The 53,993-nt window shown below is 62.8% G+C and carries 61 protein-coding genes and 2 tRNA genes (2 of these 63 cut by a window edge); 43 read left to right on the top strand and 20 right to left on the bottom strand.

Annotated elements, in window-relative coordinates:
* From OIN59_RS19005 to hisD, 6 genes are all read left to right on the top strand, one after another.
* Positions 1-624, top strand: the 3' portion of a protein-coding gene (locus OIN59_RS19005) for an ABC transporter ATP-binding protein (RefSeq protein WP_274112756.1). It extends 315 nt beyond the left edge of the window; only the last 624 of its 939 coding nucleotides appear in the window; its start codon lies off the left edge, out of view; its stop codon occupies positions 622-624.
* Entirely contained in the window at positions 621-1,376 is a 756-nt protein-coding gene (locus tag OIN59_RS19000; RefSeq protein ID WP_274112754.1) for an ABC transporter permease, read from the top strand. Before OIN59_RS19005 ends, OIN59_RS19000 begins: the two co-directional genes overlap by 4 nt.
* Before the next feature lie 16 nt (positions 1,377-1,392).
* Positions 1,393-1,635 carry a BolA family protein gene (locus OIN59_RS18995; RefSeq protein WP_274112752.1) on the top strand — a complete coding sequence of 81 codons (243 nt, stop codon included), beginning with the start codon at positions 1,393-1,395 and terminating at the stop codon, positions 1,633-1,635.
* Between the two features lie 85 nt (positions 1,636-1,720).
* Entirely contained in the window at positions 1,721-2,995 is a 1,275-nt protein-coding gene (gene murA / locus OIN59_RS18990) for a UDP-N-acetylglucosamine 1-carboxyvinyltransferase (RefSeq protein ID WP_274112750.1), read from the top strand.
* An 11-nt stretch (positions 2,996-3,006) separates the two neighbouring features.
* On the top strand, positions 3,007-3,654 hold the full coding sequence (hisG, locus tag OIN59_RS18985; protein WP_056641761.1) for an ATP phosphoribosyltransferase: 648 nt from the start codon (positions 3,007-3,009) through the stop codon (positions 3,652-3,654).
* A 19-nt stretch (positions 3,655-3,673) separates the two neighbouring features.
* On the top strand, positions 3,674-5,056 hold the full coding sequence (gene hisD / locus OIN59_RS18980) for a histidinol dehydrogenase (protein WP_274112746.1): 1,383 nt from the start codon (positions 3,674-3,676) through the stop codon (positions 5,054-5,056).
* Here hisD and OIN59_RS18975 read toward each other — a convergent pair.
* Entirely contained in the window at positions 5,043-5,456 is a 414-nt protein-coding gene (locus OIN59_RS18975; protein WP_274112744.1) for a DUF2917 domain-containing protein, read from the bottom strand. The genes hisD and OIN59_RS18975 overlap by 14 nt on opposite strands.
* A 151-nt stretch (positions 5,457-5,607) precedes the next feature.
* Between OIN59_RS18975 and OIN59_RS18970 the strand changes: the two genes are divergently transcribed.
* The 16 genes from OIN59_RS18970 (at position 5,608) to tatC (ending at position 16,403) form a co-directional block, all read left to right on the top strand.
* Complete coding sequence (locus tag OIN59_RS18970; RefSeq protein WP_274112742.1) at positions 5,608-7,062, top strand: aminotransferase-like domain-containing protein; 1,455 nt, start codon at positions 5,608-5,610, stop codon at positions 7,060-7,062.
* A gap of 68 nt (positions 7,063-7,130) precedes the next feature.
* The gene (locus tag OIN59_RS18965) at positions 7,131-7,355 is read left to right on the top strand and encodes a hypothetical protein (RefSeq protein WP_015012682.1); all 225 of its coding nucleotides are present in this window, start codon (positions 7,131-7,133) and stop codon (positions 7,353-7,355) included.
* 14 nt (positions 7,356-7,369) lie between these two features.
* On the top strand, positions 7,370-7,822 hold the full coding sequence (locus tag OIN59_RS18960; RefSeq protein WP_274112740.1) for a PIN domain-containing protein: 453 nt from the start codon (positions 7,370-7,372) through the stop codon (positions 7,820-7,822).
* On the top strand, positions 7,819-8,940 hold the full coding sequence (gene hisC, locus OIN59_RS18955; RefSeq protein ID WP_274112738.1) for a histidinol-phosphate transaminase: 1,122 nt from the start codon (positions 7,819-7,821) through the stop codon (positions 8,938-8,940). Before OIN59_RS18960 ends, hisC begins: the two co-directional genes overlap by 4 nt.
* Positions 8,937-9,575 (top strand): imidazoleglycerol-phosphate dehydratase HisB, encoded by a 639-nt coding sequence (hisB, locus tag OIN59_RS18950; RefSeq protein ID WP_274112736.1) that lies wholly within the window; start codon positions 8,937-8,939, stop codon positions 9,573-9,575. Before hisC ends, hisB begins: the two co-directional genes overlap by 4 nt.
* A gap of 51 nt (positions 9,576-9,626) precedes the next feature.
* The gene (gene hisH / locus OIN59_RS18945) at positions 9,627-10,304 is read left to right on the top strand and encodes an imidazole glycerol phosphate synthase subunit HisH (RefSeq protein WP_055399227.1); all 678 of its coding nucleotides are present in this window, start codon (positions 9,627-9,629) and stop codon (positions 10,302-10,304) included.
* 65 nt (positions 10,305-10,369) lie between these two features.
* The gene (gene hisA, locus OIN59_RS18940; protein ID WP_121422435.1) at positions 10,370-11,110 is read left to right on the top strand and encodes a 1-(5-phosphoribosyl)-5-[(5-phosphoribosylamino)methylideneamino]imidazole-4-carboxamide isomerase; all 741 of its coding nucleotides are present in this window, start codon (positions 10,370-10,372) and stop codon (positions 11,108-11,110) included.
* A 7-nt stretch (positions 11,111-11,117) separates the two neighbouring features.
* Positions 11,118-11,918 (top strand): imidazole glycerol phosphate synthase subunit HisF, encoded by an 801-nt coding sequence (hisF, locus tag OIN59_RS18935; protein ID WP_274112731.1) that lies wholly within the window; start codon positions 11,118-11,120, stop codon positions 11,916-11,918.
* Between the two features lie 124 nt (positions 11,919-12,042).
* Positions 12,043-12,441 (top strand): phosphoribosyl-AMP cyclohydrolase, encoded by a 399-nt coding sequence (hisI, locus tag OIN59_RS18930; protein ID WP_274112729.1) that lies wholly within the window; start codon positions 12,043-12,045, stop codon positions 12,439-12,441.
* Positions 12,442-12,461: 20 nt separating this feature from the next.
* A complete protein-coding gene (locus tag OIN59_RS18925) occupies positions 12,462-12,836 on the top strand; it encodes a phosphoribosyl-ATP diphosphatase (RefSeq protein WP_274112727.1) in 375 nt (124 codons plus the stop codon).
* Positions 12,833-13,219 carry a DUF4870 family protein gene (locus OIN59_RS18920; RefSeq protein WP_274112725.1) on the top strand — a complete coding sequence of 129 codons (387 nt, stop codon included), beginning with the start codon at positions 12,833-12,835 and terminating at the stop codon, positions 13,217-13,219. The genes OIN59_RS18925 and OIN59_RS18920 overlap by 4 nt, the downstream gene beginning before the upstream one ends.
* Entirely contained in the window at positions 13,212-14,249 is a 1,038-nt protein-coding gene (locus tag OIN59_RS18915; protein WP_274112723.1) for a patatin-like phospholipase family protein, read from the top strand. Before OIN59_RS18920 ends, OIN59_RS18915 begins: the two co-directional genes overlap by 8 nt.
* Before the next feature lie 70 nt (positions 14,250-14,319).
* Positions 14,320-14,676, top strand: a complete 357-nt coding sequence (locus OIN59_RS18910; protein WP_274112721.1) for a histidine triad nucleotide-binding protein — start codon at positions 14,320-14,322, stop codon at positions 14,674-14,676.
* Between the two features lie 116 nt (positions 14,677-14,792).
* Positions 14,793-15,035 carry a Sec-independent protein translocase subunit TatA gene (tatA, locus tag OIN59_RS18905; protein WP_274112719.1) on the top strand — a complete coding sequence of 81 codons (243 nt, stop codon included), beginning with the start codon at positions 14,793-14,795 and terminating at the stop codon, positions 15,033-15,035.
* 52 nt (positions 15,036-15,087) lie between these two features.
* Positions 15,088-15,549 (top strand): Sec-independent protein translocase protein TatB, encoded by a 462-nt coding sequence (gene tatB, locus OIN59_RS18900; RefSeq protein ID WP_274112716.1) that lies wholly within the window; start codon positions 15,088-15,090, stop codon positions 15,547-15,549.
* Between the two features lie 59 nt (positions 15,550-15,608).
* Complete coding sequence (tatC, locus tag OIN59_RS18895) at positions 15,609-16,403, top strand: twin-arginine translocase subunit TatC (RefSeq protein WP_274112714.1); 795 nt, start codon at positions 15,609-15,611, stop codon at positions 16,401-16,403.
* A gap of 352 nt (positions 16,404-16,755) precedes the next feature.
* On the opposite strand, the gene OIN59_RS18890 is transcribed toward tatC, so the two are convergent.
* A complete protein-coding gene (locus tag OIN59_RS18890) occupies positions 16,756-17,904 on the bottom strand; it encodes a Do family serine endopeptidase (protein WP_274112712.1) in 1,149 nt (382 codons plus the stop codon).
* A gap of 138 nt (positions 17,905-18,042) precedes the next feature.
* On the opposite strand from OIN59_RS18890, the gene OIN59_RS18885 reads away from it, so the two are divergent.
* Together OIN59_RS18885 and pdxA are read left to right on the top strand one after the other, a co-directional pair.
* On the top strand, positions 18,043-18,819 hold the full coding sequence (locus OIN59_RS18885) for a Nif3-like dinuclear metal center hexameric protein (RefSeq protein ID WP_274112710.1): 777 nt from the start codon (positions 18,043-18,045) through the stop codon (positions 18,817-18,819).
* Positions 18,820-18,940: 121 nt separating this feature from the next.
* On the top strand, positions 18,941-19,969 hold the full coding sequence (gene pdxA, locus OIN59_RS18880; protein ID WP_274112708.1) for a 4-hydroxythreonine-4-phosphate dehydrogenase PdxA: 1,029 nt from the start codon (positions 18,941-18,943) through the stop codon (positions 19,967-19,969).
* 210 nt (positions 19,970-20,179) lie between these two features.
* On the opposite strand, the gene mscL is transcribed toward pdxA, so the two are convergent.
* Positions 20,180-20,608 carry a large conductance mechanosensitive channel protein MscL gene (gene mscL / locus OIN59_RS18875; RefSeq protein WP_274112706.1) on the bottom strand — a complete coding sequence of 143 codons (429 nt, stop codon included), beginning with the start codon at positions 20,606-20,608 and terminating at the stop codon, positions 20,180-20,182.
* 145 nt (positions 20,609-20,753) lie between these two features.
* Here mscL and petA point away from each other — a divergent pair, with 145 nt between their 5' ends.
* From petA to OIN59_RS18845, 6 genes are all read left to right on the top strand, one after another.
* The gene (gene petA, locus OIN59_RS18870) at positions 20,754-21,353 is read left to right on the top strand and encodes a ubiquinol-cytochrome c reductase iron-sulfur subunit (RefSeq protein ID WP_274112703.1); all 600 of its coding nucleotides are present in this window, start codon (positions 20,754-20,756) and stop codon (positions 21,351-21,353) included.
* A gap of 11 nt (positions 21,354-21,364) precedes the next feature.
* On the top strand, positions 21,365-22,780 hold the full coding sequence (locus tag OIN59_RS18865; protein WP_274112701.1) for a cytochrome b: 1,416 nt from the start codon (positions 21,365-21,367) through the stop codon (positions 22,778-22,780).
* Positions 22,781-22,797: 17 nt separating this feature from the next.
* Positions 22,798-23,559 (top strand): cytochrome c1, encoded by a 762-nt coding sequence (locus OIN59_RS18860; protein ID WP_274112699.1) that lies wholly within the window; start codon positions 22,798-22,800, stop codon positions 23,557-23,559.
* A gap of 101 nt (positions 23,560-23,660) precedes the next feature.
* Positions 23,661-24,272, top strand: a complete 612-nt coding sequence (locus OIN59_RS18855) for a glutathione S-transferase N-terminal domain-containing protein (RefSeq protein ID WP_005794209.1) — start codon at positions 23,661-23,663, stop codon at positions 24,270-24,272.
* Between the two features lie 52 nt (positions 24,273-24,324).
* Positions 24,325-24,864: a ClpXP protease specificity-enhancing factor gene (locus OIN59_RS18850; protein ID WP_274112696.1), complete on the top strand. Its 540-nt coding sequence runs from the start codon at positions 24,325-24,327 to the stop codon at positions 24,862-24,864.
* 49 nt (positions 24,865-24,913) lie between these two features.
* Positions 24,914-24,989 (top strand) — tRNA-Thr (locus OIN59_RS18845).
* A gap of 43 nt (positions 24,990-25,032) precedes the next feature.
* Here OIN59_RS18845 and OIN59_RS18840 read toward each other — a convergent pair.
* Positions 25,033-25,332, bottom strand: coding sequence for a hypothetical protein (locus tag OIN59_RS18840; RefSeq protein WP_274112694.1), 300 nt, complete (start codon positions 25,330-25,332; stop codon positions 25,033-25,035).
* 32 nt (positions 25,333-25,364) lie between these two features.
* Here OIN59_RS18840 and OIN59_RS18835 point away from each other — a divergent pair, with 32 nt between their 5' ends.
* The 5 genes from OIN59_RS18835 to OIN59_RS18815 all read left to right on the top strand — a co-directional run bounded on the left by OIN59_RS18835 (position 25,365) and on the right by OIN59_RS18815 (position 31,943).
* A complete protein-coding gene (locus tag OIN59_RS18835) occupies positions 25,365-26,348 on the top strand; it encodes a M23 family metallopeptidase (protein ID WP_274112693.1) in 984 nt (327 codons plus the stop codon).
* A 137-nt stretch (positions 26,349-26,485) separates the two neighbouring features.
* Positions 26,486-29,239 (top strand): preprotein translocase subunit SecA, encoded by a 2,754-nt coding sequence (secA, locus tag OIN59_RS18830; protein WP_274112691.1) that lies wholly within the window; start codon positions 26,486-26,488, stop codon positions 29,237-29,239.
* A 96-nt stretch (positions 29,240-29,335) separates the two neighbouring features.
* On the top strand, positions 29,336-30,565 hold the full coding sequence (argJ, locus tag OIN59_RS18825) for a bifunctional glutamate N-acetyltransferase/amino-acid acetyltransferase ArgJ (protein WP_274112689.1): 1,230 nt from the start codon (positions 29,336-29,338) through the stop codon (positions 30,563-30,565).
* 60 nt (positions 30,566-30,625) lie between these two features.
* Complete coding sequence (locus OIN59_RS18820; RefSeq protein ID WP_274112687.1) at positions 30,626-31,498, top strand: ATP-binding protein; 873 nt, start codon at positions 30,626-30,628, stop codon at positions 31,496-31,498.
* A complete protein-coding gene (locus OIN59_RS18815; protein ID WP_274112685.1) occupies positions 31,476-31,943 on the top strand; it encodes an NUDIX domain-containing protein in 468 nt (155 codons plus the stop codon). The genes OIN59_RS18820 and OIN59_RS18815 overlap by 23 nt, the downstream gene beginning before the upstream one ends.
* A 121-nt stretch (positions 31,944-32,064) precedes the next feature.
* Here OIN59_RS18815 and OIN59_RS18810 read toward each other — a convergent pair whose 3' ends face one another.
* The 8 genes from OIN59_RS18810 to OIN59_RS18775 form a co-directional block, all read right to left on the bottom strand.
* The gene (locus tag OIN59_RS18810; RefSeq protein WP_274112683.1) at positions 32,065-32,283 is read right to left on the bottom strand and encodes a DNA gyrase inhibitor YacG; all 219 of its coding nucleotides are present in this window, start codon (positions 32,281-32,283) and stop codon (positions 32,065-32,067) included.
* 87 nt (positions 32,284-32,370) lie between these two features.
* Positions 32,371-33,126 carry a cell division protein ZapD gene (gene zapD / locus OIN59_RS18805; RefSeq protein ID WP_274112681.1) on the bottom strand — a complete coding sequence of 252 codons (756 nt, stop codon included), beginning with the start codon at positions 33,124-33,126 and terminating at the stop codon, positions 32,371-32,373.
* Positions 33,127-33,211: 85 nt separating this feature from the next.
* Entirely contained in the window at positions 33,212-33,832 is a 621-nt protein-coding gene (gene coaE / locus OIN59_RS18800) for a dephospho-CoA kinase (RefSeq protein ID WP_274112679.1), read from the bottom strand.
* A 9-nt stretch (positions 33,833-33,841) separates the two neighbouring features.
* Positions 33,842-34,717 (bottom strand): prepilin peptidase, encoded by an 876-nt coding sequence (locus tag OIN59_RS18795; protein ID WP_274112677.1) that lies wholly within the window; start codon positions 34,715-34,717, stop codon positions 33,842-33,844.
* Positions 34,717-35,937, bottom strand: coding sequence for a type II secretion system F family protein (locus OIN59_RS18790; RefSeq protein ID WP_274112675.1), 1,221 nt, complete (start codon positions 35,935-35,937; stop codon positions 34,717-34,719). Before OIN59_RS18790 ends, OIN59_RS18795 begins: the two co-directional genes overlap by 1 nt.
* A 20-nt stretch (positions 35,938-35,957) precedes the next feature.
* Entirely contained in the window at positions 35,958-37,697 is a 1,740-nt protein-coding gene (gene pilB / locus OIN59_RS18785; RefSeq protein ID WP_274112673.1) for a type IV-A pilus assembly ATPase PilB, read from the bottom strand.
* Positions 37,698-37,830: 133 nt separating this feature from the next.
* A tRNA-Pro gene (locus tag OIN59_RS18780) sits at positions 37,831-37,907 on the bottom strand.
* Positions 37,908-37,947: 40 nt separating this feature from the next.
* Positions 37,948-38,877 carry a polyprenyl synthetase family protein gene (locus OIN59_RS18775; RefSeq protein WP_407655120.1) on the bottom strand — a complete coding sequence of 310 codons (930 nt, stop codon included), beginning with the start codon at positions 38,875-38,877 and terminating at the stop codon, positions 37,948-37,950.
* Positions 38,878-39,114: 237 nt separating this feature from the next.
* Here OIN59_RS18775 and rplU point away from each other — a divergent pair, with 237 nt between their 5' ends.
* The 4 genes from rplU to proB all read left to right on the top strand — a co-directional run bounded on the left by rplU (position 39,115) and on the right by proB (position 42,176).
* Entirely contained in the window at positions 39,115-39,426 is a 312-nt protein-coding gene (gene rplU, locus OIN59_RS18770; RefSeq protein WP_015012718.1) for a 50S ribosomal protein L21, read from the top strand.
* 15 nt (positions 39,427-39,441) lie between these two features.
* On the top strand, positions 39,442-39,699 hold the full coding sequence (gene rpmA, locus OIN59_RS18765; protein ID WP_005794180.1) for a 50S ribosomal protein L27: 258 nt from the start codon (positions 39,442-39,444) through the stop codon (positions 39,697-39,699).
* Between the two features lie 172 nt (positions 39,700-39,871).
* Positions 39,872-40,942, top strand: coding sequence for an Obg family GTPase CgtA (gene cgtA / locus OIN59_RS18760; protein WP_274112665.1), 1,071 nt, complete (start codon positions 39,872-39,874; stop codon positions 40,940-40,942).
* A 91-nt stretch (positions 40,943-41,033) separates the two neighbouring features.
* Positions 41,034-42,176, top strand: coding sequence for a glutamate 5-kinase (proB, locus tag OIN59_RS18755; protein ID WP_274112662.1), 1,143 nt, complete (start codon positions 41,034-41,036; stop codon positions 42,174-42,176).
* 118 nt (positions 42,177-42,294) lie between these two features.
* Here the strand turns inward: proB and OIN59_RS18750 are convergent, their stop codons facing one another.
* Positions 42,295-42,972 (bottom strand): RNA pyrophosphohydrolase, encoded by a 678-nt coding sequence (locus OIN59_RS18750; protein ID WP_274112786.1) that lies wholly within the window; start codon positions 42,970-42,972, stop codon positions 42,295-42,297.
* A gap of 93 nt (positions 42,973-43,065) precedes the next feature.
* On the opposite strand from OIN59_RS18750, the gene OIN59_RS18745 reads away from it, so the two are divergent.
* On the top strand, positions 43,066-44,808 hold the full coding sequence (locus OIN59_RS18745; protein ID WP_274112660.1) for a proline--tRNA ligase: 1,743 nt from the start codon (positions 43,066-43,068) through the stop codon (positions 44,806-44,808).
* A gap of 2 nt (positions 44,809-44,810) precedes the next feature.
* On the top strand, positions 44,811-45,512 hold the full coding sequence (locus OIN59_RS18740; RefSeq protein WP_274112784.1) for a lytic transglycosylase domain-containing protein: 702 nt from the start codon (positions 44,811-44,813) through the stop codon (positions 45,510-45,512).
* A gap of 43 nt (positions 45,513-45,555) precedes the next feature.
* On the opposite strand, the gene OIN59_RS18735 is transcribed toward OIN59_RS18740, so the two are convergent.
* The 6 genes from OIN59_RS18735 to hemA form a co-directional block, all read right to left on the bottom strand.
* Entirely contained in the window at positions 45,556-46,905 is a 1,350-nt protein-coding gene (locus OIN59_RS18735; RefSeq protein WP_274112658.1) for a hemolysin family protein, read from the bottom strand.
* A gap of 164 nt (positions 46,906-47,069) precedes the next feature.
* A complete protein-coding gene (locus OIN59_RS18730) occupies positions 47,070-48,077 on the bottom strand; it encodes an AAA family ATPase (RefSeq protein ID WP_274112656.1) in 1,008 nt (335 codons plus the stop codon).
* 157 nt (positions 48,078-48,234) lie between these two features.
* On the bottom strand, positions 48,235-48,558 hold the full coding sequence (gene grxD, locus OIN59_RS18725; RefSeq protein WP_274112654.1) for a Grx4 family monothiol glutaredoxin: 324 nt from the start codon (positions 48,556-48,558) through the stop codon (positions 48,235-48,237).
* Positions 48,559-48,619: 61 nt separating this feature from the next.
* On the bottom strand, positions 48,620-49,471 hold the full coding sequence (gene prmC, locus OIN59_RS18720; RefSeq protein ID WP_274112652.1) for a peptide chain release factor N(5)-glutamine methyltransferase: 852 nt from the start codon (positions 49,469-49,471) through the stop codon (positions 48,620-48,622).
* Positions 49,472-49,544: 73 nt separating this feature from the next.
* Positions 49,545-50,633, bottom strand: coding sequence for a peptide chain release factor 1 (prfA, locus tag OIN59_RS18715; protein ID WP_274112650.1), 1,089 nt, complete (start codon positions 50,631-50,633; stop codon positions 49,545-49,547).
* A 114-nt stretch (positions 50,634-50,747) separates the two neighbouring features.
* Entirely contained in the window at positions 50,748-52,067 is a 1,320-nt protein-coding gene (gene hemA / locus OIN59_RS18710; protein WP_274112648.1) for a glutamyl-tRNA reductase, read from the bottom strand.
* A 72-nt stretch (positions 52,068-52,139) separates the two neighbouring features.
* On the opposite strand from hemA, the gene OIN59_RS18705 reads away from it, so the two are divergent.
* Together OIN59_RS18705 and OIN59_RS18700 are read left to right on the top strand one after the other, a co-directional pair.
* Complete coding sequence (locus tag OIN59_RS18705) at positions 52,140-52,418, top strand: hypothetical protein (protein WP_274112647.1); 279 nt, start codon at positions 52,140-52,142, stop codon at positions 52,416-52,418.
* A 172-nt stretch (positions 52,419-52,590) separates the two neighbouring features.
* Positions 52,591-53,559, top strand: a complete 969-nt coding sequence (locus OIN59_RS18700; RefSeq protein ID WP_274112645.1) for a Bug family tripartite tricarboxylate transporter substrate binding protein — start codon at positions 52,591-52,593, stop codon at positions 53,557-53,559.
* Positions 53,560-53,666: 107 nt separating this feature from the next.
* Here OIN59_RS18700 and ugpQ read toward each other — a convergent pair whose 3' ends face one another.
* Positions 53,667-53,993: the 3' end of a glycerophosphodiester phosphodiesterase gene (ugpQ, locus tag OIN59_RS18695; RefSeq protein ID WP_274112643.1), read on the bottom strand. Its footprint extends 459 nt past the window's final position; only the last 327 of its 786 coding nucleotides appear in the window; its start codon lies off the right edge, out of view — the gene reads right to left on this strand; its stop codon occupies positions 53,667-53,669.

Here is a 53,993-nt window from a genome sequence, read left to right as displayed (position 1 = left end):
GGCTACTTCGGCGTGAAGAACAACGATGCCTGGATCGACGAGCTGCTCGAAAACCTGGGCCTGGCCGACAAGGCCAACGCCAACATGCGCCAGCTCTCGGGCGGCATGAAGCGCCGTGTGCTGGTGGCACAAGCACTGGTGCACAAGCCGCCCATCATCGTTTTGGATGAGCCCACGGCCGGTGTCGATGTGGAACTGCGCCAGACGCTGTGGCACTTCATCGCCCGCCTGAACAAGGAAGGGCACACCGTGCTGCTCACCACACACTACCTCGAAGAAGCCGAGGCTCTGTGTGGCCGCATCGCCATGCTCAAGGCCGGGCAGGTGGTGGCACTCAACCGCACCAGCGAGCTGCTCAAGGCCGCCTCGGGCAGCGTGCTGCAGTTCAAGACCGACGCGGTGCTGCCACCTGCACTGGCTGCCGTGGCGCGCGTCACCGGCCGCATCGTGCAGTTGCCCGCGCATGACGCGGCGGAGATTGAAAACCACCTCGCAACGCTGCGCGTGGCCGGGGTTGATGTACAGGACATGGAGATCCGCAGGCCAGACCTGGAGGATGTGTTCCTGCAAGTGATGTCCGGCACTTCGGCTTCCAATATTCCCTTGTCCGAGGTCGCGCTATGACCGGCTGGCAAACCCTGTTCTACAAAGAAGTGCTGCGGTTCTGGAAGGTCAGCTTCCAGACCGTCGCCGCTCCGGTGCTCACGGCCGTGCTGTACCTGCTGATCTTTGGCCATGTGCTCGAAGACCATGTGAAGGTCTACGACCGCATCAGCTACACCGCGTTTCTGGTGCCCGGCCTGGTGATGATGAGCGTGCTGCAAAACGCCTTTGCCAACAGCTCTTCCAGCCTGATCCAGAGCAAGATCATGGGCAGCCTGGTGTTCGTGCTGCTCACCCCGCTGTCGCACTGGGCCTGGTTTGTGGCCTATGTGGGCTCGTCCGTGGTGCGCGGGCTGGTGGTGGGCTTGGGCGTGTTCATCGTCACGATGGCGTTTGCGCGGCCGGAGTTTGCTGCACCCTGGTGGATTCTGGTGTTCGCCCTGCTGGGGGCCGCGCTGCTGGCCACGTTGGGGTTGATCGCCGGGCTCTGGGCCGACAAGTTCGACCAGATGGCCGCGTTCCAGAACTTCGTCATCGTGCCCATGACCTTTCTGTCGGGCGTGTTCTATTCGATCCAGTCGCTGCCGCCGTTCTGGCAGGCAGTGAGCCACCTCAACCCGTTTTTCTACATGATCGACGGCTTCCGCTACGGCTTCTTTGGCCAGAGCGACACGTCCCCCTGGCTCAGCCTGGGCATCGTGGGCATCGCCTGGCTGGCCGTGAGTGCCCTGGCCGTGCACCTGCTGCGCACCGGCTACAAAATCCGCAACTGATTCCGAGCGCCCCTCTATGACCGCTGACCAACTCAAAGACCTCATCGCCGCTGGCATCGCTTGCGATCACATCACGCTTGAAGGTGATGGCCGCCACTGGTATGCGACCATCGTTTCGGCCACGTTTGTGGGCCAGCGCACCCTGCAACGCCAGCGTGCGGTGTACGCCACCCTGGGCAACCGGATGCAGACCGACGAGGTGCATGCCTTGTCGATGAAAACCTTCACGCCCGCAGAATGGGCTGCCCAGACGGATTGAGTTGTTTTGCTCCTGAATTAATAGCTGTTCGCGCTTTGTGTAAAAGCGCTAGCGGCACTTTTGAACACTATTTGGGTTGATTGAGATGGACAAACTCCTGATTCGCGGCGGACGCAGCTTGCAAGGCGAGGTGCTGGTCTCCGGCGCCAAGAACGCCGCCTTGCCGGAGTTGTGTGCTGCCTTGCTCACGGCCGAGCCCGTGACCCTGCTCAACGTGCCCCAGTTGCAGGATGTGAGCACCATGCTCAAGCTCATCCGCAACATGGGTGTGGCGGCGGAGCGGGCCGACGACGGCACCGTGCATATCAACGCCAGTGCGCTGAGCACGCCCGAAGCCCCGTACGAGCTGGTCAAGACCATGCGCGCCTCGGTGCTGGCGCTGGGCCCGCTGCTGGCCCGTTTTGGCGAGGCCACGGTGTCGCTGCCCGGTGGCTGCGCGATCGGCTCGCGCCCGGTGGACCAGCACATCAAGGGCCTGGCCGCCATGGGCGCCGAGATCGTGGTTGAACACGGCTACATGATCGCCAAGCTGCCCGCAGGCTGGAAGCGCCTGAAGGGCGCGCGCATCACCACCGACATGGTGACCGTGACCGGCACCGAGAACTTCCTCATGGCCGCTGCGCTGGCCGAGGGTGAGACGGTGCTCGAAAACGCCGCGCAAGAGCCCGAAATTTCGGACCTGGCCGAGATGCTGATCGCCATGGGCGCCAAGATCGAAGGCCACGGCACCAGCCGCATCCGCATCCAGGGCGTGGACAAGCTGCATGGCTGCACCCACCGCGTGGTGGCCGACCGCATTGAGGCTGGTACCTTCTTGTGCGCCGTCGCAGCCACGGGCGGCAATGTGCTGCTGCGCCATGGCCGCGCCGACCACTTGGACGCGGTGATCGAAAAGCTGCGCGAGGCCGGTGCTACCGTGCAAGCGATGGACGGCGGCGTTCGCGTGCAAAGCGCAGGCGGCGCCACGCTCAAGGCCCAGGGCTTTCGCACCACCGAGTACCCCGGTTTTCCCACCGACATGCAGGCCCAGTTCATGGCGCTCAACTGCATCGCCCAGGGCACGGCGACGGTGACCGAGACGATTTTTGAAAACCGCTTCATGCACGTCAACGAGCTGGTGCGCCTGGGTGCCAAGATCCAGACCGATGGCAAGGTGGCCGTGATCGAGGGGACACCGCGCCTGTCCGGCGCCACCGTGATGGCCACCGACCTGCGCGCCTCGGCCAGCCTCGTCATCGCGGGCCTGGTGGCCGACGGCGAAACCGTGGTGGACCGCATCTACCACCTGGACCGTGGCTACGACTGCATGGAAGCCAAACTGCGGGGCATTGGCGCCGACATTGAAAGACTGAAAGCATGAGCACCGGCAACATGATCACCCTGGCCCTTTCCAAGGGCCGCATCTTTGACGAAACCCTGCCGCTGCTGGCCGCTGCAGGCATCGAGGTGCTGGAAGACCCCGAAAAATCGCGCAAGCTCATCTTGCCCACCAACCAGCCCAACGTGCGCGTGGTGCTGGTGCGTGCCACCGACGTGCCCACCTATGTGGAATACGGCGGTGCCGACATCGGCGTGACCGGCAAGGACACCCTTATCGAACATGGTGGCCAGGGCCTGTACCAGCCGCTGGACCTGCGCATTGCCAAGTGCCGCGTGAGTGTGGCCGTGCGCAACGACTTCGACTACGCCCAGGCCGTCAAGCAGGGCTCGCGCCTCAAGGTCGCCACCAAGTACACCGGCATTGCCCGCGACTTCTTCGCCAGCAAGGGCGTGCACGTGGACATGGTCAAGCTCTACGGCAGCATGGAGTTGGCGCCGCTGACGGGTCTGGCCGATGCGATCGTGGACCTGGTGTCCACCGGCAACACGCTCAAGGCCAACAACCTCATCGAAGTCGAGCGCATCATGGACATCAGCTCCTACCTGGTCGTGAACCAGGCTGCGCTCAAGCTCAAGCAGGCACCGCTGCGCCGCATCATCGATGCGTTTGCATCGGCCATTCCCGCTGAAAAGAACTGACCCAACCTTAGAACGCACTATGACTTTGGTAGCTGCTCCCGCCCGTCTGTCCACCGCTGCGGCCACTTTTGAGGCTGATTTTGCAGCCCGCCTGCATTGGTCTGCCGACACCGACGCGGCCATCGAGCAGCGCGTGGCCGACATCCTGGCCGACGTGCAAAAGCGCGGCGACGCGGCCGTGCTGGAGTACACCGCCCGTTTCGATGGCCTCAGCGCCCCCAACATGGCGGCGCTGGAGCTGACCCAGGCCGACTTCAAGGCCGCGTTCGACGCCATTCCGCAGGCCCAGCGCGACGCGCTGCAGGCCGCCGCCAAGCGTGTGCGCAGCTACCACGAGGCGCAGAAGAAGGCCTCGGGCGAGAGCTGGAGCTACCGCGACGAGGACGGCACGCTGCTGGGTCAGAAGGTCACACCGCTCGACCGCGTGGGCATCTACGTGCCCGGCGGCAAGGCCGCGTACCCCTCCAGCCTGTTGATGAATGCCATCCCGGCCCACGTGGCCGGTGTGCAGGAAATCATCATGGTGGTGCCCACGCCCGTGCGCGGCAGCGTGGCAACCGGTGGAACGGGCGAGGGCACCTCGACGAAGGGCGAGCGCAACGAGCTGGTGCTGGCCGCCGCGTACGTGGCGGGCGTCACGCGCGCCTTCACCATTGGCGGTGCCCAGGCCGTGGCGGCGCTGGCCTACGGCACGGCCACCGTGCCCAAGGTGGACAAGATCACAGGTCCCGGCAACGCCTACGTGGCCAGCGCCAAGAAGCGCGTGTTCGGCACCGTGGGCATCGACATGATCGCTGGCCCGAGCGAAATCCTGGTGCTGGCCGATGGCACCACACCGCCTGACTGGGTGGCGATGGACCTCTTCAGCCAGGCCGAGCATGACGAGCTGGCGCAGAGCATCCTGTTGTGCCCCGACGCCGCCTACCTCGACGCCGTACAGCGCGAGATCGACCGCCTGCTGCCCACCATGCCGCGCGCCGAGATCATCGCCAAGAGCCTCACGGGCCGCGGCGCGCTGATCCTGACCAAGGACATGGAAGAAGCCTGCGCGATCAGCAACCGCATCGCGCCCGAGCACTTGGAGGTCAGCAGCACCGACCCGCACCGCTGGGAACCTTTGCTGCGTCATGCGGGCGCCATCTTCCTCGGGGCCTACACCTCCGAAAGCCTGGGCGACTACTGCGCAGGCCCCAACCACGTGCTGCCCACGAGCGGTACCGCACGTTTCTCGTCGCCACTGGGCGTGTACGACTTCCAGAAGCGCAGCAGCCTCATTGAGGTGAGCGAGGCCGGTGCGCAGGTGCTGGGTACCATCGCCGCCGAGCTGGCCTATGGCGAGGGCCTGCAGGCCCACGCACGGGCTGCTGAGATGCGGCTCAAGACGCCCATCAAGCTGCGCTGACCGCGCCCCGGGGCAGGGCACCCTGTGTGGGGGCCGTTGCCTTGGGCTGATGGGCAGATGCGGGTGCTGGCGGATAAGCAGCACCTTCCACTGCCCGGTGCTGCGCCCAGCTCAGCCGCGCGGGCCGGTGGCCTTCGGCGCTCACCCGCAGCCGCACGGGTCCGGCGAACGATAGGCGCTGTCCGGCCTCCAGAAAATAATCCTCCAGCAGGCCATCACAGGTCACCCAGACGCGGCCTTGTTCCACTTCGAGCAGGGCGATCTCGCCCGCACGGAAGTCCAGCACCTGGACGGCCTGCAGCGGCGGCAGGGGCTGGCGCTTCCATTGCAGGGTGAGGGGACCCGCAGGCTGGCTGAGCAGGGCGGGCGACGGCGGGGTGGGGGTGTGCAGCGAGTTCATGCCTTCACTGTGCGGCCAGCTGCCGCGCGCCACCAGCCACAGGCAGGGACGATCTGAGCCAGTACAGAATAGCGAACCAACCCATCTGTACTGGTCGTGCTGGCATGCCTCTGTACGGGCTATTGGCCGAGCTGCCAGTACAGAATGCAGCATGGCCACCGATGACGCACCTCCGCTCTACTTGCAAATCGCCGAGCAGCTCGCACAGCTGATCCGCAACGGCACCCTGGCGCGCGGCGAAAAGCTACCCTCTGTGCGTGAACTGGCGCGCCAGCATGGCGTGGCGCAGACCACGGTGGTGCAGGCCTACCACTGGCTGGAGGATGCGCGCCTGATCACCGCGCGCCCGCGCTCGGGCTTTTTTGTGGCGGCGCGGCCGGTAAGCCTGCCCGAGCCCAGCACGCCGCGCCCGATGCGCCGCCCACGCGAGGTGTCGGTGGACTGGCTGGGTCAGCGCATCCTGGGGCGCAACCAGCCGGTGGACATCATTTCGTACAGCAGCGGCACCCCCGGCCCCGAGCTGTTCAACCCCGACCGTGTGCGCCGCGCCGTGGTGCGTGCCGCGCAGCGCCACCGCAACCTGCTGTGCACGTACCCGGCCTCTTCGGGCCATGAAGACGCGCGCCGTGCCCTGGCGCGCTACGCCGTCGGCCTGGGCTGCAGCCTGGATCCGGAGAACATCGTGATCACCGGGGGCTGCATGGACAGCATTGCGCTGTGCCTGCGCGCGGTGACGCAGCCCGGCGACGTGGTGGCGCTGGAGTCGCCCACCCATTTTTCGTTTCTGGAGGTGCTGCAGGGCCTGCACCTCAAGGCGCTGGAGATTCCCACCCACCCGCGCAACGGCCTGTCGCTCGACGCGCTGCAACTCGCGCTGGACACCCAGCCCGTTAAGGCCGTGATGGTGGTGCCCACGCTCAGCAACCCGCTGGGCAGCTGCATGCCCCAGGCCGAGCGCAAGCGCCTGGTGCAGATGGCGGCGCGGCACAACATGGCGGTGATCGAGGACGCGATCTACAACGACCTGGTGGAGGTGGACGAGATGCGCCGCACCGTCAAGTCGTACGACACCACGGGCCATGTGATGCTGTGCGATTCGTTCTCCAAGACGCTGGCGCCGGGCCTGCGCCTGGGCTGGCTGGAGGCGGGGCGCTGGGCCGAAAAGCTGCGCGCCATCAAGGACCTGCAGGCCGGTGGCCAGTCGGCCGTGCTGGAGCTGGCGCTGGCCGACCTCATCACCCAGGCAGGCCACGCTGCGGCCATGCGCCAGCTGCGGGCGGCCGTGGCGGCGCGCATGGACGAGGTGCGCCACGTGATCGCCGCGCACTTCCCGCAGGGCACACGCGTGAGCGACCCGCCCGGCGGCCTGCTGCTGTGGCTGGAGCTGCCACGCGCGCTCGATTCGGTGCAACTGCATGAGGCCTGCCTGGCCCGGCAGATCCTGATCGCGCCCGGTACCGTGTTCAGCGCCAGCGGGCGGTTTCGCAACTGCCTGCGCATTGGCGTGGGCGGTGACTGGACACCTGCCCACCTGGAGGCCCTGTGCACCGTGGGCGACATGGCGTGCCAGATGCTGCAGAAAGAGGCACAACGCAAGGCCGCGTAGATGGGTGTTTTTGGTTTTTTGATGAACACGAAGTTCGTGGCGCACGAAGTTCGTGTAATATTTAACCCATGAAAAACATCACCGTGACCATGGACGACACCGTTGCCGAATGGGTGCGCGTGGAAGCCGCCAAGCGCGGCAGCAGCGTCTCGCGTCTGCTCGGTGAATGGCTGGCCGAAAAGATGCGCCAGGAAGACGCCTACGCCCAGGCCATGCGCGAGGCGCTGGGTTTTGAGTCCTGGGGCGCATCGAGCGGGCCCTACGTGCCCCGCGAAACCCTGTTTCTGCGCTGAACGGGGCAGAGCACATGAGCACCTCCCCCATCTTTGTCGATACCGAAATCCTGCTCGCCAGCGTGGACGACCGCGATGCAGAGCGCCAGGCGCGCGCCCGCGAATGGATCAGCTTTTGCTGGCAGACCCGCAGCGGCCGCATCAGCTCGCAGGTGCTCAACGAGCTGTACAACCAGGCCATCCAGCGTTTTGACGGCCCCCACGTGCTGCAGCAGGTGCGCGCCCAGGTGCGCCGCCTGCGCGTGTGGCTGCCGCCGCACCTGGACTCCTACACCGTGGACGGCGCCTGGGACCTGCAGGACCGCTACCGCCTGGGCTACTGGGATGCGCTCATCCTCTCGTCCGCCCACCAGCAGGGCTGCCGCTACCTGCTGACCGAAGCCCTGCCGCACAACCAGCCACTGGACGCCGTGCGCCCCATCAACCCGTTTCTTGTTACCCCCAACGAACTGGACACTACCGAATGACTACTCCTGCGTCGTCCCCACTCCAAGCCCTGGCCCGCATCCGCCCCGACGTGCGTGCCATGCACGCGTATGGCGTGCAGCCCTCCACCGGCATGCTCAAGATGGACGCCATGGAGAACCCGTTCCGCCTGCCCGCACATCTGCAGGCCGCGCTGGGCCAGCGCCTGGGTGCGCTGGCACTCAACCGCTACCCCGGCGACCGCATTGCCGACCTGAAGGCGGCTCTGGCACAGTACGCGGGCATGCCCGAGGGCTACGGCATCGTGCTGGGCAACGGCTCGGATGAGCTCATCACCCTGCTGGCCCTGGCCTGCGCACAACCCGGCACGGGCCAGCGCGCCACCATGCTCGCGCCCATGCCGGGTTTTGTGATGTACCCGCTGTCGGCGCAACTGCAGGGCCTGGACTTTGTCGGCGTGCCACTCACGCCCGACTTCGAGCTGGACGAACCCGCCATGCTGGCCGCCATCGCGCAGCACAACCCCGCCATCACCTACATCGCCTACCCCAACAACCCCACGGCCACGCTGTGGAACGAGGGCGCAGTGCAGCGCATCATCGACGCCGCGGGCGCGCAGGGCGGCATCGTGGTCATGGACGAGGCCTATCAGCCCTTTGCCAGCCGCACCTGGATCGACCGCATGCGGGCCGAGCCCGCGCGCAACGCCCATGTGCTGCTCATGCGCACGCTCAGCAAGTTTGGTCTGGCAGGCGTGCGCCTGGGCTACCTCATCGGGCCCTCGGCGTTCGTGAGCGAGATCGACAAGGTGCGCCCGCCCTACAACGTGAGCGTGCTCAACTGCGAAGCCGCGCTGTTTGCGCTTGAACACGCCGAGGTTTTCGCCGCCCAGGCGGCAGAAATCCGTGCCGAACGCGCCACGCTCATCGCCGCGTTGCGCCAGATGCCGGGTGTCGAAAAGTGCTGGGACAGCGAGGCCAACATGGTGCTGATCCGTGTGGCGGATTCCGCCAAGGCCTACGAGGGTATGAAAAACCGCAAGGTGCTCGTCAAGAACGTTTCTACAATGCACCCATTGCTGGCCAACTGCCTGCGCCTGACGGTAGGCAATGCCGAAGACAACGCGCAGATGCTGGCAGCACTCCAAGCCTCCCTATGACTTCCTCCGCACTCGTACCCTCCGCCCCATCGGCCGACCCGATGGCCGACCGCATCGCCGAGGTCAGCCGCAACACCGCCGAAACGCGCATCCGCGTGCGCATCAACCTCGACGGCACCGGCCAGGCCAAGCTCTCCACCGGCATCGGTTTCTTTGACCACATGCTCGACCAGATCGCCCGCCACGGGCTGATCGACCTGGACATCGACTGCGAAGGCGACCTGCACATCGACGGCCACCACACCGTGGAAGACGTGGGCATCACGCTGGGCCAGGCTTTTGCGCGCGCCGTGGGCGACAAGAAGGGCATCCGCCGCTACGGGCATGCCTACGTGCCGCTGGACGAAGCGCTATCGCGCGTGGTGGTCGATTTTTCGGGCCGCCCCGGGCTGCACATGGATGTGAAGTTCACGGCCGGGAGCATCGGCCAGCTCGACACGCAACTGGTGTTCGAGTTCTTCCAGGGCTTTGTGAACCACGCTGGCGTCACGCTGCACATCGACAACCTCAAGGGCGTCAACGCACACCACCAGTGCGAGACCATCTTCAAGGCGTTCGGGCGCACGCTGCGCGCGGCGCTGGAGCGCGACCCGCGCTCGGCCGGTGTCATCCCCTCCACCAAGGGTTCGTTGTGAAATTTTGGGTTAAATCAGGCGCTATCGCTTGATGGATAAGCGCTAGTAGCTATGAATATGGAAGCAAAAACAGTGGCGGTCGTGGACTACGGCATGGGCAACCTGCGCTCGGTGTCGCAGGCCGTGCAGGCCGCCGCCGAGGGCACGGGCTGGACCGTGGTCGTCACCCAGCGCCCCGAAGACGTGCGCGCCGCCCAGCGCATCGTGCTGCCAGGGCAGGGCGCCATGCCCGACTGCATGCGCGAGCTGCGCGAGTCCGGCCTGCAGGAATCGGTGCTCGAAGCCGCTGCCTCCAAGCCAATGTTCGGCGTGTGTGTAGGTATGCAGATGCTGCTGGACCATAGCGCCGAGGGGGATACGCCGGGCCTGGGCCTCATCCCTGGTGATGTGCTCAAGTTCGACCTGGCAGGCCGCACCCAGCCTGACGGCAGCCGCTTCAAGGTGCCCCAGATGGGCTGGAACCAGGTGCGGCAGATGCCCCACGCCCACCACGGCGGTGGCGTGCACCCGGTGTGGGCTGGCGTGCCGGACAGCAGCTACTTTTACTTTGTGCACAGTTTCTACGCCGTGCCGCAAAATCCTGCCCACTGCGCAGGGCAAACGGACTACGGCGGTTTGTTCGCCGCCGCCATTGCACGCGATAATATTTTTGCCACCCAGTTTCACCCGGAGAAAAGCGCGGAGCATGGCTTGGCCCTGTACCGCAATTTTCTGCACTGGAATCCCTGATCCCTTAACCGCCACCCGTTCGGGCCGAGCTGCGTCTCGCCCTTTTTCACCCGAACTTCACCACCATGCTGCTCATCCCCGCCATCGACCTCAAAGACGGCCACTGCGTACGCCTCAAACAAGGCGATATGGACCAATCCACCACCTTTGGTGAAGACCCCGCCGCCATGGCGCGCAAATGGGTGGATGCCGGTGCACGCCGCCTGCACCTGGTGGACTTGAACGGTGCGTTTGCGGGCGTGCCCAAGAACTACAGCGCCATCAAGTCCATTCTGAAAGAGGTGGGCGACGACATTCCCGTGCAGTTGGGCGGCGGTATCCGCGACCTGGACACCATCGAGAAATACATCGACGGCGGCCTGCGCTACGTGATCATCGGCACGGCTGCGGTCAAGAACCCCGGTTTTCTGAAGGACGCCTGCAGCGCCTTCGGCGGCCACATCATCGTGGGGCTCGACGCCAAGGACGGCAAAGTCGCTACCGACGGCTGGAGCAAGCTCACCGGCCACGAGGTCGTGGACCTGGCCAAGAAGTTCGAGGACTGGGGCGTCGAATCCATCATCTACACCGACATCGGCCGCGACGGCATGCTGTCGGGCATCAACATCGACGCTACGGTGAAGCTGGCCCAGGCTTTGAGCATCCCCGTGATCGCCTCGGGCGGCCTGTCGAACATGACCGATATCGAGCAGCTGTGCGCGGTGGAGAGCGAAGGCGTCGAAGGTGTGATCTGCGGCCGCGCCATCTACAGCGGCGACCTCGACTTTGCTGCGGCTCAAGCGCGTGCCGACGAACTGAACGGCTAAGGACTGCATGCTCGCCAAACGCATCATCCCTTGCCTCGACGTCACCGGAGGCCGCGTGGTCAAGGGCGTCAATTTCGTCGAACTGCGTGACGCGGGTGACCCGGTCGAAATCGCCGCCCGCTACAACGCGCAGGGCGCTGACGAGCTCACCTTCCTCGACATCACCGCCACCAGCGATGGCCGTGACCTCATCCTGCACATCATCGAGGCGGTGGCCAGCCAGGTGTTCATTCCGCTCACCGTGGGTGGCGGTGTGCGCACCGTGGAAGACGTGCGCAGGCTGCTCAACGCGGGCGCCGACAAGACCAGCTTCAACTCGGCCGCCATTGCCAACCCTGATGTCATCAACGCCGTGTCTGCCCGCTATGGCGCGCAGTGCATCGTGGTGGCCATCGACGCCAAGCGCCGCTCGGCCGAGGACGCCCAACGCCTGGGCGCCAACGGCCAGCCTGTGGGTGCGGGCTGGGATGTGTACAGCCACGGCGGCCGCAAGAACACGGGCCTGGACGCCATCGCCTGGGCGACCGAGATGGCGCAGCGCGGTGCGGGCGAAATCCTGCTGACCAGCATGGACCGCGACGGCACCAAGGCGGGCTTTGACCTGGAGCTGACCCGCGCGGTGAGCGATGCGGTGAGCGTGCCCGTGATCGCCTCGGGCGGCGTGGGCAACCTCGACCACCTGGCCGACGGCATCCAGACCGGTGGCGCTGACGCGGTGTTGGCCGCCAGCATCTTCCACTACGGCGAATACACCGTGGGCCAGGCCAAGCAGCGCATGGCAGAGCGCGGCATCCCTGTGCGGATGTGATCAGCATTTGCTCCTGATTCGATAGCTGCTTGCGCATATCACATCTGCGCTAGCGGTCAAAAATGCTTCAAAAGTGCGGGTGCGTGCCGTGGTGTGCCCTGGCGTGCCATCCGGATCACCGACAATGGCCCCCATGAACTGGCTCAACGAAGTGAAATGGGATGCGCAGGGCCTGGTGCCCGTAATTGCGCAAGAGCAGGGCACGGGCGACGTGCTGATGTTTGCGTGGATGAACCGCGAGGCCCTGGCGAAAACCGCTGAACTCGGCCGCGCCGTGTACTTCAGCCGCTCGCGCAAGAAGCTGTGGTTCAAGGGCGAAGAGTCCGGCCACGTGCAGACCGTGCACGAGATCCGCCTGGACTGCGACAACGATGTGGTGCTGCTCAAGGTCACCCAGCAGGGCCACGAGCCCGGCATCGCCTGCCACACGGGCCGCCACAGCTGCTTCTTCAGTGTGCTCAAGGACGGGGTCTGGCACGCGGTCGAGCCGGTCTTGAAAGACCCCGAATCCATCTACAAATAATGGCAATGGACGACAAGACCATGAGTTCCAACGATTCCCTGGCGCGCCTGGCCGCCGTCATCGAAAGCCGCAAGCCCGCCAACGGCGGCGACCCGGCCACCAGCTACGTGTCGCGCCTGCTGCACAAGGGGCCTGATTCCTTCCTGAAGAAGATCGGCGAAGAAGCCACCGAGGTGGTCATGGCCGCCAAGGATGTCGACCACGGCGCCGACAAGTCCAAGATCGTCTACGAAGTGGCCGACCTGTGGTTCCACACCATGGTGGCGCTGGCCCATTACGGCCTCACGCCTGCCGATGTGGTGGCCGAGCTGGAGCGCCGTGAAGGCACCAGCGGCATCGAGGAAAAGGCACTGCGCAAGGTGGCGGAGCGCGCTGCCGAAGAAGGCACGCCGTGAGCGACATCATCGATGTGCAGACCAACGACCAGAAGGCCGAGGACCTGAAGGCCATCGGCTGGGTCAGCTATGCGCTGCACCTGATCGTGGCGCTGGGGGCGGTCATCCCGGGCGCGCAGCCCGGCGCTGCGCTGCTGATCGTGGCACTGGTGATCGACCTGGTGAAAAAAGGCGATGCCGAAGGCACCTGGCAGGCCAACCATTTCTCGTGGCGCATCCGCACCGTCATCTGGGCGGGGGTGCTCTATGTGGTGACTTCGCCGTTGTGGCTGCTGCTGGTGGTGCCCGGCATGATCGCCTGGGGCCTGATCTCCATCTGGTTCCTGTACCGCATCGTGCGTGGCATGGTGGCCATGAACAAGAGCCAGGCGGTGGATGCCTGAAGCAGCTCGTCCCCGCCCGCGTCTGAACCTCGCGTTGCAGGGCGGCGGCTCGCACGGCGCACTCACCTGGGGTGTGCTGGATGCGCTGCTGGAAGACGGCCAGTGGCAGCTCGATGGTGTCAGCGGCACCAGCGCTGGCGCCATGAACGCCGTGGCCCTGGCGCACGGGTTTGCGCAGGCAGCGCAGCAGCACAAAGACCCCGAAGACGCCCACCTGGCGGGCTGCGCATTGGCGCGCGAGTCGCTTACCCGCCTGTGGGAAGGGGTGGGCGCGCTGGGCAGCCTGACCTGGGGAACGCCCCTGTCTGCCGCCAACCCGCTGGTGGGCATGATGTCGCAGTGGTTCTCGCCCTACCAGACCAATCCGCTGGGGATCAACCCCTTGCGCAAGCTGCTGGAGCGCGAGGTGGATTTCAGCCTGCTGTGCTCCGCCCGCACCGGCGTGGTCGGCCCCAAGGTGTTTGTGTGTGCGACCAATGTGCGCACCGGCCGGGGCGAAATTTTCTTCGGGCCCCGGCTGAGCGTCGATGCGGTGATGGCGTCGGCCTGCCTGCCCATGCTGTTCAAGGCGGTCGAGATCGAGGGCGAGGCCTATTGGGACGGCGGCTATTCGGGCAACCCTGCGTTGCATCCGTTGATCTACCAGACCGACACCTCGGACATCCTGCTGGTGCAGATCAACCCCGTGGAGCATCTGGACGTGCCCAACAACGCCTCCGAGATCATGGAGCGCATGAACGAAGTCACCTTCAACGCCAGCCTGCTGGCCGAGCTGCGTGCCATCGAGTTCGTTCGCCGCCTGCTCGCCGAGGGCAAGCTCGATGCCCGTCGCTACAAGAGCGTGCGCATGCACCGCATCGATGGTGGTTCGGTGTTGGCGCCCTTCGGGGCCGACAGCAAGTTGCGCGCAGACCTGTCGTTTGTGCGCAAGCTGTTTGCCCTGGGCCGTGCTGCGGGGCAGGACTGGCTGCGCGCGCACCGCAAGGACGTGGGTGTGCGCCCCAGCATCAAGATCGCTGACAATGCCTAGCTCACGCGCGAAGCGCCCTCAGGGTTGATCCGCGCCTGTACCCCTGATTCCCTTTGCTCCGATCCCTCCCATGCACGATCCGAACTGCCTTTTCTGCAAAATCATCGCGGGCCAGATTCCCTCCAAGAAGGTTTATGAGGACGAAGAAATCTTCGCCTTTCACGACATTCACCCGTGGGCGCCGGTGCATTTCTTGATGGTGCCCAAGCTGCATATCCCTTCCATGGCGCAGGTCACCCCAGAGCACGCCGGGGTGCTGGGGCGCATGATGGCGCTGGCGCCAAGGCTGGCACTGGAGCAGGGCTGCAACCCGTACCCGGAGGGTGGCTTTCGCGTCGTGGTAAACACGGGGCTTGAAGGCGGGCAGGAAGTCCATCACCTGCATATCCACGTGATGGGCGGCCCCCGTCCGTGGCTTAAAGGCTGAACTAGGCTGAACCAGGCTGACGATCGTGCCAGATAGAGATGCGTCGGCATGCCCCGGCACTGAATTCCTGTCACGCCCCCCGTCTAAAATGATTGCAATTCGTTAGGAGATATTTCATGGGCTCTTTTTCCATCTGGCACTGGCTGATCGTGCTGTTGATCGTTGTGATGGTGTTTGGTACCAAGAAGCTCAAGAACATGGGCTCCGACCTGGGGGGCGCCGTCAAGGGCTTCAAGGACGGCATGAAGGACGGCGCTTCGGATGCCGCTGCCACCACCACCCCGCCCGCTGGTCAGGTAGCCAACAGCCAGGCCGCCGACAAGACCACCATCGATGTCGAAGCCAAGCAAAAGAGCTGAGTGCGTGTTGCTGACCCGCAGCCGCAGCCTGCTTTGCACGGGCGCCTGATCCATGATTGATATTGGCCTGTCCAAAATGGCGCTGATCGGCGCCGTGGCGCTGATCGTCATTGGCCCCGAGAAGCTGCCCCGCGTGGCCCGCACCGTCGGTACCTTGCTGGGCAAGGCGCAGCGCTATGTGTCCGACGTGAAGGCGGAGGTCAACCGGTCCATGGAGCTCGATGAGCTCAAGAAGATGAAGGACACGGTGGAGAACGCCGCACGCGACGTGCACAACACCATCCAGACCAGCGCCAGCGAGTTCGAGAAAGACTGGGCCGAGGCCACCGATACCGCCAGTGCGGCCCTGCAGGACCAGACCACCGTGGTGCCTGCCTACAAGCACCCCGGCAAGAACTGGCGCCTCAAGCGTGGCGCTGTGCCCCAGTGGTACAAGGCCAAAAGCGGCGTGCGCACCAAGGCACAGTCTGGCGCGGCCCGCGTGGCACGCTACCGCCCCCAAAAATTCCACTGATGCAGCCTGACGCGCCCCGTGCGCTGCATGGGCGGCCCTGACGCCCACGAAAACCCAACATGTCCGAAACCCCCACCAAAGAAGACGAACTGGCCGGTACCGAGCAACCGTTCGTACAGCACCTCATGGAGCTGCGCGACCGGTTGGTCAAGGCCATTATTGCCATTGCCATTGCAGCGGCGATCCTGTTCTTCTTTCCTGGTCCTGGCGCGCTGTACGACTTTCTGGCCGCTCCCCTGGTCGCCCACCTGCCCAAGGGGGCCACGCTGATCGCCACGTCGGTGATTTCGCCGTTCATGGTGCCGCTCAAGATTTTGCTGATGTCGGCCTTTTTGCTGGCATTGCCTTTTGTGCTGTGGCAGGTGTGGGCCTTCGTGGCGCCAGGCCTGTATTCGCACGAGAAGAAACTGGTGCTGCCGCTGGTGGTCTCCAGCACGCTGCTGTTCTTCATCGGCGTGGCGTTTTGCTACTACCTGGTGTTCGGCCAGGTGTTCGCCTTCATCCAGAGTTTTGCCCCCAAGAGCATCACGGCCGCGCCTGACATCGAGGCCTATCTGAGCTTCGTGCTATCGATGTTCCTTGCGTTTGGCCTGTCTTTTGAGGTGCCGATTGCCGTGGTGGTGCTGGCGCGCATGGGCATCGTGAGTGTGCAGAAGCTGCGTGAATTCCGTGGCTATTTCATCGTGATCGCGTTTGTGATTGCCGCCGTCGTCACTCCGCCCGATGTGGTTTCGCAGCTATCTCTCGCCGTACCCATGTGCCTGCTCTACGAGGTGGGCATCTGGGCCGCGCAGATCTTCATCAAGCACACCAAGGCGCCCGAAGAGCCAGGGGAATCCGCTTCCGCGTCCTGACCTACCAGCCATTGCCTTCTGGAGGGGCGGGGCAAGGCCTATACCCAGAGCTGGCCCGTGGGGCTCCCCACGGTGGTGATACAAAAAAATCAAGTAAAAACAGCTGCAGGCGCTTATGCAATAAGCGCTAGTAGCTATGATTTTTATAGTGATGCGCGGAGGGTGGCCGGCGCGGCGCACGGAGTCTCTGCATCCCGTGCCAAAGCCCTTTTCGCTCGCCTGTTCACCGTTCTGAACGCCGCAGCAACACCCCTGCAGTCGGCCCTTCCCGAATCGATTCTGCGCACCCGTTTCAGGGGAGGTCCGTACCCGAATGCGGCAGGATCACCTCTGAGCGGCGATCGCGACAGCGCTAGCGCTTCACATTGCGCTGCGGCCGGGGGCGCACGCCAGGGTTGATGCTCAGTTCGACCTGCTTGTCGGCCCGTTGCACCTCAAACGATGCGGCCTGGCCTGGCTTGAGCGCCGCCACGGCCGTCAGCAGCTGCGACACATTGCCCACAGTCTTGCCGTCCACGCTCACGATCACGTCCCCTGGGCGCATGCCAGCCTGGGCGGCGGGGCCGTCCTGTAGTACGCCGGTGATGATCACGCCCTCGGTTGCCTTTTTCACGCCAAAGGTTTCGGCCAGTTCGGGCGACAGCTCGTTGGGCTCCACGCCAATCCAGCCGCGCGTGACCTGGCCGTCCTTGACGATGCCGTCCAGCACCATGCGCGCCGTGGACACCGGAATGGCAAACCCGATGCCCATGCTGCCGCCCGAGCGCGAGTAGATCGCGGTGTTGATGCCCATGAGGTTGCCGTTCACATCGACCAGCGCGCCGCCCGAGTTGCCGGGGTTGATGGCTGCGTCGGTCTGGATGAAGTTCTCAAACGTGTTGATGCCCAACTGGCTGCGGCCCAGCGCACTCACGATGCCGCTGGTCACGGTCTGTCCTACGCCGAAGGGGTTGCCAATGGCCAGAACCTGATCGCCCACGTCCAGGGCGTCTGAGTTGCCCAGCACGATGACGGGCAGCTTGTCCAGTTCGATCTTGAGGATGGCCAGGTCGGTGTCGGGGTCGGTGCCGATCACGCGCGCGCGGGCGCGGCGGCTGTCGGTGAGGGTGACTTCGATTTCGTCGGCGCCTTCGACCACGTGGTTGTTGGTCAGGATGTAGCCCTGGGGGCTCACGATCACTCCACTGCCCAGGCCGGCTTGCGCCTGGCTGCCTTGGTCGCCAAAGAAGAACTGGAACCAGGGGTCGTTGCTGCGCGGGTGGCGCACTTCCTTGCTGGTGTTGATGCTGACCACGGCGGGCGCCGCCTTGCGGGCTGCGGTGCTGAAGCTGCCAGCCACCGGCTGGGACAACGGTGTGGCCGGTGCCTCCAGCAGTGCAATGCCCGCCCCGGAGCGCGTGGTGCCCCGGCCCAGCCATTCGGGCTGCAGTGTGGCAACAACAAAATAGGCCGCAACGAGGACCGTCACGGACTGGGAGAACAGCAGCCAGAGTCGCTTCATGAAAAGTGCTTACCGGTGGTAGTACAGGGTGGGCGATGGAGGCGGGTCCTGCAAGCTCGCTGTGGCGACCTGGGTGCTCCCTCCATGGTGGGATTGTCTCCCAATGTGGGGGCGCGGATGGCGCGCCACAATAGCGGCATGAGCATTCACCGCAGTCAACTTTTGCAGGCGTTTGACAGCCTGCTGCAACCAGAGCGCTTCAAGGACTACGGCCCCAACGGCCTGCAGGTCGAGGGCAAGGCCGAGATCCGGCGCGTGGTCAGTGGCGTCACTGCCAGCCGTGCGCTGATCGAGGCGGCCATTGCCGCGCAGGCCGACGCCATTTTTGTGCACCATGGCCTGTTCTGGCGCGGGCAGGATGGCCGCGTGACGGGTTGGATGAAGCAGCGGCTGCAGCTGCTGCTGGCACACGATATCAACCTGTTTGCCTACCACCTGCCGCTGGATGCCCACGCCGAGCTGGGCAACAACGCGCAGCTGGGCCGCGTGTTGGGTTGGGCCGCCGATGCGCGGTTTGGCGAGCAGGACCTGGGCTTTGCAGCCCCAGTGGCGTTTGACAATGCCCAGGCCCTGGCCGACCATGTTGCCAAGGCGCTGGGTCGTCCCGTGACCCTGGTGCCGCCAGGCGATGCGGCGGGTGATGCGGCCCCCCCACAACGTCCCGTGCGCCGAGTGGCGTGGTGCACGGGTGGTGCGCAAGGGTATTTCGAGTCGGCCATCGCTGCAGGGGCGGATGCGTTTATCACCGGTGAAATCTCCGAGCCCCAGGCGCACCTGGCGCGCGAGATGGGCGTGAGTTTCATTGCTGCCGGGCACCATGCCACCGAGCGCTATGGCGCACCCGCAGTAACAGCCCATGTAGCGGGCCAGTGGGGGCTGAGTCACCAGTTCATCGAAATCGATAATCCCGCGTAACGCATTGCATCGCATCGTGCTGCACTGCTGTCGCTGGATGTAGTTTGCTCACTTATTCATAGCTTGTGGCGCTTTGGTAGCGGGTGCTATCGGCACATTTGGCCTCAAACCCATGCAATCCATGCAACCTATCGCGATCACCCAGGGTGACCCTGCCGGCATCGGCCCCGAGATTGTGGCCAAGGCCTTCCGTGACGCGCCCGATCAACTGCGCCACTGCTTTGTGGCCGGTGATGTGGCCACTTTGCGGCGCGCTGCGCAAGTCATCACGCGCCCCGGCGTGCCCAGTTTGCCCGTGGCGCAGATCCACTCGCCGGGCGATGTGGCGGATGTGCCTCCCCGCTGTGTGCCCGTGCTGCAATTGCCGGGCATCCCTGGCCCGCAGCCTTGGGGGCAGGTCAGCGCAGCAGCGGGCCGTGCTGCGGCCGACAGTGTGGTCTGGGCGGCGCGTGCAGCACTGCGTGGGGATGTAGCGGCGCTGGTGACGGCGCCGTTGCACAAGGAGGCGCTGTCGGCTGCGGGGGTGGATTTTCCGGGGCACACGGAGCTTCTGCAGGCAGAGGCCGCTGCGCACCAGGGTGTGCCGTTGGCCCAGATGCCTGTGCGCATGATGCTGGCGAACGACGAGCTGCGCACCGTGCTTGTCAGCATTCACGTGTCGCTCCGCGATGCGATTGCGGCGGTGACGCAGGACAACGTGCTGCAGACGCTGCAAATCACCCACGCTGCTCTGCAGCGCAGTCTGGGCCGTGTGCCCCGCATGGGCGTGGCAGGGCTGAACCCCCATGCGGGCGAGGGCGGGCTGTTCGGCCGCGAGGAGCTGGAGGTGATAGCCCCGGCCATTGCAGCCGCGCGTGCGCAGGGGCAGGATGTGCATGGCCCGTTTGCGCCCGACACGGTGTTCATGCGCGCCCGCAGCACTCCGCAGCGTGCGGGCGAGTTTGATGTGGTCATCGCGATGTACCACGATCAAGGCTTGATCCCTGTGAAGTACCTGGGGGTGGAAAAGGGCGTGAACGTGACCTTGGGTTTGCCGCTGGTGCGCACCAGCCCGGACCATGGCACAGCGTTTGACATTGCGGGGCAGGGCGTTGCAGACGCCTCTAGCCTTGTTGAGGCAGTGCGCATGGCGCGTGCGCTGTGTGGGTGACCAAGAACTTGCTCTAACCGGCTGCGGAGCCCTGTGCCAACCGCTGATCGACATCAAATAAACAGCTGAAAGTGAGCGCCATACAGAGTCGCAACGGCGCGAATGGGACCCCTTACGAACTGACGCCACCGGCGGCTGGCTTTACCGGCGCGGCGGTGGCGTTTCTGTTTCTTTCAGGCGGCGCAAAGCACCGCGTCCCCAAGGGGCATTTTATTTTTTCAGGCTGTCGCGAATCTCGCGCAGCAGCACGATGTCCTCGGGAGGGGCCACCGGCGCGGCGGGTGCAGCAGGGGCTTCGCGCTTGAGGCGGTTGATCTGTTTGATCATCATGAAGATGATGAACGCAAGGATCACAAAGTTGACCGCCACAGTCAGGAAGTTGCCGTAGGCAAACACCGGTACGCCAGCTTTTTTGAGTGCATCGAGTGTGGCGCCGGTGCCTGGCGGCACGTTGCCCAGCACGATGAACAGGTTGGAAAAGTCGAGCTTGCCGAAGACCAGCCCCACCACCGGCATGATCAGGTCTGCGACCACTGAATCCACGATCTTGCCAAATGCGCCGCCAATGATGACGCCCACCGCGAGGTCAACCACATTGCCCTTGACCGCAAACTCCCTGAACTCTTGCATCATCCCCATCTCGTTGCTCCTTGTAAAACAGTGATGCGGGAGTATTGCTCGGTTCGTACCCCTGTCAAGCCAGCAAACCACTTTGAAATAACCATTTTCACTCCGCTACAATTCGCGGTTGACCCCAATCTAGCGATGTTCATCGAGGATCCCCATGAGTGACACTCCAATCGACTCCAGCAAGCGGACGTGGATCATCACGTCAGCATGTGCTGGTGCGGTGGGCGGCGTGGCAACCGCCGTTCCTTTCGTGAGTACTTTCCAGCCCTCAGAGCGTGCCAAAGCCGCTGGTGCTGCTGTCGAGGTGGATATCTCCGCCCTCAAACCTGGAGAAAAGGTCACTGTGGAGTGGCGTGGAAAGCCCGTCTGGATCATCAAGCGCACGCCCGAGCAGCTGGCAGAGTTGCCCAAGCTCGACGGCCAGCTTGCCGATCCCAAGTCGGAGCGCAAGCCCGCCGAGCTCACGCCCGAGTACGCCCGCAACGAGGCGCGCTCAATCAAGCCAGAAATTTTTGTGGGTGTGGGCATCTGCTCGCACTTGGGTTGTTCGCCCTCGGACAAGTTCCAGCCTGGCGCGCAGCCTTCGCTGCCCGACGACTGGAAGGGCGGTTTCTTGTGCCCCTGCCACGGCTCCACGTTCGACATGGCGGGCCGTGTCTTCAAGAACAAGCCTGCCCCCGACAACCTTGAAGTCCCTCCGCACATGTATCTGTCCGACACGCGCCTCGTGATCGGTGAAGACAAGAAGGCTTGACGGAGAACGACATGGCCCACGAATTCAAAGAAATCTCGCCAAACGCCTCCGCAGGCGCCAAGGTCACCAACTGGTTCGAGAACCGGTTCCCAACGGCCTTTGACGCTTACAAGGTGCACATGTCGGAGTATTACGCTCCGAAGAACTTCAACTTCTGGTACATCTTCGGCTCGTTGGCACTGGTCGTGCTGGTGATCCAGATCGTGACCGGCATCTTCCTGGTGATGCACTACAAGCCCGATGCCAATCTGGCGTTTGCATCGGTCGAGTACATCATGCGCGACGTGCCCTGGGGCTGGCTGATCCGCTATATGCACTCCACGGGCGCCTCGGCGTTCTTCGTGGTGGTGTACCTGCACATGTTCCGTGGCCTCATCTACGGCAGCTACCGCAAGCCGCGCGAACTGGTCTGGATCTTTGGCTGCGCGATTTTCCTTTGCCTGATGGCCGAGGCCTTTATGGGCTATCTGCTGCCCTGGGGTCAGATGTCGTACTGGGGTGCCCAGGTGATCGTGAACCTGTTCGCCGCCATCCCCTTCATCGGTCCTGATCTGGCGTTGCTGATCCGTGGCGACTACGTGGTGGGCGACGCTACGCTGAACCGCTTCTTCAGCTTCCACGTGATTGCCGTGCCTCTGGTGCTGCTGGGCTTGGTCGTGGCGCACTTGCTGGCGCTGCACGACGTCGGCTCCAACAACCCTGACGGTGTGGAAATCAAGGGCCCCAAGGCTCCCAAGGATGCCAACGGCAAGCCACTCGATGGCGTGCCCTTCCATCCGTACTACACGGTGCATGACATCTTCGCGCTGAGCATGTTCCTGATGGCGTTCACGGCCGTGGTGTTCTTTGCTCCTGAGTTCGGTGGCTATTTCCTCGAATACAACAACTTCATCCCTGCCGATCCGCTCAAGACGCCTGCGCACATCGCTCCGGTCTGGTACTTCACGCCGTTCTATTCGATGCTGCGTGCCATCACCACTGAGATGATGTATGCCCTGATCCTGTGCGTGGTGGCGGGTGCCGGTTTTGGCGTGCTCAAGGCCAAGCTGCCCAGCTTCATCAAGGCTGGGATCGTGGGTGTGGCCCTTGTGGTCGTGGCCATGATGCTGTCCATCGATGCCAAGTTCTGGGGGGTGGTGGTGATGGGTGGTGCCGTGATCATCCTGTTCTTCCTGCCCTGGCTGGACTACAGCCCCGTCAAGTCGATTCGCTACCGCCCCGACTGGCACAAGTACCTGTACGGCATCTTTGTGATCAACTTCCTGATCCTGGGCTATCTGGGTGTGCAGCCTCCATCGCCGATCGGCGAGCGCGTGTCGCAAGTGGGCACCCTGTTCTACTTCGGCTTCTTCCTGCTGATGCCTTGGTGGAGCCGCATTGGCCAAACCAAGCCAGTGCCCGACCGCGTGACCTTTGTGGCGCACTGAGCCTGGAGATAACCACAATGAAAAAACTCATCCTCACGTTGATCGCCGCTGTGGGTCTGGCTGCGGGTGCTGCCCATGCATCGGGTGGTGACACGATTGTCTGGGACAAGGCGCCCAACAAGACCAATGACCTGGCTTCGCTGCAAAACGGCGCCAAGGTGTTCGTCAACTACTGTCTGAGCTGTCACTCGGCGGCGTACATGCGGTTCAACCGCCTGCGCGACATCGGTCTGACCGAGCAACAGATCAAGGACAACCTGCTGTTCACTACCGACAAGGTGGGTGAAACCATGAAGGCCTCGATTGACCCCAAGCAGGCCAAGGAATGGTTCGGCGCCAACCCGCCTGATCTGACCGTGATTGCCCGCTCGCGTGCGGGCCATGGCGGCACGGGGGCCGACTATCTGTACACCTTCTTGCGCACGTTCTACCGCGACGACACCAAGGCCACGGGTTGGAACAATCTGGTTTTCCCCAGCGTGGGCATGCCCCATGTACTCTGGCAGTTGCAGGGCGAACGTCGTCCCGTGTTTGAAGAGCACGAGAGTCACGGCCACAAGACCCAGGTGTTCAAGGGCTGGGAGCAGATCACGCCCGGTACGATGACGCCGGTGCAGTTCGATCAGAACATTGGCGATCTGGTGAACTATTTGCAGTGGATGGGTGAGCCCGCACAAAACACACGCTGGCGCGTAGGCGTTTGGGTGTTGATTTTCCTGGGTGTGTTTACTGTCATCGCATGGCGCCTGAACGCAGCGTTCTGGAAAGACGTCAAGTAAACGTCACATCCATCATCGGCACCTTTCGGGGTGCCATTGGATTTATTGCAGAGTGGGCGCTTTTGGCGTCCCACTCTTTTGATTTTTAGGAGCCTCCCACCATGATGGTGCTTTATTCGGGTACGACCTGTCCCTTCTCCCACCGCTGCCGTTTTGTCCTGTTTGAAAAAGGCATGGACTTTGAAATCCGCGATGTGGACCTGTACAACAAGCCCGAAGACATCAGCGTGATGAATCCGTACGGCCAGGTGCCAATCCTGGTCGAGCGCGACCTGATCCTGTACGAGTCGAACATCATCAATGAGTACATCGACGAGCGCTTCCCTCATCCGCAGCTGATGCCCGGTGACCCGGTGGATCGCGCCCGCGTGCGCCTGTTCCTGCTCAACTTCGAGAAGGAATTGTTCGTGCACGTGAATACGCTCGAATCGCGTGCGACCAAGGGCAACGAGAAGGCGCTGGAAAAGGCGCGCGCCCACATCCGTGACCGCCTGACGCAGCTCGCCCCGGTGTTCCTCAAGAACAAGTACATGCTGGGTGACAACTTCTCGATGCTGGACGTGGCCATTGCGCCGCTGCTTTGGCGTCTCGACTACTACGGCATCGATCTGTCCAAGAATGCGGCTCCGCTGCTCAAGTACGCTGAGCGCATCTTCTCGCGCCCTGCCTACATCGAAGCACTGACGCCGTCCGAAAAGGTCATGCGCAAGTAAGCAGCGGCCTGCAGACTCCACTTCTTCCATCGCAGCCGTAACACCGCCATCCATGACCGCACAGGAATCGACCTCCACGCGCCCCTATCTCATTCGTGCGCTGTACGAATGGTGCACCGACAACGGGTTGACGCCTTACGTGGCGGTGCGTGTGGACGATTCCGTGCAGGTGCCGCGCGAGTATGTGAAGGACGGCGAGATCGTTCTGAACATCAGCTTTGATGCGACCAGCGCGCTGCAACTGGGCAATGAGTTCATCGAATTCAAGGCTCGTTTTGGTGGCAAACCCCGCGAAATTCTGGTGCCTGTGGGCCGTGTGATTGCCATCTACGCCCGCGAAAACGGGCAGGGCATGGCTTTCCCGCCACCTGTGGATCTGTTGTCGTCAGCTGGCGATGCTCCTGCTGCATTGTCTGCAGCTGCGGCGCCTTCCCCGGCGCAAACGGAAGAGGCCGCGGTTGCTGCGCCTGCGGAAGATCGCATCGTGCAATTGGTGGGCGTGGAAGACAGCCATAAAGAGGATGGTGGCGATGCGCCTCGACCGCCGCCTGCCCAAGGCGGTGCACGCCCCTCGCTGAAGCGTATCAAATAGCTGCAGTTTTAAATTTTGGGCGGTTTTTGCAGGATAAAATACCGCCTTCGCCGGTTTAGCTCAGTTGGTAGAGCACCCGCCTTGTAAGCGGTAGGTCGTCAGTTCGATTCCGACAACCGGCACCATTTCTCTTGCTTTTTTTGCGTTCCCTGTCACTGACGCTGGCCGTCAGGTTTGAACTTTCAGGCGAATCGCGTTAACCTCCCACCCCCGACTGCGCAGATGCGCCTGCAAAGCAGGCAGCAGTTGGCGTATTTTTGCCGCCGCCGCGTTGCTTTTGACCAGCAGGCACCAGCTGTCCCCGTCAATGGGGCCTGCCTGAACGGCTGGGCGCAGCGCGGCGGGAATCAGCAATTCAATGGCCTTGAGCCGATCACTGGAGTCGCGTGTCAGCGCTGTGAGCTTGGCCAGCGTGGGGGAGTCCTCACTGGCTTGCTGCAGCGTGACGGCGTAGTGGCGGCGATTCATGGTGTGGCGTCTTCGGGCGTGGAGTATTGGCAGTGCATTTGATTATCACGGACGCCAGACTGGCGCGCAGCCGGGCCATTCACTTGTCTGGAACGCGCTTGGTTCTGGCGGGGCTCGCTGTGTCGCTGTGTCTGATGGTGGTGGCTGCGGGGATGTACCACTGGGTTTTCCTGAAAGGCGCGCGCGAAGGCTGGCCCATTGTGGGCTCGCTGGTACGCCTTGTAATCAAGGATGAGGTTGCAGAGCGTGATCGATTCATGCGCGCCAATCTCGATGCCATGGCACGGCGCGTGGGCGAAATGCAGGCGCGCATGGTGCAGCTTGAGTCTCTGGGCGACCGTGTGCTGGGGCTGGCAGGCATGGCGCCCGCCGACATTCAGAGGCCGGATGCGCGCGGTGGCGCCTTGGTGAGTGCACGGAACCTGTCCATGGAGGAGCTGCAAGCCACGTTGGACGATTTGGAGCGCCTGACCAACCAGCGTGTGGACCTGATGACGGTGCTCGAATCCCGCCTGTTTGACCAGCACATTCGCAAGAAGATGATTCCGACCCACGCGCCCGTCACGGGGCGTGCGGCGGGTTCGGGCTTTGGCTGGCGGGTCGATCCCATCACGGGGCAGTCGGCGTTGCACACGGGGCTGGATTTCCAGGCCGATACCGGCACTTCCATCCTGGCTGCAGCCGGGGGGGTGGTCGTTACCCAGGAATACCACCCCGCCTACGGCAACATGATTGAAGTGGATCATGGCAACCATCTGGTGACGCGCTATGCCCATGCTTCGCGCGTCCTGGTCAAGCAGGGTGACATTGTGCGTCGCGGTCAAAAGGTTGCGGAGGTTGGCACGACGGGGCGTTCCACGGGGCCACATCTGCACTTTGAGGTGCTGGTGCAGGGTGTTTTCCAGGACCCACAGAAGTTCCTGAATGCGGGTGGCACGGCCACTGGCGCACAGGTAGCCGCAGTTCAGCCCTCCGCGTTGGCGGGACAGCCGACCGCACCGGCACCGGGCAGGTAAAATCGCGGGTCCGGCGTTCTCTGCCCGCAGTTGCAATGCTTGCAATATCGGTCGCAGGACCCACCTGAACTCAATTCATCTTAGGGATTTCGGTCGCTTGGCGCGCTGCTTGCAGCGGGGCAGGCGGTCCTGTTCGCATGGCCACCAACTTCCTCACCAAAATATTCGGCAGCCGCAATGACCGGCTCCTCAAGCAGTACCGCAAAACGGTGACCCGCATCAATGCGATGGAGCCCGAGTACGAGAAGCTGTCGGACGAGCAGCTCCGCGCCAAAACGCAGGAGTTCAAGGATCGCGTGGCCAAGGGCGAGTCGCTGGACAACATCCTGCCTGAAGCCTTTGCCGTGGTGCGCGAGGGCTCCAAGCGCATCATGAAGATGCGGCACTTTGATGTGCAGCTGCTCGGTGGCATGGCGCTGCACTTTGGCAAGATCGCAGAAATGCGCACCGGTGAGGGCAAGACCCTGACGGCCACGCTGCCGGTGTACCTCAATGCCCTGTCGAGCAAGGGCGTGCACGTGGTCACGGTGAATGACTACCTCGCCAACCGCGATGCACAGTGGATGGGACGTCTGTACAACTTTCTGGGCCTCACGGTGGGTATCAACCTGCCCAACATGCCCCGTGAAGAAAAGCAGGCTGCGTACCGGGCCGATATCACCTACGGCACCAACAACGAATACGGTTTTGACTACCTGCGCGACAACATGGTCTATGAAGCGCAGGACCGGGTGCAGCAGGGCCTGAACTTCGCCATCGTGGACGAGGTGGACTCGATCCTGATCGACGAGGCGCGGACGCCCCTCATCATCAGTGGCCAGGCCGAAGACCACACGGCGACGTATATCGCCATGAACAAGGTCGTTCCCCTGCTGGTGCGCCAGGAAGGCGAGGCGGACCCTCGCACGGGCGAGGGCGTTACCAAGCCTGGCGACTTCACGCTGGACGAAAAAACCCACCAGGTGTTCCTGACCGAGCAGGGCCACGAAACTGCCGAACGCATTCTGGCGTCCCACGGCCTGATTGCCGAGGGCGCCTCGGTGTACGACCCAGCCAACATCACGCTGATGCACCACCTGTATGCGGCGCTGCGGGCCAATCACCTGTACCACCGCGATCAGCACTACGTGGTGCAAAACGGCGAGATCGTGATCGTGGACGAGTTCACCGGCCGCCTGATGTCCGGCCGCCGCTGGAGTGAAGGTCTGCACCAGGCCGTGGAAGCCAAGGAAGGCGTGAACATCCAGGCCGAGAACCAGACACTGGCCTCCATCACCTTCCAGAACTATTTCCGCCTGTACAACAAGCTCGCCGGCATGACGGGTACGGCTGATACCGAAGCCTATGAGTTCCAGGAAATCTATGGCTTGGAAACCACGGTCATCCCACCCAACCGCCCCAGCAAGCGCGACGACCAACTGGACCGCGTGTACAAGACCACGCGCGAAAAGTATGAAGCCGCCATCAAGGACATCCGCGAATGCCACGAGCGCGGCCAGCCTGTGTTGGTGGGTACCACGTCGATCGAGAACTCCGAAATCATCGATCAGCTGCTGAACAAGGAAGGCTTGCCGCACCAGGTGCTCAATGCCAAACAGCACGCCCGCGAGGCCGACATCGTGGCCCAGGCTGGTCGTGAAGGCATGATCACCATTGCCACCAACATGGCTGGCCGTGGTACCGACATCGTGCTGGGCGGTAACATCGAAAAGGATGTCGCGGCCATTGAAACCGACGAAAGCCTGTCCGAGGCTGACCGCGCTGCCAAGGTCAGCGCTTTGCGCGAGCAGTGGAAGATTGACCATGAGAAGGTCAAGGCGCTGGGAGGGTTGCGCATCATCGCGACCGAGCGCCACGAGTCCCGTCGCATCGACAACCAACTGCGTGGCCGTTCAGGCCGCCAGGGTGACCCCGGCTCTTCGCGCTTCTACCTGAGTCTGGACGATTCGCTGATGCGCATCTTCGCAGGCGACCGCGTCAAGGCGATCATGGACCGCCTGAAGATGCCCGATGGTGAAGCCATCGAAGCCGGCATCGTGACCCGCAGCATCGAGTCGGCCCAGCGCAAGGTGGAGGCCCGCAACTTCGACATCCGCAAGCAATTGCTGGAATACGACGATGTGGCCAACGACCAGCGCAAGGTGATCTACCAGCAGCGCAACGACATTCTGGATGCCTCCGATCTGTCGGACGTGATCGCCGCCATGCGTGAAGACTGCATGACCGATCTGGTACGCCAGTACGTGCCTGCCGAATCGGTGGAAGAGCAGTGGGATTTGCCTGCGCTGGAGAAAGCACTTGCAGAAGAATGGCAGGTGCCGATTGCACTGCAGCAGGAAGTGCAAGGCGCCAATGCAATCACCGACGACGAGATCCTGGACAAGGTCTTGCAGGCTGCACATGCTGCCTTCAACGACAAGGTCGAGCAGGTCGGCCGCGAGAACTTCACGCAGTTTGAGCGTGTGGTGCTGTTGCAGAACTTTGACTCCAACTGGCGCGACCACCTGAGCGCACTCGACTACCTGCGCCAGGGCATCCACCTGCGCGGCTATGCGCAAAAGCAGCCCAAGCAGGAGTACAAGCGCGAGGCCTTCGAGCTGTTCCGCCAGCTCATCGACCAGGTCAAGAACGAGGTCACCAAGATCCTCATGACCGTGCAGGTGCAGTCGCAGGCGCAGCTCGACCAGGCCGCGCAGGACATGGAGCAGCGCGCCGAGAGCATCGCTAACGTGACCTACACCGCGCCCACCGAAACCGGCGAGGTGGAGACCACGGTGGATGCGCAAACGGTGGGGCAGGCCCTGTCGGAGGGCATCCGCGTGGGCCGCAACGACCCTTGCCCCTGCGGCAGCGGCAAGAAGTACAAGCAGTGCCACGGCAAGCTTGCTTGATCTCCTGATCCATACAACACGGGCTTCGGCCCGTGTTTTCATTGGCGCGCCACGGTTTTCCGGATAATCGGCCGCAGTTTTTTGAGAAAGACCTCCATGCCCGTCAATCTAGTCGCCCCCGTTGCTGCCGATCTGCACCCCATCGCCGGTGTGCGCATCGGTGTTGCCGAAGCTGGTGTCCGCAAGGCCCACCGCAAGGACCTCACCGTGTTCCTGCTGGACGAAGGTGCCAGCGTGGCTGGCGTGTTCACGCAGAACCGCTTTTGCGCGGCCCCTGTGCAGATCAGCCGTGAGCATTTGGGCAGTGGTCAATCCATTCGCGCCATGGTTATCAACACGGGCAATGCCAATGCGGGTACGGGTGCAGACGGTCTGGCGCGTGCACGCTCCACCTGCGTCGCGCTCGCACGCCAGCTGAACGTGGCGCCCGAGCAGATCCTGCCGTTCTCGACCGGCGTGATCATGGAACCGCTGCCCAACGACCGCATTGAAGCCGGCTTGCCTGCTGCCATCGCCGATGCGCAGCCCGGCCACTGGGCACGTGCTGCCGAGGGCATCATGACCACCGATACCTTGCCCAAGGCGTTCTCTGCGCAGGTGCAGATCGGTGGTGCCACGGTGTCCATCACGGGTATCAGCAAGGGCGCGGGCATGATTCGCCCCAACATGGCCACCATGCTGGGTTTTCTGGCCACCGACGCTTGCGTGGCGCCAGCCGTCATGCAGCAACTGGCACGTGAGCTGGCGGATGGCTCCTTCAACCGGGTGACCATCGACGGTGACACATCAACCAACGACTCCTTCGTGGTCGTCGCCACCAACAAGGCGGCACATGCGCCAGTGACCTCGCTCGATAGCGCAGACGGCAAGGCCCTGAAGGCCGCGATGCTCTCGGTGTCACAAAAACTGGCGCAGGCTATCGTGCGTGACGGTGAGGGTGCCACCAAGTTCATCACGGTGCGCGTCGAAGGCGGCAAGACCGGTGACGAGTGCCGCAAAGTGGCCTACGCCATTGCGCATTCGCCACTGGTCAAGACGGCCTTCTTCGCCAGCGACCCGAACCTGGGCCGCATCCTTGCGGCGGTGGGCTACGCGGGCATTGACGACCTGGACCAGACCGGCATCGATCTGTACCTGGACGATGTGCATGTGGCGCTGCACGGTGGTCGCAACCCCGCCTACCGCGAAGAAGACGGCCAGCGCGTGATGAAACAAAGCGAGATCACCGTGAGGGTGCTGCTGGGCCGCGGCACGGCGGCCGATACCGTGTGGACCTGCGATTTCAGCCACGAGTACGTGACCATCAACGCCGACTACCGTTCGTAAGATTGTTTGCTATCTTTGTGATAGCTGTTGAGGCATATTTCACTAGCGCGTGTCGCCACAATGAACGAAAAATTTGAACGCTTGGTCGAGCGTGCCGAGCAGCTCATCGCCCGCATCGAGTCGGTGCTGCCCCAACCGCTGGGGGCGCCAGACTGGTCCGCATCGATTGCCTGGCGCTACCGCAAGCGCAGCAGTGGGCATGGCACGCTGGAGCCCGTGCGCCATGTGGGTGCGATGCGGCTGGCGGACCTCAAGGAAATCGATCCGCAAAAAGAAAAGATTGAACGCAACACGCAGCAGTTTGTGCAAGGTAAGCCTGCCAACAACGTGCTGCTGACCGGTGCGCGCGGCACGGGCAAGTCATCGCTCATCAAGGCCTGTCTGAACGCCTATGCGGGCGAAGGCCTGCGCCTGATTGAGGTGGACAAGGCCGACCTGACCGACCTGCCGGACATCGTGGATGTGGTATCCGACCGTCCTGAGAAATTCATCGTCTTCTGTGACGACCTGAGTTTTGAGGATGGCGAGCCGGGCTACAAGGCGCTCAAGTCGATTCTGGATGGCTCGGTGGCCGCAGCCACACCCAACGTACTGATCTACGCCACGAGCAACCGGCGGCATCTACTGCCCGAATACATGGCGGACAACCTCACGTACACCCACACCGAAGATGGCGAGGTGCATCCGGGCGAGGTGGTGGAGGAGAAGATTTCTCTGTCCGAGCGTTTTGGCCTGTGGGTCAGCTTCTATCCGTTCAGCCAGCAGGAGTACCTGACCATCGTCGCACAGTGGTTGTTGTCGTTTGGTGTGCCGACGCAGGCCATTGAAGAGGCACGGCCTGAGGCTTTGGTGTGGGCGCTGGAGCGTGGCTCGCGCAGCGGCCGCGTGGCGTACCAATTTGCACGCGACTATGCGGGGCGACATAGTGGCTGAAGTCCTCACTCCTGGCGGTGCTCCGGCCACCGAACGCAAACACACGGAAGTGGCCGTGGGTATCCTGCTGCGTGATGACGGCGCGATGCTGCTGTCCACCCGCCCGCCGGGCAAGCCCTATGCGGGGTATTGGGAGTTCCCAGGCGGCAAGCTGGAAGCGGGCGAGACGGTGGAGCAGGCGCTGCGCCGCGAACTGATCGAGGAGCTGGGCGTGACCATTGGTCCGGCCAGCGTCTGGAAAGTGACCGAGCACGATTACCCCCACGCGCTGGTGCGGCTGCACTGGTGCAAGGTCTGGGAATGGACCGGCGAGTTCGAGATGCGTGAGGGCCAGGCCATGGCCTGGCAACAGATGCCGATCACGGTGTCTCCGGTGTTGCCTGGTGCCTACCCAGTGTTGCAATGGCTGGCCGAGGAGCGGGGTCTGCAGTCAGGGGTAGAGTGAGGGCTACCCCGGTCGCGTTCACTTTGATTTGCTATTAAATTAATAGCTATTCAGGCTTGTGGTATCGGCGCCTAGGTCGATTTTGGCCTAGATGATGCCCGATTCGTGTCGCGGGCCTCATTCAATGCTGCTGGCGTGGGTCGCCATGGGGAGCGTCGTCTGGAGGTACCTCGGTAGGCATGCGAAAGCTTTCGCTGGCCCAGGCGCCCAGGTCCATCTGCTTGCAGCGCTCGCAGCAAAAAGGGCGATACACGTTGGCGGGGCTGTACACGCTATCTCCGCCGCAGCTGGGACAGGTGACGATGCGCGCCTGCGAGGTGGGGGCCTGGGAGTGGGGCATCCTGGATGTGATTCTCTTGCTCAAGTCGGGCGGCCTGGCCCTTTTTTGCGAGCGTCGGGGCCATTCAGTCTCTGGGCTTGTTGCAGCCTAAGCGCACAGGGTCAGTTCAAACGCTGCATCTTCGTTGCAAGCGTGCAGGCGTCCATCGCCTTCCAGCCGCATGAGCCTTACCGAGACAATCAGGCGGTTGCCGCTGATTTCGGGGATCAGGTTCAGTGCCGGGTCTATGCGCAACCGCAACAACTGGAAGGTGCGGCCTTGTGGCAGGTTCTGCTGAAATTGTCCCCGTTCTGCAGCGACCTTTTGCGGAACGCCCGAATCGCGCAGCAGCTTGAGCAGCACATAGATCGACTCAGCGAGTGGCGCCAGGGTGGAGGCCCATTCCTCCAGTGCCTGCTGCCGCACGCCAGGGGCATGGTGCTGCCAGGCGTAGTAGGCCGGCAGGTCAAAGCCGCAGGTCCCACCCGGAATGCCGATGCGGCTGCGGATGCTCATCAGCCAGTCGTTCTCGGTGAGCGCATGGCCCGACTTGCCACTTTGGGTGTTGAGTGCAACAAAGCACCGGTCCAACTGGCTGATCACCGCGTCCAGCGCAGCTTCTGAAATGGACGGGTTCCCCCGGTAGGCGTCGAGCTGGTGCTTGTGCTTTTCGATGTCCTTGAGTACGTCCGATTTCAGATCGGCGCGGGCGGCCACATCCATGATCTCGAAAATCGTCACCAAGGCGAAATGGTGGTCGAGCGCGTGGGGGCGGGGGATCAATTCCCCCAACCGGCGAAACAACTGCTCAAGCCGCAGATAAGTTCTGAGACGCTCGTTAAAAGGGTATTCGTAAAGGATCACGCTGGCGGGTTCCTGGAGGCTCAGGGAGTATTCTGACGCCGGTGGCGCACGGCATGGAGTGAAAGCACAAACGGTTTCGCTCGCATCATAGCCCGAACAGTGCAGCCACTTGCCGCACCTCGGCCTGCAGTTGCTCCAACGTGCAGTGAGCCTCGTTGGCGATCACCACGTCGGCCACCGCGCGGCGCGCTGTGCGTGTGGCTTGTGAGGCGATGATGCCCCGTACCGCGTCGGCGGACAGACCGCTGCGCTGCATGACGCGCTCGATCTGGATGTCTGCTGTGCAGTCCACGACCACCACGGCGTCCAACTGGCGTGCCCATCGCCCCGACTCTGCCAACAATGGGATGTCGTGCACGATCAATGGGGCGCCAGACTGTATGGCCTGTTGAATCCGTTGCTGGCTGTGCAAGGCCACCAAGGGGTGCACGATGGCCTCCAGCTGGCTGCGCGCTTTTGGTTGGCTGAAGGCCAGTTGCCGCATGCGCGTGCGGTCCAGCGCGCCCGATGCATCAACGTACGCGCCGCCAAAGGTGCTTTGAATGGCTGGCATGGCCGCCCCCCCAGGCCCGGTCACTTCCCGGGAGATCTGGTCGGCGTCAATCAGGGCTGCGCCCAGGGATGCCAGTATCTGACCTACTGTGCTCTTGCCGCTGCCAATGCCGCCGGTCAGACCCAGACGCAAGGGCTGTCGGTAGGTTGCCATGAGAGTCCGTCAGAGCCCCAGGAGCCCGAGCACCGTACCCAGAATCGCGTTGGGCCCAAACACCATCGCGGTGAGCCCCGCACCCACCAGGAAGGGGCCGAACGGAATGTAGCCACCCTCGCGCAGGCTGCTAAAAATTTTCATGGCGATGCCAATGATGGCGCCAATGACGGAGGACATCAAAATGATGGGCACCAGCGCCTGCCAGCCAAACCACGCGCCCAAAGCGGCAAACAACTTGAAGTCACCGTAGCCCATGCCTTCTTTGCCAGTCGCCAGCTTGAAGCCCCAATACACCAGCCAGAGCGACAGGTATCCGGCCGCAGCGCCCATGACGGAGGCATACAACGGCACGTTGGTCCATTGCATGGCTGACGCCAGCAACCCTGCCCAGAGCAAAGGCAAGGTCATGTTATCCGGCAATAGCGTGGTGTCCCAGTCAATGAACGCAAGGGCTACCAGTGCCGCCGAAAAACCGCACCATGCCAGCCCCGCAGGCGTCGCGTCCCAGCGGTGGATGCAGAAAAAGAACAATGCGCCCGTCGCCAACTCGACCAGCGGGTAGCGGGGGCTGATGCGTGTTTTGCAGGACGAGCAGCGCCCACGCAAAAACAGATAACTCAAAACTGGGATGTTTTCGTGCCACCGCACCAAGTGCCCACACGCTGGGCAGCGGGACCGAGGTGTCATGAGGTTAAAGGTCGGCTGGGCGGCGTCCTCAGGTGGCTCTTTGCCCTGGTTGGACGCCTCGACTTGCGCCAACTCTGCTGCCCATTGCCTCTCCATCATTTTTGGAAGGCGATAAATCACCACATTCAGAAAACTGCCAACGAGCAACCCAATCACGCCGCCGGAAACGGCGTCCCACCACGCATCCAGCACCATTACACAACCTGACCGAGCTTGAAGATGGGAAGGTACATAGATACCACGATACCGCCGATGAGCGTGCCCAGAAACACGATGATTATGGGCTCCATCAGGCTGGAGAGGCCGGCCACCATGTCGTCCACTTCTGCTTCATAAAAATCAGCAGCCTTGCCGAGCATGTGGTCGATCGAGCCGGACTCCTCGCCAATCGCACACATCTGCAGCACCATGGACGGGAAGATGTTGGCATTGCCCATGGCGGCTGTGAGGCTGGTACCCGTAGAAACCTCTTGCTGGATCTTGTCCGTGGCCAAGGAGTACACCGAATTGCCTGCGGCACCGCCCACCGAATCGAGAGCCTCCACCAGAGGCACACCCGCCGCGAACATGGTGGACAACGTCCGGGTCCAGCGCGCGACACAGGATTTGTCGATCAATGCACCAAACACGGGAATCCGCAGCAGAAGCCGGTCCATGAACATTTGCATCTTTTCATTGCGACGCCATGCCTGCATGAAAAAGTAGAAACCGCCACCGATGACGCCAAAAATCAGCCACCACCATTTGACGAACACCTCGCTGATCGCCATCACAAACAAGGTAGGGGCGGGGAGGTCGGCGCCAAACGAAGTGAAAACCTCCTTGAACGCCGGGATCACGAAAATCATGATGACGGTCACCACCACGAAAGCCACGATCACCACGGAAATGGGGTACATGAGGGCCGATTTGATTTTCGATTTGATGGCCTCGGTTTTCTCCATGTAAGTGGCCAATCGATCCAGCAGGGCTTCCAAAATACCCGCGGCCTCGCCCGCCTCCACCAGGTTGCAGTAGAGGCTGTCAAAGTACATTGGGTACTTTCTGAACGCTCCGTTGAGCGATGTTCCGGTCTCGATATCGGACCGGACATCGTTGAGTAGCTTGGTGACGCTGGCGTTGGTATTGCCACGACCCACAATGTCGAAAGCCTGCAACAACGGTACGCCAGCCTTCATCATGGTCGCCAACTGACGCGTGAATAGCGCAATATCCTTGGGCCTGATTTTCTTGCCCGAGCGCATGCGACGCTTTTTGATTTTGGTGGGAAAAACCCCCTGGCGGCGCAATGTCGCCTGCACCTGGTTTTCCCCGGCAGCACGGATTTCGCCACGAACGATCTTTCCATTGCGGTCCTTGCCCTCCCACTCGAAGACAAAATCCTTGATATCTCTGGTTGATGCTGCGGTCGCCATGGTGCCCTCGTCCGTGAATGCTATTCGTTGGTAACGGCCAGAACTTCCTCAAGGGAAGTGAGGCCTAATTTGGCTTTATGCAGTCCGGATGTGCGCAGCGAACGAACCCCCTCGGCGCGTGCCTGCTCTGCAATTTCCAGCGCACTTCCGTCGCGCAAGATGATGCGCTGGATTTCCTCGGAAATAGGCATCACCTGATAGATACCGAGCCGACCTTTGTAGCCGTTGTTGCAGGCCGAGCATCCGACAGGACGATAAGTCACCCAAGAGCCGTCGATTTCATGCTCCTCGTATCCTGCATCCACCAAAGCCTCATGGGGAATATCGGCGGGTGCCTTGCACACGGGGCACAGCCGACGCGCCAAACGCTGTGCCGTGATCAAAATCACACTGGAAGCGATGTTGAACGGTGCAATGCCCATGTTACGCATCCGCGTGAGCGTGGTGGGGGCGTCATTCGTGTGCAGCGTGGAAAGCACGAGGTGACCCGTCTGCGCCGCTTTGATGGAGATATCTGCTGTTTCCAGATCCCGAATTTCACCCACCATGATGATGTCGGGATCCTGGCGCAGAAACGACTTCAGTGCCACGGCAAAGGTCAAGCCCGCCTTTTCATTCACATTTACCTGGTTGACGCCGGGCAAGTTGATTTCAGAAGGATCTTCGGCTGTCGCGATATTGACCCCAGGTTTGTTCAGTAAATTCAGGCAGGTGTAAAGGGACACAGTCTTGCCGGAGCCAGTAGGGCCTGTCACCAAAATCATTCCATAGGGGCGACCAATTGCCTGGAGTAAGCGTTCCTTTTCTACGGGTTCATAGCCGAGCGCATCGATCCCGAGCTTGGCGCTGCTCGGGTCCAAAATACGGATCACGATTTTTTCACCAAACAGGGTGGGTAGAGTGCTCACCCGAAAATCAATGACGCGATCCGGCCCGACCTTTAATTTCATCCGCCCGTCTTGAGGTACGCGCTTTTCGGAGATGTCCAGGCGGGAAATCACCTTGATGCGCGATGCCAGCTTGTCTTTGATAGCGATCGGTGGGGATGCTATCTCGCGGAGTTCTCCGTCAATACGGAAACGAACGCGGTATTGGTGTTCGTAAGGTTCAAAATGCAAATCCGATGCGCGCATATTGAATGCATCGAGCAGCATTTTGTGCAGGAACTTGACAATGGGAGCATCTTCAACCTCAGTAGTCCCCGTATCTGCTTCTTCCGGCGCATCTTCAATGGCAACGTCATCGAAAGCGAAGTCACCGCCTCCACTAATCAGCGTGTCCATCGATTCGCTGGTGGATTTTGTGGTGACCTCTACCAAGCGGCTGAGCTTGTCATATTCGGAAATAATCCAATCCACTCCCATTTGGGTCGTGAATTTGATTTTCTCTGCAGCTTCTTGGTCGGTCGGGTCGGCTGTTGCAACGATCAGCCGATTGTTACGCTTGCTCAAGACAACAACGCGATACGCTTGGCATATCTTGTTGTCCAGCAATTCCTTGGGCAGGCGCGAAGGATCAATGGCGTCCAAGTCGAGCAGTGGCGCGCCAAAAACCGCAGACACCGTGTGTGCCAGATCTGCCGCAGAAACTGCTCCAGAACCCGTCAATTCCGCAATGAAGCTGGTGCGGCTGATTTGTGATTTTTTGTAAATGTCTTCAGCCGACTTTTGGGTCAGTTTGCCTGCAGACATCAGGGCACGGCCAAGCCCAGGCAGGGCTACTGCAGAGGCTTCTTTGGGGGCAGTATCAACAGCGGCCATGTAACCGGAAATGTGTTAGGTGTGGAAAAGAAACCATCCTATCATCACTGATCGGCCATGGACTGTACAGCGGCGCATATTGGCAACAGCGCCACAAACGGGCGGCATTTGAGGGTGACCATATGGTGATATATGGTCGGGGTGAGAGGATTCGAACCTCCGGCCTCTACGTCCCGAACGTAGCGCTCTACCAGGCTAAGCTACACCCCGCAGCTTGCAATAGCATTCGTGAATGAATTGAATGCCTCTTTCAATTCCGCCGCGCAAGCAATTGCGCGGCCAATTCTAGCAAACCCTCCGAGTAGGCATTTGCGGGTAATAGTCGTGCCGCAGCCATGGCGCGGTGCGCTTCGGCAAAGGCGGCAGCGCGGGTAATGTCCAAGGCGCCGGTCAAGCGGACGATGCTCACGATTTCTGCCAGTTGTTCGGTTGAGCCTTGTTCGATGGCTCTGCGAACGATTTCTGCCTGGCCGGGGGTGCCTCGCTCCATGGCGGCGATCAGGGGAAGTGTGGATTTTCCTTCGCGCAGATCATCCCCCAGGTTTTTGCCCATTTCAGTGGCGTCGCCGTCGTAGTCCAGCACATCGTCAATGATCTGGAACGCAGTGCCCAGGGCCTGCCCGTAAGTCGCGCATGCCTGTTCCACATCGGGGGGACTGTTGGCTAAGATGGCGCCAAGGCGGGCGCTGGCTTCAAACAGTTTGGCCGTTTTGGAGCGAATGACGCGCAGGTAGCCCGCTTCATCCAGCGAAGCATCGTGCATGTTCATGAGCTGGAGTACTTCGCCTTCCGCAATCACATTCGTGGCCTCAGAGAGGATTTCCATGATGCGCATGCTTCCGGCCTCAACCATCATCTGGAATGAGCGCGTGTGCAGAAAGTCTCCTACAAGGACGCTGGCCGGGTTGCCAAAGGTTTCGTTGGCTGTGGGGCGACCGCGGCGCAGGGTGGACGCGTCCACCACATCGTCATGCAGGAGCGTTGCGGTGTGGATCAGCTCAACCACCGCAGCTAGGCTGTGCCGGTGTGCGCCGCGATAGCCCAGGGCTCCGCACACCATGAGCAGCAGGGCGGGGCGCAGGCGCTTGCCCCCGGCGGCAATGATGTATTGCGAAATCTGGGCCACCAAAGGGACGCTGGAAGTCAGGCGCTGACCGATGACCTTGTCGACCTCGTGCATGTCTTGTGCAACGAGCGCGAGGGGGGAAGTTGCGGGGGCGGTATGGTCAGTCACAAGATGGTGGTCGCAGAAAGTGCCCGAATTATAGGAAGGCCCGCTGCATGGCCAACGCGGGTGGTGGCGTGCTGGTCACGCCGGATTGGCTGGGATGGGAAGGGCTGGCGGAATTGCGAAAGATGCGCTACACTCGCGGGCTCTGCGGAAATTCGTCTGCAGAACTCATATCAAGAGGTCAACATGTACGCGGTCATAAAAACCGGCGGCAAGCAGTATCGCGTTGCTTCCGGCGAAAAAATTAAAGTAGAACAGATTGCTGCGGACGTAGGCCAGGAAATTGTGATCGACCAAGTTCTGGCAGTCGGCAACGGCGCTGAACTGAAGGTTGGTACGCCCCTGGTGTCCGGCGCAACCGTGAAAGCCATTGTTGTGGCCCACGGCAAGCACGACAAAGTGCACATCTTCAAGATGCGTCGTCGTAAGCACTATCAAAAACGCCAAGGCCATCGCCAGCAGTTCACTGAGCTGCAAATCGGTGCGATTGCTGCTTAATCGAAGGAGCTAGTCATGGCACAGAAAAAAGGCGGCGGCTCTACGCGAAACGGGCGCGACTCCAAGCCAAAGATGCTGGGTGTCAAGGCCTTTGGTGGTGAACTGATCAGCGCTGGCTCGATCATCGTGCGCCAACGTGGTACGCGCTTCCACCCCGGCACGAATGTAGGCGTGGGCAAGGATCACACGCTGTTTGCCCTGGTGGACGGCCACGTGTCGTTCGGCACCAAGGGTGCGTTGTCCAAGTCCACGGTCAATGTGACTCCTGCCTGAGGTTCATTCCTCCGGTAGCCATCGAAGCCCCGCCTTGCCGGGGCTTTGTTGTTTGGTCTGTACGATGGCGTTCAAGTCGTCGGCAGACGGCGCCTGCAAGGCGTTCCGCAGTTCCCGACAGAATCAGGCAGTCTGCTGTCGGTGCTGCGCCCTTTTGTAAACTGGATACCCCATGAAGTTCGTCGATGAAGCCTTTATTGACATTGCCGCTGGTGATGGTGGCAATGGCTGCGTGTCATTCCGGCACGAAAAATACAAGGAGTTCGGCGGTCCCAATGGTGGTGATGGTGGGCGTGGGGGGCATGTGTTTGCTGTGGCCGACCCCAACCTCAATACCTTGGTGGACTATCGCTACTCGCGCCGCCACGAGGCCAAACGGGGTGAGCACGGCATGGGCTCCGATATGTTTGGCGCTGCGGGTACAGACATCACGCTCAAGATGCCTGTCGGGACCATCATCACCGACGCCGAGACGGGCGAGGTGTTGTATGAGCTGCTGACCCCGGGCGAGGTCATCACCATCGCCAAAGGCGGTGACGGCGGCTTTGGCAACATGCGTTTCAAGAGTGCGATCAACCGGGCTCCGCGCCAAAAAACACCGGGCTGGCCCGGCGAGAAAAAGAATCTGAAGCTGGAGTTGAAGGTTCTGGCCGATGTGGGCCTGCTGGGCATGCCCAATGCGGGCAAGTCGACCTTCATCACGGCAGTGTCCAATGCGCGGCCAAAGATTGCGGACTACCCGTTCACCACGCTGCACCCCAATCTGGGCGTCGTGCGGGTGGGGCCTGAGCAGAGTTTTGTGGTGGCCGACATTCCGGGGCTGATCGAAGGCGCTTCGGAAGGTGCAGGCCTTGGGCACCAGTTCCTGCGCCATTTGCAGCGCACGCGCTTGTTGCTGCATATCGTAGACCTGGCGCCGTTTGACGACGCTGTGGACCCGGTGACGCAAGCCAAGGCCATCGTGAACGAGCTCAAGAAATACGATCAACAGCTTTACAACAAGCCGCGCTGGTTGGTGTTGAACAAGCTGGACATGGTGCCCACCGAAGAGCGGGAAACGCGGGTGAAGGACTTCGTCAAGCGCTTCAAGTGGAAAGGGCCCGTCTTCGAGATTTCTGCCCTCACGCGCGAAGGCTGCGAGCCGCTGATCCATGCCATCTTCCGCCACGTGCAGTCCGAGCAGCGAGTGGAGAACGAGCCGGTGGAGGTGGATCCTCGGTTCGCCGGAGACGCGTCTGTTTGACGCGTCGGCGGTCAGAGTGTAGAGATTGCTATATTTTTAATAGCTACTCGGGCATGAAGCAGTAGCGCTATCGGCATCAAAGATATCAAAAATGGTTTCCAGTGTATTGAGAGATGCCCGCCGCATCGTGGTGAAGGTGGGCTCCAGCCTTGTGACCAACGAAGGGCGTGGACTGGACGAAACCGCCATCGGCGAGTGGAGTCGCCAGCTGGCCGCGTTGGTGCGCGGCGACGGAGGGGCAGCGCGCGAGGTGGTGATGGTGTCCAGCGGTGCCATTGCCGAAGGTATGAAGCGCCTGGGTTGGACCACACGGCCCCAGGAGATCCACGAACTGCAAGCGGCCGCTGCTGTGGGGCAGATGGGGCTGGCTCAGATGTACGAAACCAAGCTGCGTGAGCAGGGCATGGGCAGCGCGCAGGTGCTGCTCACCCATGCCGACCTGGCGGACCGCGAGCGTTATCTTAATGCCCGCTCCACCTTGCTCACGCTGCTGCGTTTGGGCGTGGTGCCGGTGATCAACGAAAACGATACGGTGGTCAATGACGAGATCAAGTTCGGCGACAACGACACGCTGGGTGCGCTAGTAGCCAATCTCGTAGAGGCCGATGCCCTGATCATCCTCACCGACCAAAAGGGACTCTATACCGCCGACCCACGTCGTGATCCGTCTGCGCAATTTGTGCACGAGGCCAAGGCGGGTGACCTTGCTCTGGAGGCGATGGCGGGTGGTGCAGGCTCCAGCATTGGCAAGGGCGGCATGATCACCAAGATTCTGGCGGCCAAGCGTGCTGCGGGTTCTGGGGCGTCGACTGTGATCGCCTGGGGACGCGAATCCGATGTGCTGGTGCGCCTGGTGAGTGGTGAGGCATTGGGTACTTTGCTGGTTGCCCAGACCCAGAAAAAGCAGGCCCGCAAGCAGTGGATGGCTGACCACTTGCAGTTGCGTGGATCCGTGGTGGTAGACGCAGGGGCTGCAGCCAAGGTGCGCGACGAAGGCAAAAGCCTGCTGCCCATTGGCATGACCGCAGTGGAGGGGGATTTCTCGCGCGGCGACGTGATTGCAGTGCGCGACGGGTCCGGGGCAGAGATTGCGCGGGGCTTGGCCAACTATGCAGCGGCAGAAGCGCGCCTTTTGTGTCGCAAACCATCGGCGGAGTTTGAAAAACTGCTGGGCTACATGGCTGAGCCGGAAATGGTCCACCGCGACAACCTCGTTCTGGCACAAGGGGCATAGGCCTCGCCAGCGGGTCTTTGCGTGGCTGCACGCATGCGGCTCCTAGACCGAGGTAGCTGCAAATAAAAACAAAAGCGCCTGCGAATGCAGGCGCTTTTGTTTGGTAGCTGCCAATCGTTCAGCGCGGGGTGTCCGATACCGACGGCATTTCGTCGAGTTCTCCTGGCATGCTGTTTTGCGGATCGGGGTCGAAACTGGCGCCCGGAGGAAGTTCCATGCCAGGGTTAACGAGCATGGAGCCTGTGCGAAACATATTGGCTGCGCCCGCGTGTTCGCCCTCGCGGGTACGCAAGCCGCTGCGCAAATAGCGGTTTCGCTGCTCGTGGCGTGGAAGATATCGCGCCAACTCGGTCAGCGCCATCTCATAGACGCCACGTTTGAACTCCACCACCACGTCGAGCGGAACCCAGTAGTCGTTCCAACGCCAAGCGTCGAACTCTGGATGGTTGGTGGCACGCAGATTCAGATCCCAGTCGTGCCCCATCAATTGCAGCAGATACCAGATCTGTTTCTGGCCCTTGTAGTGGCCGCGTGCATCGCGGCGGATGTACCGGTCAGGCACCTCGTAGCGCAACCAGTCCCGGGTGCGGGCCACCACGCGCACGTGGTTAGGCAATAATCCCACCTCCTCGTGCAGTTCGCGGAACATGGCCTGCTCGGGGGTTTCGCCCCGGTCAATGCCACCTTGCGGAAACTGCCAGCTGTGGGTGCGAATGCGCTTGCCCCAGAACACCTGGTTTCTCTGGTTGAGCAGGATGATGCCGACGTTCGGCCGAAAGCCGTCCCGGTCAAGCATAATCAAACCCCAAATTTTTAAACTGTGTCCATTATGCACGGCGCCTAGCGCGCAGCAAGTGGACGGCCCCGTTCTGCCTGCAATCGATTTCCGATGAAAGCCTCCCAATTCTTTATTTCCACCCTCAAGGAAGCTCCGGCGGATGCCGAAGTGGTCAGCCACAAACTCATGACGCGGGCGGGGCTGATCAAGAAGCTGGGCGCTGGCATCTATAACTACATGCCTCTGGGGCTGCGGGTGATCCGCAAAGTGGAAGCCATCGTGCGCGAAGAGATGAACCGCGCAGGTGCCGTGGAGCTGACCATGCCTGTGGTGCAGCCCGCAGAGCTGTGGCAAGAAACCGGGCGGTTTGACAAAATGGGGCCCGAGCTGCTGCGCATCCAGGACCGCCATGGGCGCGACTTTGTGGTGCAGCCTACCAGCGAAGAAGTGATCACTGACATCGCACGCCAGGAGCTCAAGAGCTACAAGCAGCTGCCGAAGAACTTCTACCAGATACAGACCAAGTTCCGCGACGAGCGCCGCCCCCGCTTTGGTCTCATGCGCGGCCGTGAGTTCATCATGAAGGACGCTTACAGCTTTGACCGCGACCAAGCAGCCGCCAAGGCCAGCTACCAGGTGATGGCCCAGGCCTACAGGCGCATCTTTGACCGCTTTGGCCTGACCTACCGCGCCGTGGCGGCTGACAGCGGCGCCATCGGTGGTGACTTGTCGGAAGAATTCCAGGTGATTGCCGCCACGGGGGAAGACGCCATCGTCTACTGCCCGCAGAGCGACTACGCCGCCAACATGGAAAAGGCAGAAGCGCTGGCCCCTGTCGGTCCACGCGGCGCGGCCACCCAGCCGCAGACCAAGACGGCCACTCCCGGCAAGAGCACTTGCGCTGATGTGGCCGAGCTGCTGGGCGTTCCTTTGAGCATCACCGTGAAGTCGCTGGTGCTGGCCACCGACGAAACCAACGAAGCCGGCGAGATCGTCAAGACCCAGGTCTGGCTGCTGCTGCTGCGCGGCGACCACGACATGAATGAGATCAAGGCGGGCAAGGTGCCGGGCTTGGCGGGTTTCCGGTTTGCCACGCTGGGCGAAATCGAGGAGCACTTTGGTTGCAAACCAGGCTACCTGGGCCCCATCGGCCTGAAGAAACCTTTGAAGATCGTGGCAGACCGCGAAGTCGCCCTGATGGCCGACTGGATCTGCGGTGCCAACGAGGTGGACTTTCACATCACCGGCGTCAACTGGGGCCGTGACCTGCCCGAACCCGACATGGTGGCTGACCTGCGCAACGTGGTGGCGGGCGACCGCTCCCCCGACGGCAAAGGCGAGCTGGCGATCGAGCGCGGTATCGAAGTGGGCCACGTGTTCTACCTGGGCACCAAGTACAGCCAGGGCATGAACGCGACTTTCCTCGGCGACGACGGCAAGCCCGCGTTCTTCGAGATGGGCTGCTACGGCATTGGCGTGACGCGCCTGCCCGCCGCCGCCATCGAACAAAACCACGACGAGCGCGGCATCATCTGGCCCGACGCCATTGCACCATTCACCGTGGTGGTCTGCCCTGTGGGCATGGACCGCAGCGAGGCCGTCAAGGCCACGGCAGAGCAGCTGTATGCCGACCTGCTGGCTGCGGGTGTGGACGTGATCCTGGACGACCGTGGCGAGCGCCCTGGTGCCATGTTTGCCGACTGGGAGCTGATTGGTGTGCCGCACCGCGTGACCATTGGCGACAAGAGCTTGAAGGAAGGTGTGGTCGAGTACCAGCACCGCCGTGATGCGGCCGCCACCAAGGTGGCCGTGGCTGACATCCTGGCCCATGTGAAGGGCCGCATGGTGGTATGAGCATGCGCGGCGCCTCCTCCATCGCTCCGTTGGCTGTGGCCGCGGGCGACTCTGCAGCGCTGTCGCGGCGCGGCTGCCTGGTGTCGCTGGCTTCTCTGGCGGCGCCTGCCGCCTGGCTGGGGGCACCGCAGATGGCGCATGCTGGAGGCCAGCTGGAGGAGCCCCTGATGGACTCGGTGCGCACCGCGCTCAGTTCTGCGATTGCCAACCAGGCACCGCCCGAGCCCGAGTTCTTCACCACCGAGGCGCGCCTGCACTACCTGCGGTGGCTGGGCACGCAGAGTGATCGTTTGCGCCCCCGCAAGCCAGACCTGGAGGTGCGCCGCGACTTTCTTCAGACCGTCTGGTACGAGTCCAAGCGCGCGGGGCTGGATGTATCTCTGGTGCTCGGGTTGGTCCAGGTAGAAAGCGGATTTCGCAAGTTTGCCGTCTCCAGCGTCGGGGCGCGGGGCTACATGCAGGTCATGCCCTTCTGGACGCGCGTGATCGGCGATGGTGACCCTGGCAAGCTGTTTCACATGCAGACCAACCTGCGTTTTGGCTGCGTGATCCTGCGCCACTACATCGACCGGGAGCAGGGCGACTTGTTCATGGCGCTAGGCCGCTACAACGGCAGCCGGGGCCGGTCGCCGTATCCGGACGCCGTCTTTGGCGCCCAGCGCAAGTGGTTGTTTGCCGACCGGCCGCAGTCGCCAGCCGCATAGAGCGATTTGCGCGGGTGTGACACGGGCGCGTGGCCCGGTGTCACTACACAGGGGTTCCCGCTGATACTGCTGGTGCTGACGGGCTCGGCGCGGCACTACCAGAGGGCCCGCCCAGTCTAGAAACCATGACCTGGTCGATGCGGTAGCTGTCCACGTCCAGCACCTCAAACTTGTAGCCGCCCCAGCTCACACTGTCCGTGCGGCGGGGCACGCGGCGCAACATCACCATCAGGAACCCGGCCAGGGTTTCGTATTCGCCGGTGTGGGGCAGTTCGTCCAGCGACAGGGCGTGCAGCACATCCTCAATGGGCGTGACCCCGTCGATGAGCCAGGAGTCCTCATCGCGCCGCACGATCTGCTCTTCGTCCGCCGGGCCCACCAGGTCGCCCATCACGGTGCTCATGACATCGTTCAGCGTGACCACACCGACCACCAGGCTGTACTCGTTCACGATGACGGCAAAGTCCTCGTGGACTTGGCGGAACTGCTCCAGCACTTCCGACAGGGTCAGCCGGTCGGGCACGATCAGCACTTTGCGCACCAGGCTATCGTCGGCCAGCGAGATGGGCTGGTTGTTCAGCACGCGCTGGAACAGGTCCTTGGCATCTACATAGCCCACTACGTGGTCGATGTCGCCCTCGCACACCGGGTAGGTCGAAAACGGCTCGGCAGCGATGCGCAGGCGGATGACCGAATCGGGCTCGTCGCGCAGAAAAAAAGCGATGCGGTCGCGCGGCGACATGGCGCTGGACACCGTGCGCGTGTCCAGCTCAAACACGTTGGTGATGACCTGCTGCTCGCGTGCGGCCAGTACACCGGCGCGGGCGCCCGCCTCCATCATGGCCAGGATGTCGTCTGACGTGATCCGGTCATCGCGCAGCGATGACAACCCCAGCAGGCGGAACAGCGCATCGGCCCCCCGGCTGTAGAACCACACCAGCGGCCGCAGCAGTGTCATGCACCAGGCCATGGGCTGTGCCAGCCGCACCACCAGCCGTTCGGGCTCTGCCATGCCCAGGCGTTTGGGGAACAGGTCGGCAAACAGGATGAACAGCGAGGTGATGATGAGGAAAGACGCCAGGAACCCCGCCCGCTCGGCCGTGGGTCCCGACATCCACAACGCAAACAGTTCGCTGAAATGTGGGCTCAACGCCCCTTCACCCACGATACCGCCGAGGATGGCCACGGCGTTCTGCCCCACCTGCACCACCGTGAAGTAGTCGCCCGGTTGCTCCTGCATGCGCAGCACCCGGTCCGCGCGCGCGTCGCCTTCATCGGCCATCTGGCGCAGGCGCAGGCGGCGGGCGGCCGCGAGCGAGATCTCGGCCATGGAGAAAAAGGCGCTGGCTGCAATCAGCAGCCCGATCACGAAGAGGCTTTGGGACAGGGTCATGGGACGAAGGCAGAACCGGGGCACAGCGGTGCAACGGGCCACCCAGTGTATCTGCGCACCTTGTACGGCGGCCTGTTGGCGCGGCCTTGGGGTGGCTCACCCCGCCCCACGCCATTGCTTGGGGTGGTGGGGGAGGGGGCGTGCGGTGTGGGCAGCCGCGCTACTTACTGCACAAAACCAATGCGGCTGCGCCCCGTGGCGGCCTTGGGCAGGTCGGCAATCTCTACCGTAGAGCGGCGGTCCAGCCGCGCATTGCCAAAGCCCGTCATCAGCGCCCGTCGCATCTCGCGTGGGGGCATATGCGCCAGGTGGTCGAGCACGTCGTCCATCGGCTCCGGGTCCAGCAGGCGGCCCCAGTCGTGCCCTGCGCGGATGCCCTGGTACAGGTTGCGTGCAATGGTGCGGGCTTGCTCCAGCGTCGGCGCCTCCACCTCGAACACGTTCATGCGGTTCAGGATGGGGTCTGGGATGCCGCGCGTGTCGTTGGCCGTGGTAATCCAGATCACCTGGCTGGCGTCGATGGCCACCTCGGCAAACTCGTCGGTAAAGCTCTGGGCGGTGTCGTATTCGAGCAGGCTGTACAGCGCGCCCAGCGGGTCGTACTGCGCGTCGCTGCTGGCCTTGTCGATCTCGTCGACCACGATCACCGGGTTGGCGTATTCGCCCTCTACCAGCGCCTCGAACACCTTGCCTGGGCGGGCGCCCTTCCACTGCGCGGACGAGCCCGATAGCAGCCAGCCTGCGGTCATGGAACTCATCGGCAGTAGGTTCATACCCGTGCCCAGCAGCTCGGCCAGGTGGCGGGCAAAGTGGGTCTTGCCGATGCCGGGTGGGCCCAGCAGCAGCATGGGCGTGACCTCTAGCCCGTCGCTGCTGTCCTGCGCCAGCGCCACATGGCGCTTCACGTCGTCCAGCACCTCGGTGAAGTTGGGCAACTGCGCGTACAGGCTGGCCATGTCTGGGATGCCCGAGGGCTTGACCTGAAAGCGCTCCGGGCCACGCTCCAGCATGCGTTCGTACACGGTGCGCAGGGTTTCGTATTCGCGCTGGTTGCCGGACTCCTGTAGCCGTGCGAGCTTGCGCTCGACGTCACCGGGGTGGAACACATTGCGCATCTGGGCCACCGGCAAGCGCAAGGCGGGTGGCTGGGGAACAAGGCTATGGCTGGTCATTGCATGCTCCTTTGTGATGTGAGATCACGCAACCATTCAAGCACACAACATGCCCGCTGCTCTATCGGAAAAGCCCCTGATTGGTGCCTCTGTTGCGGGCAAACAAAAAGGCCGCCCGAAGGCGGCCTGATGGAGGGTGGGGCAATGGCCGCCGAGATCAGCCCTCGGTGCCCAGCACCTGCTTGAGTTCACCCGACTCGTACATCTCCATCATGATGTCCGAGCCGCCGATGAACTCGCCCTTCACGTACAGCTGCGGAATCGTCGGCCAGTTGCTGTATTCCTTGATGCCTTGGCGGATTTCGTCGTCTTCCAGCACGTTGACGGTGACCACGCTCTTGGGGTCCACGCCGCAGGCCTTGAGGATCTGGATGGCACGGCCGGAGAAGCCGCACATGGGAAAGCTGGCGTTGCCCTTCATGAACAGCAGGATGTCGCTGGATTTGACGAGGGCGTCGATGCGTTGTTGAGAGTCGCTCATGGGGATGCTCCTGAAAAGGGGTCGGGGCGGGCGATGCCGCCCCGTGTTGGGACTGGGTGGATTATTTCACTGTCTGCGCCATCTGCCACTGGCCCCCTGTGCAACGCGCAACGCCCGCGAGGTCATTGCGGCTTTGCACTGCCGCAAACCCGTGCGCCAGCAACAACATTTGCACGGCTTCTGCCTGGTCGTGACCATGCTCCAGCAGCAGCCAGCCACCGGGCGTGAGGTGCTGCGCAGCTTGGCCCACGATGGCGCGGATGTCGTCGAGTCCATCGGCGCCACTGGCAAGGGCCTGCAACGGTTCGTGCGTGAGGGCGGCCAGGTGCGGGTCGGCACTGGCGATATAGGGGGGGTTGGACACGATGGCGTCAAACAGGCCATCGACCCCGGCCAGCCAGTTCGCGTGTTGGAACTGCACGGCCAGGCCCAGCCGCTCTCCGTTAGCCCGGGCCACGGTCAGTGCATCCGCGCTGGCGTCCACCGCCAGCACTTGGGCGGTGGGGCGCTGACTCTGCAGGGCCAGCGCGATGGCGCCGCTGCCGGTGCCCAGGTCCATCACGCGGGGTGATGGGTGGGGGGCGATCACCTCCAGCGCCCAGTCCACCAGCGTTTCGGTGTCGGGGCGTGGGTCCAGCACGCGGGCATCCACCTGCAGCGGCAGGCCGTAGAACTCCTTGCGGCCGGTGAGGTAGGCCACCGGCTCGCCCGCCACGCGGCGCTGGCACAGAGCGAGGAATTGGGCGTGCACGGCCTCGTCCATCGCGTCCGTGTCGTGCGCCAGCAGCCAGGCGCGGCCCGCGTCGGGGCGACCCACGGCGTGCAGCAGCAGCAGTTGCGCGTCAATGCGCGCCAGGCCCAGTGTGTGGGCCTGGGCCAGTGCCTGGGTCAGGGTGGGGGAGGTATTGTGCACTATGGTTTTGATAGCTATTAGCGCATATGTATCAAGCGCTAGAGGCCAATTTGTTTCAATTTTTGAATGAAGGTCAGTCCGTAGCGCCCATCTCCAACTCTTCGAGCTGCTCGGCCTCGCGCGCATGGGCCAGGGCCTGGAGCACGTCGCCCAGGTCGCCTTCCATCACGTACAGCAGCTTGTACAGCGTGAGGTTGATGCGGTGGTCGGTGAGCCGCCCCTGTGGGAAGTTGTAGGTGCGGATGCGGTCGCTGCGGTCGCCGCTGCCGATCAGGCCCTTGCGCAGGGCGGCCTCCTTGGCGGCGCGTTCGCTGCGCTCCTTCTCCTGGATGCGCGCCTGCAGCACCTGCAGTGCCTTGGCCTTGTTGCTGTGCTGGCTGCGACCGTCCTGGCATTCGGCCACGATGCCGGTGGGCAAGTGGACCACGCGCACGGCAGAGTCGGTCTTGTTGATGTGCTGGCCGCCCGCGCCCGATGCGCGGAAGGTGTCGATGCGCAGGTCGGCCGGGTTGAGCTTGATGGCCTCGTGCTCGTCGGGCTCGGGCATCACGGCCACGGTGCAGGCGCTGGTGTGGATGCGGCCTTGTGTCTCGGTGGCGGGCACGCGCTGCACGCGGTGGCCGCCGGATTCGAATTTGAGCGCGCCATACACATGGTCACCTTCAATGCGCAACACGATTTCCTTGTAGCCGCCCAGCTCGGCCGCGTTTTCACTCACCACCTCCACCTTCCAGCCCACGGTGGCGGCGTAGCGGGTGTACATGCGGGTCAAGTCGCCAGCGAACAGGGCCGATTCGTCGCCGCCCGTGCCTGCGCGGATTTCGACGAACGCATTGCGGGCGTCGTCGGGGTCCTTGGGCAGCAGCAGGCGCTGCAGTTCGTCTTCCAGTTGCAGCAGCTCGGCCTCGGCGCTGGTGATTTCCTCTTGCGCCATCTCGGCCATGTCAGGGTCGGCCAGCATCTCGCGCGCACCCGCCAGGTCGGCCTCGCGCTGCTGGTAGCGGGCGTAGCGCCCTGCCACCTGTGTGACCTCGGCATGTTCGACGGAGATGCGCCGGTACTGCGCCATGTCGCTCATGATGTCTTCGCGCGAGAGCAAAAAGTCCAGCTCGCCCAAGCGCTGTGCATAGCGCTCCAATTGGCTTCGGAGAAAGGGTTTCATGGCAATTCGGGAAATAGGTTTGCTGCGAAATTTGTAGCTGCCAGCGCTTTTTAATCAAGCGCTAGAGGCCGATTTTGTTTGAAATCGGAGTGGCGAGTGAGCAGGCGGGCGCCGCTACTGGCCGTTTTTGCTTTGCGAGCGCAGGAACAAGCGCGAGACGGTCTGGGCCGTCTGGGCGCGCATTTCGGCATCGCCTGCGCGCAGCTCGGCCAGGGTGCCGTGCAGCATCTTTTGTGTCAGGCCGCGCGAGAGCGCTTCGAGCACGGCATCCACGTTCTCGCCCTTGGCCAGCAGCTTCTTGGCGCGCGCGATCTCGGCGGCGCGCCACTCGTCGGTTTGGGCGTTGAGCTGCTGGATCAGAGGCACCACGCCGCCTGCAGCGCCAGCGGGGCTGCGCAGCTCCATCCAGTGCATGAAGCTCTGCACACCCGCGTCGATGATGGCCTCGGCCTGCGCCACGGCGGCCTGGCGGTTGGCCTGCGCCGTCTGCACCACGGTGGCCAGATCGTCCACGGTGTACAGGTACACGTCGCCCAGGGCCTTGACCTCGGGCTCGATGTCGCGCGGCACGGCCAGATCGACCATGAACATGGGGCGGTGGCGGCGCTTCTTCAAAGCGCGTTCCACGGCACCCAGGCCGATGATGGGCAGGCTGCTGGCGGTGCAGCTGATGACGGCGTCGAACTCGTGCAGGCGCTCGGGCAGGTCGGCTAGGCGCATCACCTCGCCGCCGAAGCGGGTGGCGAGCTTTTCGCCGCGCTCCAGCGTGCGATTGGCAATGGCAATCTGCTTGGGGTTCTTGGCCGCGAAGTGCGTGGCGCACAGCTCAATCATTTCGCCCGCGCCGACGAATAGCACGCGGATCTTGCCCAGGTCTTCAAACAACTGGCTGGCCAGGCGCACTGCGGCGGCGGCCATGCTGATGCTGTGTGCGCCGATCTCGGTGCTGCTGCGCACCTCTTTGGCTACGGCAAAGCTGCGCTGGAACAGCTGGTTGAGCGTGGTGCCCAGGGCGCCAGCGGTCTCGGCGGCGCGCACGGCATCCTTCATCTGGCCCAAAATCTGGGCCTCGCCCAGCACCATCGAGTCGAGCCCGCTGGCCACGCGGAAGGCGTGGCGTGCGACGAGGCTGTCTTCGAGGGTGTAGGAGTGCGAGCGCAGCAGCGCGGGGCTCACGCCGCCGCTTTGAGCCAGCCAGCCCAGCGTGTGGTCCATGGCGGCCTGCTCACCAGCGCAGTAAATTTCGGTGCGATTGCAGGTGGAGATGATGGCCGTCTCTACCCCGGGGTGCCGGCTGGCACCGCCGCCAGAGTTGCCCAGCGACTGGCGCAAACCGTGCAGCGTGGGGGCGATCTGGTCGAGCGCGAACGCAAACCGGCCGCGCAGGTCAAGGGGCGCGGTGGTGTGGTTGATGCCGAGGGCCCAGACTGCCATAGTCGCCGATTATAAAATTGTTGGCCCGAACAGGCTGCCTTGCTTGTTCATGCCTTGATTTGGGTCAATTTCATGGGTCCACTGGACATCGTCAACCACCTCCTCAACTTTGTTGCACCTGCTGCTGCCATGGCGCTGGTGCTGGTGCTTTTGGGCCGCCTGGTGGGCTCCCGAAGCGCCTCGGCGATGGCCGGGTGGCTGCGCTGGGCGATTCTGTTTGTTGTGGGTGTGGCGGTGCTGCTGGCGGGGCTGGTGCTATGGGGGCGTGACGGCAAGATGCTGACCTATGCCGCGCTGGTTGTGGCCTGCGCGACCTGCCAGTGGGTGCTGGTGCGGGGCTGGAAGTCTTGAACCTTTCAGCAAGCTGCCCCGTATTTTGAGGGTTTGCGAGGGGTGTTCGAGAGGGCGTGGCGCACGGGTGTCTGATAGCCTTGTTGCCTCTTCCAGGGCGGTCGCAATGGCCTGCGCTGATGGAAGCGGGAAGTACCCCTAGACCCAAACAACGATTACTGGAGACACCCCCATGAAGCTGCTGCGTACCTGGATTGCCCTGGCTGCGGGCCTTGCCCTTTCTGCCGCTGTGCAGGCGCAGGCCTTTCCGTCCAAACCCATTCGTGTCGTGGTGGGGTTTCCGGCTGGCGGGCCGCTGGACCAGCATGCGCGCTTGCTGTCCGACAAGCTGCAGGCGGTGCTGGGTCAGCCCGTGGTGATGGACTACAAGGCCGGTGCGGGTGGCACCGTGGGCGCGCAGGATGTGATGAAAGCCGCACCCGATGGCCACACCATCATGCTGGCTAACACCGGGGTGATGGTGATCAACCCGGCGCTCTACAGCCGCCTGCCGTACGCGACCCTCCGGGACTTTGTGCCCGTGGCGCGCACGGCCATGCAGCCGCTGGCCTTGCTGGTCAACACCAGTGTGCCCGCCAAGAACCTGCAGGAGTTCATGGCCTACGCCAAGGCGCGGCCCGGTCAGGTCAACTTTGGCTCGGCGGGCAACGGCGGCATCAGCCACCTGGTGCCCGAAATGTTCAAGACCGCCACGGGCTTGTTCATGGTGCACATCCCCTACCGGGGCAGCGCACCAGCGTTCACCGATCTCATGGGCGGCCAGGTGCAGTTCATGGCCGAGAGCATTCCGCAGGCCGCCGCGTACCACAAGCAAGGCAAGGTGCGCGCCCTGGCCGTGACCAGCAAGCAGCGCAACCCCGCGCTGCCCGAGGTGCCCACCGTGATCGAGAGTGGCATCAAGGGCTTTGAGGTGGTGGGCTTCTACGGCTTTCTGGCGCCCGCTGGCACGCCCAAGGACGTGGTCAACAAGCTCAGTGATGCCTTTGGCCAGGTGCTGCAGATGCCCGAGGTGCGCAACCGCATGGTGAGCCAGGGGGCAGACCCGGCGTTTCTGGGCGCCGACGACTTTGCGAAGTTCCTGGCCGCCGAGCTGCCGCGCTGGGCGGACGCCGTCAAGAAGTCTGGCGCCAAGATGGATTGACGCCCTGAGGCGCTACAGCGCCTTCCCCCTGGAAAGGGGACGCCACCCGTGGCCCGGAAAAACCGGTTCCACGGTGGCACTGGCCTGGCCCGACCAATGATGGGCGTTCAGAGTGCGGCTGGCGAAAACAGGTCCACCCGGTCGGTGATGATGCCGTCCGTGCCCAAGTCGATGAGGCGCTGCGCCGCCCAGTCATCATTCACCGTGTAGCTCAGCGTGCGCATGCCCAAGCCGTGGACCTGGGCGACCAATGCCTGGTCCCACAACGCGTGGTTGCACACGATGGCCACGCAACCGAGCGCCTGGGCCTTGTCCAAACACCCGTCCCACAGCGCGTCGATGAGCAGCGCGCGGGGAATGTGGGGGGCGGTGGCCATGGCACCAGCCAGCGCCTCAAGCTTGAACGAAGAGAACAAGGGCAGCACCGCTTGGCC

The sequence above is a fragment of the Acidovorax benzenivorans genome, from assembly GCF_028680575.1.
In the GTDB taxonomy this organism is placed as follows: Bacteria; Pseudomonadota; Gammaproteobacteria; order Burkholderiales; family Burkholderiaceae_C; genus Acidovorax; species Acidovorax benzenivorans.
This window is presented reverse-complemented; position numbering and strand designations above follow the sequence as displayed.

Bases quoted from the DNA above. Each gene is read 5' to 3' on its own strand.
- OIN59_RS19000 (WP_274112754.1), top strand. From the start codon at position 621: ATGACCGGCTGGCAAACCCTGTTCTACAAAGAAGTGCTGCGGTTCTGG.
- OIN59_RS18995 (WP_274112752.1), top strand. From the start codon at position 1,393: ATGACCGCTGACCAACTCAAAGACCTCATCGCCGCTGGCATCGCTTGC.
- murA (WP_274112750.1), top strand. From the start codon at position 1,721: ATGGACAAACTCCTGATTCGCGGCGGACGCAGCTTGCAAGGCGAGGTG.
- hisG (WP_056641761.1), top strand. From the start codon at position 3,007: ATGATCACCCTGGCCCTTTCCAAGGGCCGCATCTTTGACGAAACCCTG.
- hisD (WP_274112746.1), top strand. From the start codon at position 3,674: ATGACTTTGGTAGCTGCTCCCGCCCGTCTGTCCACCGCTGCGGCCACT.
- OIN59_RS18975 (WP_274112744.1), bottom strand. From the start codon at position 5,456: ATGAACTCGCTGCACACCCCCACCCCGCCGTCGCCCGCCCTGCTCAGC.
- OIN59_RS18970 (WP_274112742.1), top strand. From the start codon at position 5,608: ATGGCCACCGATGACGCACCTCCGCTCTACTTGCAAATCGCCGAGCAG.
- OIN59_RS18965 (WP_015012682.1), top strand. From the start codon at position 7,131: ATGAAAAACATCACCGTGACCATGGACGACACCGTTGCCGAATGGGTG.
- OIN59_RS18960 (WP_274112740.1), top strand. From the start codon at position 7,370: ATGAGCACCTCCCCCATCTTTGTCGATACCGAAATCCTGCTCGCCAGC.
- hisC (WP_274112738.1), top strand. From the start codon at position 7,819: ATGACTACTCCTGCGTCGTCCCCACTCCAAGCCCTGGCCCGCATCCGC.
- hisB (WP_274112736.1), top strand. From the start codon at position 8,937: ATGACTTCCTCCGCACTCGTACCCTCCGCCCCATCGGCCGACCCGATG.
- hisH (WP_055399227.1), top strand. From the start codon at position 9,627: ATGAATATGGAAGCAAAAACAGTGGCGGTCGTGGACTACGGCATGGGC.
- hisA (WP_121422435.1), top strand. From the start codon at position 10,370: ATGCTGCTCATCCCCGCCATCGACCTCAAAGACGGCCACTGCGTACGC.
- hisF (WP_274112731.1), top strand. From the start codon at position 11,118: ATGCTCGCCAAACGCATCATCCCTTGCCTCGACGTCACCGGAGGCCGC.
- hisI (WP_274112729.1), top strand. From the start codon at position 12,043: ATGGCCCCCATGAACTGGCTCAACGAAGTGAAATGGGATGCGCAGGGC.
- OIN59_RS18925 (WP_274112727.1), top strand. From the start codon at position 12,462: ATGAGTTCCAACGATTCCCTGGCGCGCCTGGCCGCCGTCATCGAAAGC.
- OIN59_RS18915 (WP_274112723.1), top strand. From the start codon at position 13,212: ATGCCTGAAGCAGCTCGTCCCCGCCCGCGTCTGAACCTCGCGTTGCAG.
- OIN59_RS18910 (WP_274112721.1), top strand. From the start codon at position 14,320: ATGCACGATCCGAACTGCCTTTTCTGCAAAATCATCGCGGGCCAGATT.
- tatA (WP_274112719.1), top strand. From the start codon at position 14,793: ATGGGCTCTTTTTCCATCTGGCACTGGCTGATCGTGCTGTTGATCGTT.
- tatB (WP_274112716.1), top strand. From the start codon at position 15,088: ATGATTGATATTGGCCTGTCCAAAATGGCGCTGATCGGCGCCGTGGCG.
- tatC (WP_274112714.1), top strand. From the start codon at position 15,609: ATGTCCGAAACCCCCACCAAAGAAGACGAACTGGCCGGTACCGAGCAA.
- OIN59_RS18890 (WP_274112712.1), bottom strand. From the start codon at position 17,904: ATGAAGCGACTCTGGCTGCTGTTCTCCCAGTCCGTGACGGTCCTCGTT.
- OIN59_RS18885 (WP_274112710.1), top strand. From the start codon at position 18,043: ATGAGCATTCACCGCAGTCAACTTTTGCAGGCGTTTGACAGCCTGCTG.
- pdxA (WP_274112708.1), top strand. From the start codon at position 18,941: ATGCAACCTATCGCGATCACCCAGGGTGACCCTGCCGGCATCGGCCCC.
- mscL (WP_274112706.1), bottom strand. From the start codon at position 20,608: ATGGGGATGATGCAAGAGTTCAGGGAGTTTGCGGTCAAGGGCAATGTG.
- petA (WP_274112703.1), top strand. From the start codon at position 20,754: ATGAGTGACACTCCAATCGACTCCAGCAAGCGGACGTGGATCATCACG.
- OIN59_RS18865 (WP_274112701.1), top strand. From the start codon at position 21,365: ATGGCCCACGAATTCAAAGAAATCTCGCCAAACGCCTCCGCAGGCGCC.
- OIN59_RS18860 (WP_274112699.1), top strand. From the start codon at position 22,798: ATGAAAAAACTCATCCTCACGTTGATCGCCGCTGTGGGTCTGGCTGCG.
- OIN59_RS18855 (WP_005794209.1), top strand. From the start codon at position 23,661: ATGATGGTGCTTTATTCGGGTACGACCTGTCCCTTCTCCCACCGCTGC.
- OIN59_RS18850 (WP_274112696.1), top strand. From the start codon at position 24,325: ATGACCGCACAGGAATCGACCTCCACGCGCCCCTATCTCATTCGTGCG.
- OIN59_RS18840 (WP_274112694.1), bottom strand. From the start codon at position 25,332: ATGAATCGCCGCCACTACGCCGTCACGCTGCAGCAAGCCAGTGAGGAC.
- secA (WP_274112691.1), top strand. From the start codon at position 26,486: ATGGCCACCAACTTCCTCACCAAAATATTCGGCAGCCGCAATGACCGG.
- argJ (WP_274112689.1), top strand. From the start codon at position 29,336: ATGCCCGTCAATCTAGTCGCCCCCGTTGCTGCCGATCTGCACCCCATC.
- OIN59_RS18820 (WP_274112687.1), top strand. From the start codon at position 30,626: ATGAACGAAAAATTTGAACGCTTGGTCGAGCGTGCCGAGCAGCTCATC.
- OIN59_RS18815 (WP_274112685.1), top strand. From the start codon at position 31,476: ATGCGGGGCGACATAGTGGCTGAAGTCCTCACTCCTGGCGGTGCTCCG.
- OIN59_RS18810 (WP_274112683.1), bottom strand. From the start codon at position 32,283: ATGCCCCACTCCCAGGCCCCCACCTCGCAGGCGCGCATCGTCACCTGT.
- coaE (WP_274112679.1), bottom strand. From the start codon at position 33,832: ATGGCAACCTACCGACAGCCCTTGCGTCTGGGTCTGACCGGCGGCATT.
- OIN59_RS18795 (WP_274112677.1), bottom strand. From the start codon at position 34,717: ATGGTGCTGGATGCGTGGTGGGACGCCGTTTCCGGCGGCGTGATTGGG.
- OIN59_RS18790 (WP_274112675.1), bottom strand. From the start codon at position 35,937: ATGGCGACCGCAGCATCAACCAGAGATATCAAGGATTTTGTCTTCGAG.
- pilB (WP_274112673.1), bottom strand. From the start codon at position 37,697: ATGGCCGCTGTTGATACTGCCCCCAAAGAAGCCTCTGCAGTAGCCCTG.
- OIN59_RS18775 (WP_407655120.1), bottom strand. From the start codon at position 38,877: ATGCACGAGGTCGACAAGGTCATCGGTCAGCGCCTGACTTCCAGCGTC.
- rplU (WP_015012718.1), top strand. From the start codon at position 39,115: ATGTACGCGGTCATAAAAACCGGCGGCAAGCAGTATCGCGTTGCTTCC.
- rpmA (WP_005794180.1), top strand. From the start codon at position 39,442: ATGGCACAGAAAAAAGGCGGCGGCTCTACGCGAAACGGGCGCGACTCC.
- cgtA (WP_274112665.1), top strand. From the start codon at position 39,872: ATGAAGTTCGTCGATGAAGCCTTTATTGACATTGCCGCTGGTGATGGT.
- proB (WP_274112662.1), top strand. From the start codon at position 41,034: ATGGTTTCCAGTGTATTGAGAGATGCCCGCCGCATCGTGGTGAAGGTG.
- OIN59_RS18750 (WP_274112786.1), bottom strand. From the start codon at position 42,972: ATGCTTGACCGGGACGGCTTTCGGCCGAACGTCGGCATCATCCTGCTC.
- OIN59_RS18745 (WP_274112660.1), top strand. From the start codon at position 43,066: ATGAAAGCCTCCCAATTCTTTATTTCCACCCTCAAGGAAGCTCCGGCG.
- OIN59_RS18740 (WP_274112784.1), top strand. From the start codon at position 44,811: ATGCGCGGCGCCTCCTCCATCGCTCCGTTGGCTGTGGCCGCGGGCGAC.
- OIN59_RS18735 (WP_274112658.1), bottom strand. From the start codon at position 46,905: ATGACCCTGTCCCAAAGCCTCTTCGTGATCGGGCTGCTGATTGCAGCC.
- OIN59_RS18730 (WP_274112656.1), bottom strand. From the start codon at position 48,077: ATGACCAGCCATAGCCTTGTTCCCCAGCCACCCGCCTTGCGCTTGCCG.
- grxD (WP_274112654.1), bottom strand. From the start codon at position 48,558: ATGAGCGACTCTCAACAACGCATCGACGCCCTCGTCAAATCCAGCGAC.
- prfA (WP_274112650.1), bottom strand. From the start codon at position 50,633: ATGAAACCCTTTCTCCGAAGCCAATTGGAGCGCTATGCACAGCGCTTG.
- hemA (WP_274112648.1), bottom strand. From the start codon at position 52,067: ATGGCAGTCTGGGCCCTCGGCATCAACCACACCACCGCGCCCCTTGAC.
- OIN59_RS18705 (WP_274112647.1), top strand. From the start codon at position 52,140: ATGGGTCCACTGGACATCGTCAACCACCTCCTCAACTTTGTTGCACCT.
- OIN59_RS18700 (WP_274112645.1), top strand. From the start codon at position 52,591: ATGAAGCTGCTGCGTACCTGGATTGCCCTGGCTGCGGGCCTTGCCCTT.